The sequence below is a fragment of the Pseudomonas sp. 2 genome (genome assembly GCF_056627435.1).
Genome location: NZ_JBWXNG010000003.1, coordinates 341306 through 398762, shown reverse-complemented (window position 1 = coordinate 398762; position 57457 = coordinate 341306). Strand labels below are relative to the sequence as shown.

The following is a 57457-nucleotide window of genomic DNA, read 5'->3' as shown; positions in this document are numbered from 1 at the left end:
ATCTGGCTGCGATGGGGTCCGATTCGAAACCTGCCCTTGAAGGCAGGCTGCAAGCCTTACTTCTCGACGAACGCGCGCTCGATCAGGTAGTCACCCGGCTCGCGCATGCGTGGCGAAACGGTCAGGCCGAAGCTGTTCAGCACTTCGCTGGTCTCGTCGAGCATGCTCGGGCTGCCGCACAGCATGGCGCGGTCGTCCTGCGGGTTGATCGGTGGCAGACCGATGTCGCTGAACAGCTTGCCGCTGCGCATCAGGTCGGTCAGGCGGCCTTCGTTCTCGAACGGCTCGCGGGTGACGGTCGGGTAGTAGATCAGCTTGTCGCGCAGCGCTTCGCCGAAGAATTCGTTCTGTGGCAGGTGCTCGGTGATGAACTCGCGGTAAGCGACTTCGTTCACGTAGCGTACACCGTGGCACAGGATGACCTTTTCGAAACGCTCGTAGGTTTCAGGGTCCTGAATCACGCTCATGAAAGGTGCCAAGCCAGTACCGGTGCTGAGCAGGTACAGGTGTTTGCCAGGTTTCAGGTCATCCAGAACCAGCGTGCCGGTAGGCTTCTTGCTGATGATGATCTCGTCGCCTTCCTTGAGGTGCTGCAGCTGCGAGGTCAGCGGGCCGTCCGGCACCTTGATGCTGAAGAACTCCAGGTGCTCTTCCCAGTTGGGGCTGGCGATCGAGTAGGCACGCATGAGCGGGCGCCCGTTTGGCTGCTGCAGGCCGATCATGACGAACTGACCGTTCTCGAAACGCAGGCCTGGATCACGGGTGCACTTGAAACTGAAGAGCGTGTCGTTCCAGTGATGGACGCTGAGGACACGCTCGTGGTTCATGTTGCTCATGGTACGTGGGAACTCCTGAAAATTTGCATGCGCCAGTCAAAGCGCCATTGCGCGATATTCTAGTGGCAGACACAATATCTGTTAACTGAATTATCAAGATATGGGTTATCGGTTATATAGATATGCGATTCACTCTTCGTCAACTCCAGGTTTTCGTCGCCGTGGCCCAGCAGGAAAGCGTTTCCCGCGCCGCCGTGCAGCTGTCGCTGTCGCAATCGGCGGCCAGCACCTCTATCACCGAACTCGAGCGCCAATCCAGCTGCCAGTTGTTCGATCGCGCGGGCAAGCGCCTGAGCCTGAACGCCACCGGCCGCCAATTGCTACCCCAGGCCGTGGCCCTGCTCGACCAGGCCAAGGAGATCGAGGACCTGCTCAACGGCAAGTCCGGCTTCGGCTCGCTGGCCGTCGGCGCGACCCTGACGGTCGGCAACTACCTGGCGACCCTGCTGATCGGCAGCTTCATGCAGCGCCACCCCGAGAGCCAAGTGAAGCTGCATGTGCAGAACACGGCCAACATCGTGCAGCAGGTGGCCCACTATGAAATCGACCTGGGCCTGATCGAGGGCGATTGCAACCACCCGGACATTGAAGTGCAGAGCTGGGTCGAAGACGAACTGGTGGTGTTCTGCGCACCACAGCATCCGCTGGCCAAACGCGGCCACGCCACCTTGCAGGAGCTGACCCAGGAGGCATGGATCCTGCGCGAACAGGGTTCAGGCACGCGGCTGACGTTCGACCAGTCCATGCGCCATCACCTCAACAGCCTTAATGTACGGCTGGAACTGGAGCACACCGAGGCGATCAAGCGCGCGGTGGAGTCGGGGCTGGGGATTGGCTGCATTTCCCGCCTGGCGCTGCGCGACGCCTTCCGCCGGGGCAGTCTGGTGGCGGTGGAAACCCCGGAGCTGGATCTGGTTCGCCAGTTCTATTTCATCTGGCACAAGCAGAAATACCAGACGTCCGCGATTCGCGAGTTTCTCGACATGTGCAGGGCATTTACCGCAGGCGTGCGGCGCAGCGACGAGATTGTGTTGCCGAATGTCTTTTGAAGGCTTTCAGCCAATCAACGTAGCAGCACGGCTTGCCGGCGGGAGCGGTCTGCCTGCTATCAATGCGTCGTCTGACACACCGCCCCGCCGGCAAGCCGTGCTGCTACGGGGCGGGGAAGGCCAATTAACCCAGCAGAATCAAACCCCAGACCACCGCAATCATGCTCAGCGCCACGAACTGCGCGGCGCTGCCCATGTCCTTGGCGTTCTTGGAAAGCGGGTGGCGGTCCAGCGAGATGCGGTCGATGGCCGCCTCGATTGCCGAGTTCAGCAACTCGACGATCAGCGCCAGCAGGCACACCGCGATCAGAATCGCACGCTCGCCGCGGCTGACGTGAAACAGGAACGAAAGCGGAATCAGGATGACGTTGAGCAGGACCAGTTGCCGGAAGGCGGCCTCGCCCTTGAAGGCGGCGATCAGGCCGTCGAGGGAATAACCTGCGGCATTGAGGACGCGTTTGAATCCGGTTTGGCCTTTGAAAGGTGACGTCATGGGGAGAACTTACTGAAAATTGAAGACGGTGGAGGCTAGTTCAGCGGCAGTCAAAAAAGTGTGAAGATCTGCCGCCGAAAGCCTTGAAACAGAGCCGAAAGACGCACATCAGGTCGGCGAAATCGATTCCAGTTGTTGCAGCAGCAGCGCCGCCTGGGTGCGGGTGCGCACGTTCAACTTGCGGAAGATCGCCGTGACGTGGGCCTTGATCGTGGCTTCCGACACATTGAGCTCATAGGCGATCTGCTTGTTGAGCAGGCCTTCGCAGACCATGGTCAACACCCGGAACTGCTGCGGCGTCAGGCTGGCGAGCCCTTCGCTGGCGGCGCGGGCCTCATCCGAAACCCGTACGCTTTCGTTGACCTGCGGCGGCCACCAGACATCGCCATCGAGCACCGTGCGCACGGCCTGCTGAATGGTTTCCAGCGAACTGGACTTGGGGATGAAACCGCTGGCGCCAAACTCCTTGGACTTGACCACCACTGCGGCCTCTTCCTGCGCCGAGACCATCACCACCGGCACCTGTGGATACTGGCCGCGCAGCAATACCAGACCGGAAAATCCGTAGGCGCCGGGCATGTTGAGGTCCAGCAGCACCAGGTCCCAGTCGGCTTTTTCGGTGAGGCGAGCTTCAAGGTCGGCAATGCTTTCGGCTTCGACCAGACGGGCGTCGGGTCCCAGTCCCAGGGTCAGGGCTTGATGCAAGGCACTGCGAAATAAAGGATGGTCATCGGCGATCAGGATTTCGTAGGTCATTTCATGATCCTGTTTATAAGTGAGCGCCGACGGATTCAGCGCCCACGATGGCATCGGGAAATGCCCGCCCGGATCACCGTGCGCAGCTAAGACATCAACGGCGCAAACGACGCCAAAAGCACGGGATACAAGGCGTTCGAACATTCATGCGGCGCCAAGGATGCCCAGCGAAGCCGGGGTGGTCAAGCTCGACGGTTTCCGGCACAGTCTGCGGCCTTGAATTGACGAGTGCCATCATGCAACGACACGCCCTGCGAGCGGACCTGCTCATGCTCCTGACCGCCATGATCTGGGGCTCCGGCTTCGTCGCCCAGACCGCCGGGATGGATCACATCGGCCCCTATCTGTTCTCCGGGCTGCGCTTCGCGCTGGGCTCGCTCTGTCTGTTGCCGCTGGTGCTGCGCCGCCCCGCCAACGGCCCCGCCCCGGAACCGCTGATGACCCGCGGCCTGCTGCAAGGCGGGATCATCATGGGGATCGCCCTGGCGCTGGGCATCAACCTGCAACAGGTCGGGCTGCTGTTCACCAGCGTCACCAATGCCGGGTTCATCACCGGGCTGTATGTGATTGTAGTTCCACTTCTGGGTCTGTTTCTCGGCCACAAGACCGGCATGGGCACCTGGCTGGGTTGCGTGCTGGCGGTGATCGGCATGTTCCTGCTCAGCGTCGGCGACAACTTTCACGTGGCCTCGGGAGACTGGCTACAGTTGATCGGCGCGTTCGTCTGGGGCGGGCATGTGATTCTGGTGGGACTGTTCGCCAGCCGCCATGATCCGATCCGCCTGGCGTTCCTGCAATTTGCCACCTGTTCGGTGGTGAGCCTAGTACTGGCAGTGGCTTTCGAGCCCATTGCCTGGTCGGCCATCATCGAAGCGGGTCCCGCATTGTTATACGGCGGCGTGTTCGCAGTCGGCGTCGGCTACACCTTGCAAGTGGTGGCGCAAAAGGATGCCATCGCGTCCCATGCGGCGATCATTCTGTCGCTCGAAGCGGTTTTCGCAGCGATCTCCGGCGCCTGGTTTCTGGGTGAGGCCCTGCAACCTCGCGGTTATCTGGGTTGCGCGCTGATGCTGGCCGGGATGCTGCTGGCGCAGTTGTGGCCGAGCAAGCGCTCAGCCTGAGGGCTTGCATCGCCTGCCAGATCGCCCCGCCGGCAAGCCGTGCTGCTACGGGTGGGCAGGTGTCGGCAGGAATGGCTTGAGATAGCTGTGCGCCGCATCATCCGGGTCGATCGGCAGCTGGAACTTGGCGCCCAGGTAATGGGCGCTGAAGACGTCCAGATAGGCATCCAGCACACCCCGGGCCTGCTGATCATCGGCCAGCTCCAGGCACAACGCCGCCACTTCGGCCGTGCAGAAGTGGTCGTCGCGCTTGGAACGACGCAGGCGATAGCGCGACATCTGTTCCGGCTGCAGGCTCAATACCGGCAGATGGTCCAGATACGGGCTCTTGCGAAACATCTTGCGCGCTTCGGGCCAGGTCGCGTCGAGCAGGATGAACAGCGGCCGCTTGCCGTCGTCCAGCCTGACCTCGGTCACTACGCGCTCGGGCGCGACGAACTCTCCCGGAAACACGATGTACGGCTGCCACTGCGGATCGTTGAGCAGCGCAGGCAGTTTTTCGTCCACTTCGGTCCGCGACCAGCTGAAGGCTTCGGTGTCCTTGATCACATCGGCGATCAGCCAGCCGGTATTGGTGGGTTTCAATGGCTCGGTGTCGTACATCAACAGGCACACAGCCGATTTGGCCTGCACCTCGGGTTTCCAGGCACACAGGCAATAGCTCTCGATCACCCGGCATTCGGCGCAACGAGGGGCGCGGGAACCGCGGGCGATGAACGGCCGGGTGCTGCGGGCCAGACGCTCGGCGCGCAGACGCGAGACAGCGTGGCTCATGGGACCAGGCACTCGCGCAACGACAACAGGCAACTAAAGGACAGCGACACAGCGAACATCCGGCAGGAAAAAGAGGCGGGAGTTTACCAGAGCCCGCCCGCTCTCTGGTGTCGGCCTTGACGAGTCCCCTATACTGCCGGGCCTCGAAAGCCTTATGTCATCAGTGAACGCCAGCCGATGTCGCCGGTCCAACACCGTTCACTGCTCCAGGAGAATCCAATGCTGCGCCTCATCGCCCCCGCGCTTACGCTCTTGCTCGTCGCTCCACTGTGCGCCAACGCGGCCTCCAAACAGGATTACGAACTCAATAAAGAGCTCGAACAGGTCGCTGCGAAAAGCAACGTCGGCAAGCCCAACGCGATCAGCGAGGACATTCTGGACAACGGCTACACCGTCGAAGGGCGCGTGCTGATCAACCACCTGAGCGTGCAGGCCGGCCAGGCCGCGCAAATGCGCGAGAACCCCGAGCTGATGGGCCGCCAACTGGGCACCAGCGTGTGCCGCAACCCCGGCTATCGTCAGCTGATGGCCAAGGGCGCAGTGCTGCGTTACGAGTTCCGCGAGTACAAGACCGATCGCCCGATCACCACTCAGCAGATCACCGCCGCCGATTGCGCCGCCAAACCGCCTGCCAAGAAGAAGTAATCCGCCCTGTTAGTGCGTTGCGCGCCGTTGCTGATCTTCGGCGCGCAACTCGGCGACCAGCGCCTGAAGGTAGTACGAGCGCCTGCCGTTCTGGCTCAGGCGCCTGATGCATTCCTGCTCCAGCGTGCAACGGCTGCTGCGCGCCGCCTCGGTCAGTGAACGATACAGATCCTGATCGACTTCCAGCCTGATGATCTCCATTTCATCCTCCCTGGCTCGTCCACGCCAACTTTGCGCGCGGGCAAACCTCGATGACTACCGATCGACGCGCCGCGCGATTGAAGGGCGGGGTCGAAGCTATCCAGGTTGCAATGACATTACTCTGCCATGTCATTCAGTAAATCAGAGTGAATCACTCGGGTCGTGCTGTCCGACGAGCGGAAATGACACCGGCGACGACGGGTAAAGAGTCGTTGCCAGCGCTGATCATTCAGGCACATCATCACATTTTGACGGACCATGAGCAGCGACGCATGAAGCGTCGTGACCCTGTCGCAACGTCCAGGGTCAATGATTCTGCAGAAGGAGAAAGTCGCAATGCCTTACGTACCCAATGATGTGTTGTCCCGTCATTTCCAGAGCAACGGAATGGACCTCACCAGCAAGGTCGAAGAACAACTCAACCAGGTGGCGCCCAACAGCCCCAACCTTCCGCTGTACCGCGACATGATGCTGACCGTCCTGCGCATGGCCCAGGATGACCGCAACCGCTGGAATGCCAAGATCGTCTTGCAGGCCCTGCGCGAACTGGACAACGCCTTCCGCGTGCTGGAACAGTTTCGCGGCCGGCGCAAGGTCACCGTTTTCGGCTCGGCGCGCACGGCCGTCGAACATCCTGTCTACGCACTGGCCCGCGAGCTGGGCGCCCAACTTGCCGCCTCCGATTTAATGGTGATCACCGGTGCAGGTGGCGGCATCATGGCGGCTGCCCATGAAGGCGCAGGGCTGGACTACAGCCTGGGCTTCAACATCACCTTGCCGTTCGAGCAACACGCCAACGCCACCGTCGATGGCACCGGTAACCTGCTGCCCTTCCACTTCTTCTTCACCCGCAAGCTGTTCTTCGTCAAGGAAGCCGACGCACTCGTGCTGTGCCCGGGCGGTTTCGGCACGCTGGATGAAGCACTGGAAGTGCTGACACTGATTCAGACCGGCAAGAGCCCGCTGGTGCCTGTCGTGCTGCTGGACGCGCCGGGCGGTACCTTCTGGGAAAGCGCGCTGAGCTTTATCAGGAACGAACTGGAGGCCAACCGCTACATCCTGCCCAGCGACATGAACCTGCTCAAGCTGGTGTACAGCGCAGACGAGGCTGTGGCCGAGATCAACCAGTTCTACAGCAACTTCCATTCAAGCCGATGGCTGAAGAACACCTTCGTGATCCGCATGCACCATGCCCTGAGTGAACAGGCGCTGGGCCAGATTCAGGAGACCTTCGCCGATTTGCGCCTGAGCGACGATTTCCACCAGCACAATCATCAGGACGAGCACGACGAGGCGCAGTTCAGCCACCTCACGCGTCTGGCGTTCAAGTTCACCGGGCGTAACCATGGAAGGCTGCGTGAGCTGGTGAATTTCATCAACCAGAGCGAGAACTGGGCAAGGCCTGTGCAGGGGAAACAGACGGTTGGGCGGCAGCCGCTGCAGGCGACCTGACACAATCCCTTAGCAGCACGGCTTGCCGGCGGGAGCGATTTCGAGGACGCCATCGCCGGCAAGCCGTGCTGCTACGAGGACGATAACCGTCATACAGCGTCAGTCGTCTTGGCCCTTGCCACTGAGCAATCGGCTGATCAGTTCCGGCGGATAGCCGCGATAACTGAGAAAACGCATCTGCTGCCCGCGTTCCCGTGCATCCCTGGGCAGTTGCCCGGCAAACTTGCGCCGCCAGGACTCTTCCAGCTTTTCGCGCCAGTCGATGCCGCACTCGCGAAGTGCCAGTTCGATATCGGAACGTTGCAAGCCTCGTTGCCCCAGCTCTTCGCGAATGCGCAAAGGGCCGTAGCCCGAACGGGCGCGGTAGGACACGAAACTTTCGAGGTAACGGGATTCGGACAGCAGCCCCTCTTCCGTCAGACGGTCGAGTTCGGCTTCGATCAATTCAGGAGGGGCGCCGCGCTGACGCAACTTGCGCGTCAGCTCGACTCGACCATGCTCGCGGCGTGCGAGCAGGTCCATGGCGGTACGCCGGACTGCAACCGGCGTATCTAGCTCTACAGACATGACCGGAATCAGAGGTCGGCGTCAGCTTCGATCTCGGCCATGTCGTCTTCTTCAGCGACACGAGACGATTGGGCTTTGACACCTGGCGAAGTGGTCAGCAGTTTCTCGCGGATCTGCTTCTCGAGGGTCGCACCGATTTCCGGGTTATCCGCCAGGAACTTGGCCGAGTTGGCCTTGCCCTGACCGATCTTGTTGCCCTGGTAGCTGTACCACGCACCGGATTTCTCCAGCAGACCGTGCAGCACGCCCAAGTCGATGATTTCGCCGTTACGGTAGATGCCCTTGCCGTAGAGGATCTGGAATTCAGCCTGACGGAACGGTGGAGAGACCTTGTTCTTCACGACCTTGACGCGGGTTTCGCTGCCCACCACTTCGTCGCCTTCCTTCACCGCGCCAGTACGGCGGATGTCCAGACGCACCGATGCGTAGAACTTCAGCGCGTTACCACCGGTGGTGGTTTCGGGGCTGCCGAACATGACGCCGATCTTCATGCGGATCTGGTTGATGAAGATGACCAGGCAGTTGGCGTTCTTGATGTTACCGGTGATCTTACGCAGCGCCTGAGACATCAGGCGGGCTTGCAGGCCGACGTGCATGTCGCCCATTTCACCTTCGATTTCGGCTTTGGGTACCAGCGCGGCCACGGAGTCGACGACGATGACGTCGATGGCGTTGGAGCGCACCAGCATGTCGGTGATTTCCAGCGCCTGCTCACCGGTGTCCGGCTGCGAGACCAGCAGGTCGTCGACGTTGACGCCCAGCTTGCCGGCGTATTCAGGATCCAGCGCGTGCTCGGCGTCGACGAACGCACAGGTGGCGCCCATTTTCTGGGCTTCGGCGATGACCGACAGGGTCATGGTGGTTTTACCGGACGACTCCGGACCGTAGATTTCAACGATCCGGCCTTTTGGCAGACCGCCGATACCCAGCGCGATATCGAGGCCCAGGGAGCCGGTGGAGATAGCAGGAATAGCCTGGCGGTCGTGGTCGCCCATGCGCATGACTGCGCCTTTACCGAACTGACGCTCGATCTGACCCAAGGCCGCAGCCAAGGCTTTCTTCTTGTTGTCGTCCATTGAAGTCCTCTCGTAATCGGTTAGGCCTGACGGCCGATATAACTGTATAAGTGAACAGTATTATTCCACAGGGTTGCGCGCGCGCCTACCCCTGATTTGGTATTTCTCCCCGAGCGAGCTGAATCAGCCCCTCTAGGGCGGCCTTCACCGTTTGTCGGCGGACCTGATCGCGGTCGCCTACGAACTGAAAGCGTTGCGCGATCAGGCGCTCGGCAGCGCCCCAGCAGACCCAGACCGTGCCAACCGGCTTTTCCGGCGAACCGCCGTCAGGGCCTGCCACGCCGCTGACCGCAACCGAAAAACGCGCGCCGCTGTTGTTCTGCGCGCCTCGGGCCATGGCCTCGACCACTTCCTGACTGACAGCGCCCACGCGACCGAACAGCGCCTGATCGACACCCAGCTGGCGGGTTTTCTGCCCATTGGAATAGGTGACGTATCCGGCCTCGAACCAGGCCGAGCTGCCGGGGATGCGGGTAATGGCCTCGGCGATGCCGCCACCGGTACAGGACTCGGCGGTACTGACCTGGGCCTGAATCGTTAACAACTGCTGGCCAAGCGTGGTGGCCAGTTGAGTGATGTCATCCACAGCGGTTCTCCGAGTGTTTCGGGCAAGGGCCACACGCTACACGAGCGTGTCGGCAGTGCAAGACGGGCGGGCCGAAACAACCGCGCTCATTCAGGCGGCTGCAGTGGCGGCGGGCAGGGTTTGGGTTTCCTGACGGTCTCGATGATGGTTTCCCGCGGCCGCCGCCGCGCCTCCTCCAGCGTGATGAAGCGCCCGTTGGTCGCGTCCCTTGCGCGTTTGCGTTGCATAGGAAAGTCCTTTTAAGTGCCTGCCCGGGATCGGACAGTTGCCACGACAGACTACACACGCAAAGGCATCAGATGGCGCCCCGGAAACGCCCCGTGACGAATAAGCCGGGCCTGCGGGCCACGAGCGTGCGTGATACCCTTGCGCCCATCGCAAAAGCAATCGGATCAGGCATCGGCTCACGTAGGTGAAGTCCTCTGCCCTGCGCCCCATTTGCCCCAATCTTCCAACGAATTTGCCTAAATAACTGATGAACAAAGCAATTTCAGATCTTTCCTCGCACACCCCCATGATGCAACAGTACTGGAAGCTGAAGAACCAGCATCCGGACCAGTTGATGTTCTATCGCATGGGCGACTTCTACGAGATTTTCTACGAGGACGCCAAGAAAGCGGCCAAGCTGCTGGACATCACCCTGACGGCTCGCGGGCAGTCGGCGGGGCAAAGCATTCCGATGTGCGGCATTCCGTATCACGCGGCCGAGGGCTACCTGGCCAAGCTGGTGAAGCTGGGCGAGTCGGTGGTGATCTGCGAGCAGATCGGCGACCCGGCCACCAGTAAGGGCCCGGTGGAACGCCAGGTGGTGCGCATCATCACGCCGGGTACGGTGAGCGATGAGGCGCTGCTCGACGAGCGCCGCGACAACCTCATTGCTGCCGTGCTCGGTGATGAGCGCCTGTTCGGTCTGGCGGTACTGGACATCACCAGTGGCAATTTCACCGTGCAGGAAATCAAGGGCTGGGAGAACCTGCTGGCCGAGCTGGATCGCCTGAACCCCGCCGAACTGCTGATCCCCGATGACTGGCCGCAGGGCCTGCCGGCCGAGAAACGCCGGGGCTCGCGCCGCCGCGCGCCATGGGATTTCGAGCGCGATTCGGCCCACAAGAGCCTGTGCCAGCAGTTCTCGACTCAGGACCTCAAGGGTTTTGGCTGCGAGACGCTGACCCTGGCCATCGGCGCCGCCGGTTGCCTACTGGGCTACGCCAAGGAAACCCAGCGCACCGCCCTGCCCCATTTGCGCAGCCTGCGTCACGAGCGGATGGACGATACGGTCATTCTCGACGGCGCCAGCCGGCGTAACCTGGAGCTGGACACCAACCTGGCAGGCGGGCGCGACAATACCTTGCAGTCGGTGATGGACCGTTGCCAGACCGCCATGGCCACGCGCCTGCTGACCCGCTGGCTGAACCGCCCGCTGCGCGATCTGAAAGTGCTGCAGGCTCGTCAGGAATCGATCGAATGCTTCCTGGAACGCTACCGCTTCGAAAACCTGCAACCGCAGCTCAAGGAAATCGGCGACATCGAGCGTATTCTGGCGCGTATCGGCCTGCGCAATGCTCGTCCGCGCGATCTGGCGCGCCTGCGCGATGCCCTCGGCGCGCTGCCTGAGTTGCAGCGGGCTCTGGCCGAACTCGACGCCCCGCACATCCAGCAACTGGCCGTGACCACCAGCACCTACCCAGAGTTGGCGGACCTGCTGCAGCGGGCGATCATCGACAACCCGCCGGCGGTGATTCGTGACGGCGGCGTGTTGAAGACCGGTTACGACGCCGAGCTCGACGAGCTGCTGTCGTTGAGTGAAAACGCCGGCCAGTTCCTGATCGATCTGGAAGCCCGCGAAAAAGCCCGCACGGGCCTGGCCAACCTCAAGGTCGGTTACAACCGGGTGCACGGCTATTTCATCGAGCTGCCGAGCAAACAGGCCGAACAGGCGCCTGCCGATTACATTCGTCGCCAGACCCTCAAGGGCGCCGAGCGCTTCATCACCCCGGAACTCAAGGAGTTCGAAGACAAGGCGTTGTCGGCCAAGAGCCGCGCCCTGGCCCGGGAGAAAATGCTTTACGAGACATTGCTCGAAGACCTGATCGGGCATCTCGCGCCATTGCAGGACACCGCTGCCGCCCTGGCCGAACTGGACGTACTCAGCAACCTGGCCGAGCGCGCGCTGAATCTGGACCTGAGCCGCCCGCGCTTCACCGATGAGCCGTGCATGCGCATCGAGCAGGGCCGCCATCCAGTGGTCGAGCAGGTATTGACGACGCCGTTCGTGGCCAACGACCTGGACCTCAATGACAACACCCGCATGCTGGTCATCACCGGTCCGAACATGGGCGGTAAATCCACCTACATGCGCCAGACCGCGCTGATCGTGCTGCTGGCTCACATCGGCAGCTTCGTGCCGGCGGCCAGTTGCGAGCTGTCGCTGGTGGACCGCATCTTCACCCGTATCGGCTCCAGCGACGACCTGGCGGGCGGACGCTCGACCTTCATGGTGGAAATGAGCGAAACGGCGAACATCCTGCACAATGCCACCGACAAGAGCCTGGTGCTGATGGACGAAGTGGGCCGCGGAACCAGTACCTTCGACGGTCTTTCGCTGGCCTGGGCTGCGGCAGAATGTCTCGCCCAGTTGCGCGCCTACACCTTGTTCGCCACTCACTATTTCGAGCTGACCGTGCTGCCGGAAACCGAGCCGCTGGTGGCCAACGTGCACCTCAACGCCACCGAGCACAACGAGCGGATCGTCTTCCTGCACCGTGTGCTGCCGGGGCCTGCCAGCCAGAGCTATGGCCTGGCCGTGGCCCAGTTGGCGGGGGTTCCAGGCAAGGTCATCAGCCGTGCCAAGGAGCACCTGCAGCGCCTGGAAACCACCAGTCTGCCCCACGAACAGCCCAAACCCAAGCCGGGCAAGGCACCTGCACCGCAACAGGCCGACATGTTCGCCAGCCTGCCGCACCCGGTGCTGGAAGAACTGTCGAAGCTGAAAATCGACGATATGACGCCGCGCCAAGCTATCGATTGGTTATATGGACTGCAAAACCGGATCTAACGGTGTTCGTAACAAGCTGTTAGAATCCCGCGCGGTTTGGGAACGGTACGGCCAGACGCCTTGCCGCAAGAAATCCGAGCCGCGTTCGAACACGACGAACCACGGCCTTGCCTGCCACCCCACCAGGGGATGAGGCGAGGCTGCTCGTGTTCTGGATGCCCGGGAACCTTCCCGACTGAGCAACCCTGACGTGAGGGGCTCTGCTGCCGCCGCCTGAGGAGAGAATTAGAAATGACCTTCGTCGTCACCGACAACTGCATCAAGTGCAAGTACACCGACTGCGTAGAAGTCTGTCCGGTGGACTGCTTCTACGAAGGCCCGAACTTCCTGGTGATTCACCCGGATGAGTGCATCGACTGCGCTCTGTGCGAGCCTGAATGCCCTGCCGTCGCGATCTTCTCCGAAGACGAGATCCCGGCCGGGATGGAAAACTTCATCGCGCTGAACGCCGAGCTGGCTGACGTGTGGCCGAACGTCACCGAGCGCAAGGATCCATTGCCGGACGCCGCAGAGTGGGATGGCAAGACTGGCAAGATCGAACACCTGGAGCGCTAAGCGCCAGCGTGGTATCAGAAAAGACCCTGCGGGGTCTTTTTTGCATTTGGGGCACTGCCCGTTGGCAGACCCACTTTTGTGCAGACGAAAAAAAGGGGCGGTTTGACCCGCCCACATTTTTTCCGTAATCCCTTTAGTCCTTTTGTCATCATCCTGATGAATCGCGTCCTGCGATGTCCATGTGCAGTCTTCCTTGACCGCCTGTGCCATTCCGTCGGCACAGTTCTGATATTAGTGATTTACCGGACGAGAGCAACACCCTGGATTTTTCAAAACAATTCATGAACATTCGCTAAACACAAATAAACATCTGAAAAATCAGCGACATGAATAATGTCATTCACAATAACAAGCCGTGAACCGGCAGAAAATAATGCGATCTCTGACAAGTCACGTAAGAAATCACTTACAACTAAAGTAATAGATCCCACAGCCAACGCTCATATTAAGAGCAACATACTTGTAGGCCGTTTAATCGAATATTCACAGCGACCACTTTGTTTTGTCACATGAAAAAGCCCCGAAGATTCGGGGCTCTTTATTTGATGCCAGTTCGCCATCAAGTTAGGCGAACGGCATGTTTCACTGGAACAATGACTCGCTGGAAAGACCGTTCTTCTCCAGGATCTCACGCAGGCGCTTGAGGCCCTCCACCTGGATCTGCCGCACCCTTTCACGGGTCAGGCCGATCTCCAGGCCCACGTCCTCCAGCGTGCTGCTCTCGTGCCCACGCAGGCCGAAGCGGCGCACGACCACCTCACGCTGCTTGTCGGTCAACTCGGACAGCCACTGGTCGATGCTCTGGGACAGGTCATCGTCCTGCAGCAACTCGCAAGGGTCGGTGGGGCGGTCGTCGGTCAGGGTGTCGAGCAGGGTCTTGTCCGAGTCCGGCCCCAGGGACACGTCCACGGAAGACACCCGCTCGTTGAGCCCGAGCATGCGCTTGACCTCGCAGACCGGCTTCTCCAGCAGGTTGGCGATCTCTTCGGGTGAAGGTTCGTGATCGAGCTTCTGGGTCAGTTCCCGCGCGGCGCGCAGGTAGACGTTGAGCTCCTTGACCACATGAATCGGCAGGCGGATGGTCCGCGTCTGATTCATGATCGCGCGTTCGATGGTCTGACGGATCCACCAGGTCGCGTAGGTAGAGAACCGGAAACCGCGCTCCGGATCGAATTTTTCGACCGCCCGAATCAGGCCAAGGTTGCCCTCTTCGATCAGGTCCAGCAATGACAGGCCACGATTGACGTAGCGCCTGGCGATCTTCACCACCAGCCGCAGATTGCTTTCAATCATGCGCTTGCGCCCGGCAGGATCGCCCTTTTGCGACAGACGCGCAAAATGGACCTCCTCCTCGGGAGAGAGCAAGGGAGAAAAGCCGATTTCATTGAGGTACAGCTGCGTGGCATCCAGTGCCCGCGTGTAGTCGATGTACTTGTGCTGCTTGAGTGCTGCGGAGTTTTTGGTCTTCGCACGAACAGAAGGTGTAGCTGGCTTCTCATCCGTTGCAGAATCCAGGACGATCCCGTGCTCCATCAGGAGAACCTCGTCGTCTATGTCAAACTCCGGCACTTCTTTGTTGAGAGCCATTGTTATAGTCCTTTGATGAGTTCGACCTCAAGCTCCAGTGGCGCCTTTTTCCCTGGCATCACTTGAGCCTGTCCCCTCTACGGCAGGAACAGGCTGGAAACCGATCAACGACGCGGCAGAAATTCCAGTGGATCTACAGGCTTACCCTGACGGCGAATCTCGAAATGCAGTTTCACCCGGTCAGTTCCCGTTGACCCCATCTCGGCAATTGTCTGCCCTGCCTTGACCTGTTGCCCCTCCCGAACCAACAGCCTACGGTTATGGCCGTAAGCACTGACGTAGGTATCGCTGTGTTTGATGATCACTAACTCGCCGTAGCCCCGTAATCCACTTCCGGCGTACACCACTGAACCATCAGACGCGGCTAAAACAGGCTGTCCCAAATCACCGGCGATATCAATTCCTTTATTCAAACTACCGTTTGAAGAAAATTTGGCGATCAAAACACCACTCGTCGGCCACGCCCAGCCACTTGGCGAGCGCGCCCCTGCAACTACGGGGGTATTCACAGGCGCAGTTGTCGGCGCTGTTGCCGCCGGTGCGGTAGTTGTGGAAGTGCTACCGGAAGTTGCACCGACAGGACGTGTAATAACCGTGGTCTTGATTGAACCCGATGGCGAATTTGTGTTGTTTGTTGCGGACGGTGCGACCACGACAGGCGCGGCGGCGACCGTTGCCGGTGCCGAACCTGCGCGTCCGTCGAAGCGGATGGCCTGGCCGACGTGGATGGTGTAAGGCTCGGGGATGTTGTTGCGTGCGGCCAGCGCCTTCCAGTCCCAGCCGTAGCGGAACGCGATGGAAAACAGCGTATCGCCGCGCTTGACGACGTACTGGCCGGTGGTGACCTGCGGCCGCGCAGGCGCTGCGGGCTTGCCGTCGTTGCGATCGACCACGCGCACGCCACCCGATGGCGTGCTGGAGCAGCCGGCCAGAAGAGCACTCAGGGCAATGCCAGTCACCAGACGTTGAAAACTTGTTGAAGACATACGCTGCCGAATGACTGTGAGACTCACCCGCCACTCCCTTTACCGGTGACTGAATTAAAGCTGCCTATTGTGTCTTGATGATGACCGGCAGCCATGGAAAAACTGATTACGAAAAATGTACACGACAGCCAGCAGCCCACGGGCAAAGCCTCATCGCAAATAGCCAGCCTGTAGACAGGCGGCGCCTCGGACAATTCCTTGCCGCTGCAAAACAGGCTTACGCCAACGGCCCGTTGAGCAGCGGCACGAAGCGTACGGCCCCCAGCACATGACGGGAGAAGCCGTGTTCTTCACGAATGATCAGCATCAATTGCTGAACTTCGCCAGCGCCGACCGGAATCACCAGGCGCCCACCCGGCGCCAGTTGGTCCAGCAGCGCCTGGGGCACATCGGTGGCCACCGCCGTGACAATGATGCCGTTATAAGGCGCCAGCGCCGGCCAGCCCTCCCAGCCATCGCCCCAGCGAAACACCATGTTGCGCAGGTTCAGTTCCTGCAGGCGCTCCTTGGCGCGGTCCTGCAGCACCTTGATCCGCTCCACCGAGAATACCCGCTCCACCAGTTGCGCCAGCACGGCGGTCTGGTAGCCGGAGCCGGTGCCGATCTCCAGCACTTTATCCAGCGGCCCTGCGGCCAGCAGCAGTTCGCTCATGCGAGCGACCATGTAAGGCTGGGAAATGGTCTGGTTGTTGCCGATCGGCAGCGCGGTGTCTTCGTAGGCGCGATGGGCCAGCGCCTCGTCGACGAACAGATGCCGGGGCGTCTTGCGAATGACCTCCAGCACCTGGGTGTTGGCGATGCCTTCTTCGTACAGGCGCTGGATCAGGCGCTCGCGGGTACGCTGCGAGGTGAACCCCACGCCGCGACGTAACAGATCATCTTGCTCACGGGACATCAGGCCATTCCCTCCAGCCAGGCGTTCAGGCTGTTGAAACCGTCCTGATAGGTCCGATCCAGCTGCAACGGGGTAATCGATACATAACCTTGCATCACGGCATGAAAGTCCGTGCCCGGCCCGCCGTCCTCGACATCACCGGCGGCGGCAATCCAGTAACCGGCCTTGCCGCGCGGATCGACCACCTTCACCGGCGCAGCGGCGCGGGCACGATGGCCCAGGCGGGTGAGCTGGATGCCACGCACGCGATCGAGCGGCAGATTGGGGATATTCACGTTCAATACGGTACGCGGTGGAAGATCGAGCTGTTCGTGAGCCTCGACCAGAAGCCGAGCGTAATGCGCGGCGGTTGCCAGGTTATCGACCTGACGGGACAAAAATGAAAAGGCAAACGAGGGACGCTCAAGGAACCGCCCTTCCAGCGCCGCGGCGACGGTGCCCGAATACAGCACGTCATCGCCGAGATTGGCGCCCAGGTTGATGCCGGAGACCACCATGTCGGGCTCGTGCTCGAGCAGGCCGTGAATGCCCAGGTGGACACAGTCGGTCGGCGTGCCGTTCAGGCCGATGAAGCCGTTGCCCAGAACGATGGGGTGCAGCGGCCGGTCGAGGGTCAGCGAACTGCTGGCACCGCTCTTGTCTTGATCAGGAGCAATGACCGCGCACTCGGCATAGTCGGCCAGCGCGCCATGAAGCGCGGCCAGTCCGGGTGCCGTGACCCCGTCATCATTTGAAATCAGAATACGCATGAGCTGTCCGTCTGTCCTGCGGGCGCCAGATCCACGAGTTCACGCACCAAGGCGGTGGCGAAGCATCCGGCCGGCAGGACGAATTCCAGTTGCAGAATGTCAGGCTCGGGATAATGCCACGACAACCGCCCGATGGGCAGTCGCAGGATGCGACGTTCGTGTTCCATTCCGGCTTTTATCAACCAGTTACACAGCGATGACTCGCGCCGGGCGATGCTGTTTTCCAGCTCCGCTGTAGCGCCACCGGCGGGAGAATCCCCCGCGCCCCATTGTGGGCCAGTGGGGTGCAGGTCAAGGATCGCCAGGCGCGGATCGCTGCACTCGGCCTCGCCGGCCGGGAAAAAACTGCGGCTGTCGGTGAACGCCAGCAGATCGCCCACCTGCGCGCGCTGCCAGCTGCCATCGGCCACTCGTGCGGCCAGTACCTGATTGAACAGGTAGCTGCGGGCCGTGGAGAGCAGGCGTGAACGCAGGTTGCGTTGCTCGGGCAGGGCCTGGCGCTCGGCGTAATGCCTGGCTTCGCCTACATTGCCGCCCTCGTGGCCGAAACGTTGTGCGCCAAAATAATTGGGAATGCCGTGTTGTTTGATCGCCTCAAGGCGCTGGTCCAGCCCGGCCTTGTCCGCCTGCAGCTGCGTCAGGCGCAAGGTGAAACCGTTGGCGGCATGGGCGCCACGCTGCAATTTGCGCTTGTGGCGCCTGCTGTCGAGAATCTTCAGGGTGTCGTTCTCGGCCGCCGACATGTCCGGATCGGCCTTGCCCGGCAGCTGAATGCTGAACCACTGGCGCGTCAGGGCCTGGCGGTCCTTGAGCCCGGCATAGGCCACCGTGCGCAACGGCACGCCTGCGGCCTTGGCCAGACGACGGGCGGCTTCTTCAGTGTTCAGCCCGCGTTTCTCTACCCACAGCCAGAGGTGCTCGCCATCGCCGGACAACGGGATGTCCAGCACTTCATCGACCTGAAAGTCTTCGGCAGTGGCCTTGAGCACCGCAGTGCCCAGCGCATCGCCCCAGGCCCGCGGGCCGAGCAGTTCGAATTCGGTCATTGGGCGATCAACAGTGCGACGGCGTGAACCGCGATGCCTTCTTCACGGCCGGTGAAGCCGAGTTTTTCGGTGGTGGTGGCCTTGACGTTGACCTGGTCGAGCTCGACCTGCAGGTCTTCGGCGATCAATGCACGCATGGTGTCGATATGAGGCGCCATCTTGGGTGCCTGGGCGACGATGGTGGCGTCGACATTGCCGACTTTCCAGCCTTTTGCCTGCACCTGCTTGAGCACATGACGCAGCAGCACGCGGCTGTCGGCGCCCTTGAATTGCGGATCGGTGTCCGGGAAGTGCTTGCCGATGTCGCCCAGCGCCGCGGCGCCCAGCAAGGCATCGCTCAACGCGTGCAGCAGAACATCGCCATCGGAATGAGCCAGCAGCCCGAACTTGTGCGCGATACGCACCCCACCCAAGGTAATGAAATCGCCCTCAGCGAAACGGTGCACATCGTAGCCGTGGCCAATACGCATAAAAAAACGCCCTGAAAAAGTCAGGGCGTGATTCTACCTGCTTTGTCCGACATTAGGACCTGCTGGCACGCAATTGAGAGTGAATGCCATTCACTGGGCTGCCAATGCCCGGGCGTGATGGCGCAGGTGATCTTCGATGAAGCTGGCGATGAAGTAATAGCTGTGGTCGTAGCCTGGCTGCATGCGCAGCTCCAGCGGATGCCCCGCCGCCTTCGCCGCCTGCACCAGCGCTTCGGGCTTGAGCTGATTGCTCAGGAAATCGTCGCGATCGCCCTGATCCACCAACAGCGGCAGGCGCTCCGGCGCATCGGCGATCAGCACACTGGCGTCCCATTCGCGCCAGCGCGAGCGGTCTTCGCCCAAGTAACGGGAGAAGGCTTTCTGGCCCCACGGGCAATCCATCGGGTTGTTGATCGGCGAAAACGCCGACACTGACTGGTAACGCCCGGGGTTGCGCAGCGCGCAGACCAGCGCACCATGCCCGCCCATCGAGTGCCCGCTGATGCTGCGTTTGTCCGAAGCCGGGAAATGCGCCTCGATCAGGTTCGGCAACTCGCTGACCACATAGTCGTACATGCGGTAGTGGCGCGCCCAGGGCTGCTGGGTGGCGTTGAGGTAGAAACCGGCGCCCAGGCCGAAGTCATAGGCGTTGTCCGGATCGCCCGGCACGTCGGCACCGCGCGGGCTGGTGTCGGGCGCGACGATGATCAGGCCCAGCTCGGCGGCGATGCGCTGCGCGCCGGCTTTCTGCATGAAGTTCTCGTCGGTGCAGGTCAACCCCGACAGCCAGTAGACCACCGGCAGCTTGCCGCCCTGCTCAGCCTGCGGCGGCAGGTACACGGCGAATACCATGTCGCAGCCCAGCACATCGGAATGGTGTTTGTAACGTTTGTGCCAGCCACCGAAGCTTTTCTGGCACGAAATATTTTCCAGACCCATCGGTCGTTCCTCGCTTCAGCGACAAGCTTCAAGCGACAAGCTGCAAGAGGGCACCGTGGCGCTCCTGCTTGCAGCTCATAACTTGCAGCTTGGAGCTGCCTTTAGAAGTGGATGACGGAGCGGATGCTTTTGCCTTCGTGCATCAGGTCGAAAGCTTCGTTGATCTTGTCCAGGCCCATGGTGTGGGTGATGAAGGTGTCAAGCGGGATCTCGCCGGTCTGGGATTTTTCAACGTAGCTTGGCAGCTCGGTACGGCCTTTCACGCCGCCGAACGCCGAACCGCGCCAGACGCGGCCGGTCACCAGCTGGAAAGGACGGGTAGCGATTTCATGGCCCGACGGCGCGACCCCGATGATCACCGACTCGCCCCAGCCCTTGTGGCAGCATTCCAGCGCCGCGCGCATCAGCTGCACGTTGCCGATGCACTCGAAGCTGTAGTCCACGCCGCCGTCGGTCATTTCGACGATCACGTCCTGGATCGGCTTGCTGTGCTCTTTGGGGTTGATGAAGTCGGTGGCGCCCAGTTCACGAGCCACGTCGAACTTGGCCGGGTTGATGTCGATGGCGATGATGCGCGAGGCCTTGGCCATTTTCGCGCCGATGATCGCGGCCAGGCCGATACCGCCCAGACCGAAGATCGCGACAGTGGCGCCCTCTTCCACTTTGGCGGTGTTCAGAACCGCGCCAATGCCGGTGGTCACGCCGCAACCGAGCAGGCAGACCTTCTCCAGCGGGGCTTCCTTGGGGATTTTTGCCAAGGAGATTTCCGGGACCACGGTGTATTCGGAGAACGTCGAGCAGCCCATGTAGTGGTAGACCGGCTGGCCGTTGTAGCTGAAACGGGTGGTGCCGTCGGGCATCAGGCCCTTGCCTTGAGTGGCACGGACTTTCTGGCACAGGTTGGTCTTGCCGGATTTGCAGAATTTGCACTCGCGGCATTCGGCGGTGTACAGCGGAATGACGTGGTCGCCCACCGCCAGGGAGGTGACGCCCTCACCCACCGCCTCGACGATGCCGCCGCCTTCGTGGCCCAGAATGCACGGGAACACGCCCTCGGAGTCAGCGCCGGACAGGGTGTAGGCATCGGTGTGGCAAACGCCGGAGGCCACGGTACGAATCAAGACCTCACCGGCCTTCGGCGCCTCGACGTCCACTTCGACAATTTGCAGGGGCTCGTTGGGAGCGAAGGCTACGGCTGCACGTGACTTGATCATCAATCTTCTCCAGCAGGGGATTAAATAGGTAACGACAAGCAAGAAGTGTAAAGCAGTGCCGTTTGATGAATAATCCAGGAAAAAGCAAAACATTAATGCTGTACAGGGATAATCGATGTACACCAATCGCTGGGACGGGCTGGACGAATTCGTGGCGGTGGCCGAGTGCGGCCAGTTCACCGCGGCTGCCGAACGCATGGGCGTGTCTTCTTCGCACATCAGCCGACAGATCGCGCGGCTCGAAGAACGCTTGCAGACCCGCCTGCTATACCGCAGCACACGCAAGGTGGCGCTGACCGAAGCCGGCCAGACCTTTCTGCACCATTGCCAGCGCCTGCAGGATGGCCGCGAGGAAGCACTGCGAGCCGTGGGCGATCTGACCAGCGAACCCAAGGGCCTGCTGCGCATGACCTGTGCGGTGGCCTATGGCGAGCGTTTCATCGCACCGCTGGTCACCCGCTTCATGGATGAATACCCGCAATTGCGGGTGGACATCGAGCTGACCAACAACACCCTGGATCTGGTGCATGAGGGGATGGACCTGGCGATCCGCCTCGGTCGTTTGCAGGAATCGCGGCTGGTGGCCACGCGTCTTGCGCCTCGACGCATGTATTTGTGCGCCTCGCCGTCTTATCTGGAACGTTATGGTCGCCCCCACAGCCTGTCGGAACTGGCCCGGCATAACTGCCTGATCGGCAGTTCCGACAACTGGCTGTTACAACAGAACGGGCGGGAATTTTCCCAACGGGTGCAGGGAAACTGGCGCTGCAACAGTGGGCAGGCGGTGTTGGATGCCGCGCTTCAGGGCGTCGGGTTGTGTCAGTTGCCGGACTATTACGTGTTGGAGCACCTGAAAAGCGGCGCGCTGATTTCCCTGCTCGATGCCCACCAGCCGCCCAATACAGCGGTGTGGGCGCTGTATCCGCAGCAGCGGCATCTGTCACCGAAGGTCAGGAAGCTGGTGGATTATCTGAAGGTGGGGTTGGCGTTGAGGCCCGAATATCAGAACTAGCTCCTACACCGTTCCCCAACTGTAGGAGCGAATTCATTCGCGAATGCCAGTACAGCCGACACAAATTTATCGCCTGACACATTGTTCGCGAATGAATTCGCTCCTACAGGAGATCTGCGTCAGCCTCAGCGACTCAACTCGCCCCGCCGCTGGCGCAGCCACTCCAGATCTTCAGGCCGAGTGACCTTGATGTTGTCGGCCCGGCCCTCGATCAGGCGCGGGGATTGCCCGGCCCATTCGATGGCCGAGGCTTCGTCGGTGATCGACACATTCGACACCAGGCTGTCCGCCAACGCCCGATGCAATGCGCCGAGCCGGAACATCTGCGGCGTGTAAGCCTGCCAGATCAGGCTGCGATCGACGGTTTCGCTGACCCGGCCATTGGCGTCGGCGCGCTTGAGCGTGTCTTTTGCGGGAACGGCGAGCAGGCCGCCGACCGGATCGTTCGCCAGTTCGCCCAGCAAGTTGTCCAGATCAGCGCGGGCCAGATTCGGTCGCGCAGCGTCGTGCACCAGTACCCAGTCGTTGTCATCGGCGCCGCTGGCATGCAGATGCAACAGCGCGTTGAGCACCGAGTCTGCACGCTCCTTGCCGCCATTGACCCGCTGGATCCGCGAATCCAGAGCGCAAGGCAAGGTGGGCCAGAAAGGGTCATCCACAGCCAGACTGATCACCATGCCCTTCAGGCGAGGATGTTCGAGAAAGCAGAGCAGGCTGTGTTCGAGAATCGTGAGGCCGCCCAGTTGCAGGTACTGCTTGGGACGGTCTGCCGCCATGCGAGCACCAACGCCCGCTGCGGGAATCACTGCCCAGAAGGCAGGAAGGGATTGAGTCATTGCGCGGGTGTCACTGTGCCAACTGATAAAGGGTCTCGCCGTCCTTGACCATGCCCAGTTCATGACGGGCACGCTCTTCAACGGTTTCCAGGCCTTTTTTCAACTCAAGCACCTCGGCGTCCAGCACCCGGTTGCGTTCGAGCAACGCGTCGTTTTCGGCGTGTTGATCGGCGATTTGCTGAGTCAGACTGGCCACCTGCGCAAGGCTGCCGTTACCCACCCACAGGCGATACTGCAGGCCAGCGAGCAGCAAGAGCAGAACGAGGAACAACCAGTTGGGACTGCGCATGGTGAATATCTGTTACCCGGTGAAGAAGACAGCAAAACCGACCATTTCAAATGCCCAAGAGCCCGGTGGTCACCGGGCTCATGGATCAGGACGCTCAGGATAAGTCGCTTTCGACGATTTCCACTACAGCGCCTGCTGCCTTTTTACCATCTTGCTATCAGCCGCGAAACTCGGCACGACCATTGTATTTGGCCTTGCCAGCCAATTGCTCTTCGATACGCAGCAGTTGGTTGTACTTGGAAACGCGGTCGGAACGGCACAGCGAGCCGGTCTTGATCTGGCCAGCCGAAGTCCCCACAGCCAGGTCGGCGATGGTCGAATCTTCGGTTTCGCCCGAGCGGTGCGAGATCACGGCGGTGTAACCGGCAGCCTTGGCCATCTGGATGGCTTCCAGGGTTTCGGTCAGCGAGCCGATCTGGTTGAACTTGATCAGGATCGAGTTGGCGATCTTCTTGTCGATGCCTTCTTTCAGGATCTTGGTGTTGGTCACGAACAGGTCGTCGCCCACCAGCTGGATCTTCTCGCCGATCTTGTCGGTGAGGATTTTCCAGCCCGCCCAGTCGGACTCGTCCAGGCCGTCTTCGATCGAGATGATCGGGTATTGCTTGGTCAGGTCAGCCAGGTAGTCGGCGAAACCGGCGGCGTCGAAGACTTTACCTTCGCCGGCCAGGTCGTATTTGCCGTCCTTGTAGAACTCGCTGGCGGCGCAGTCCAGTGCTAGGGTCACGTCGGTGCCCAGCTTGTAGCCGGCCTTTTCAACGGCTTCAGCGATGGCAGCCAGCGCGTCGGCGTTGGACGAAAGGTTCGGTGCGAAACCGCCTTCGTCGCCCACCGCAGTGTTCAGGCCCTTGGCCTTCAGCACAGCCTTGAGGTGGTGGAAAATCTCGGTGCCCATGCGCAGGCCTTCGGAGAAGGACTTGGCGCCAACCGGCTGAACCATGAATTCCTGGATGTCGACGTTGTTGTCGGCGTGCTCGCCACCGTTGATGATGTTCATCATCGGCACCGGCATGGAGTACTCGCCTGGCGTGCCATTGAGGTTGGCAATGTGCGCGTACAGCGGCAGGTCCTGATCCTGTGCGGCAGCCTTGGCAGCGGCCAGGGACACGGCGAGGATGGCGTTGGCGCCCAGCTTGGCCTTGTTCTCGGTGCCGTCGAGCTCGATCATCGCCTTGTCCAGCGCCTTCTGGTCAACCGGGTCCTTGCCCAGCAGCAGGTCGCGGATCGGGCCGTTGATGTTGGCCACAGCCTTCAGAACGCCCTTGCCCATGTAACGGCTCTTGTCGCCATCACGCAGCTCCAGTGCTTCACGCGAGCCGGTGGATGCACCGGACGGCGCGCAGGCGCTGCCGATGATGCCGTTGTCGAGGAGCACATCTGCTTCCACGGTGGGATTGCCACGGGAGTCGAGAACTTCACGACCTTTGATGTCGACGATTTTTGCCATTGTTGTTAACACTCCAAGATTGACGAAAACGACGCAGCTGGAAAAGCGACTGGCGTCTCGGAGCACTAGACAGCGGGCAGGCCCGAGACGACAGAAATTCCCGACCCGTTGGTCGGGAAAGAAACGAGCGGCACTGTACCGGAGGGCACAGTGCCAGTGAAGCGGGTTTTAAGCCGTTTCGATGGTCGGGAACGCCTTGACCAGGTCATCGAGCGCCTTGAGCTGGGTCAGGAACGGCTCCAGCTTGTTCAGGCGCAGCGCGCACGGACCGTCGCACTTGGCGTTGTCCGGATCCGGATGCGCTTCCAGGAACAGACCCGCCAGGCCCTGGCTGATGCCGGCCTTGGCCAGGTCGGTGACCTGGGCACGACGACCACCGGCAGAATCCGCGCGACCGCCCGGCATTTGCAGGGCGTGGGTCACGTCGAAGAACACCGGGTACTCGAACGCCTTCATGATGCCGAAGCCGAGCATGTCCACGACAAGGTTGTTGTAGCCGAAGCTCGAACCACGCTCGCAGAGGATCAACTGATCGTTACCGGCCTCTTCGCACTTGTTCAGGATGTGTTTCATTTCCTGAGGCGCGAGGAACTGGGCCTTCTTGATGTTGATCACGGCGCCGGTTTTCGCCATCGCCACGACCAGATCGGTCTGGCGCGACAAAAAGGCCGGCAGCTGGATGATGTCGCAGACCTCGGCGACGGCCTGGGCCTGATGCGGCTCATGCACGTCGGTGATCACCGGCACGCCGAAGGTGCGCTTGATCTCTTCGAAAATGCGCATGCCCGCTTCCAGGCCCGGACCGCGGTAGGAGGTCACGGAGGAGCGGTTGGCCTTATCGAAACTGGCCTTGAACACGTAAGGGATGCCGAGCTTCTCGGTGACCCGTACGTATTCTTCGCAGACCTGCATGGCCATGTCCCGCGATTCCAGGACATTCATGCCGCCAAACAAGACCATCGGCTTGTCGTTGGCGATCTCGATGCCCTTGTCACCGACGCGGATGATTTTCTGTGCCATGTAATGGATTCCCGATCAGCCGTTTTTCTGATGTTGAGCCAGCGCAGCCTTGACGAAGCCACTGAACAGCGGGTGGCCGTCGCGAGGCGTCGAGGTGAATTCCGGGTGGAACTGGCAGGCCACGAACCATGGGTGATCCGGGGACTCGACCACTTCGACCAGCGCGCCGTCACCGGAACGACCGGAAATCTTCAGGCCGGCTTCGATCAGTTGCGGCAGCAGCTTGTTGTTCACTTCGTAGCGATGGCGATGACGCTCGACGATGGTGTCGTTGCCATAGCAATCGTGCACCAGGGAGCCCGGCTCCAGCAGGCACTCCTGGGCGCCCAGGCGCATGGTGCCGCCCAGGTCGGACGCTTCGGTACGGGTTTCGACGGCACCGGTGGCGTCTTCCCACTCGGTGATCAGGCCCACGACCGGATGAGCGCTGCTGCGGTCGAACTCGGTGGAGTTGGCGTCTTTCCAGCCCAGCACGTTACGGGCGAACTCGATGACCGCCACTTGCATGCCCAGGCAGATACCCAGGTACGGCACCTTGTTCTCGCGAGCGAACTGGACGGCAGTGATCTTGCCTTCCACGCCGCGCAGACCGAAGCCGCCTGGAACCAGGATCGCGTCCACGCCTTCGAGCAGGCCGGTGCCCTGGTTCTCGATGTCTTCGGAATCGATGTAGCGCAGGTTGACCTTGGTGCGGTTGGTGATGCCGGCGTGGCTCATCGCTTCGATCAGCGACTTGTACGCGTCCAGCAGCTCCATGTACTTGCCGACCATGGCGATGGTGACTTCGTGCTCGGGGTTGAGCTTGGCATCGACGACCTTGTCCCACTCGGACAGGTCGGCGCCGCCGCACTGCAGGCCGAAACGCTCGACGACGAAATCGTCCAGACCCTGCGAATGCAGGATGCCCGGGATCTTGTAGATGGTGTCAGCGTCTTCCAGACCGATCACCGCACGCTCTTCGACGTTGGTGAACTGGGCGATCTTGCGACGCGACGACACGTCGATCGGGTGGTCGGAGCGGCAGACCAACACGTCAGGCTGCAGGCCGATGGAACGCAGTTCCTTGACCGAGTGCTGGGTTGGCTTGGTCTTGGTCTCGCCAGCGGTGGCGATGTACGGAACCAGGGTCAGGTGCATCAGCATCGCGCGCTTGGAGCCGACTTCGAAACGCAGCTGGCGAATGGCCTCCAGGAACGGTTGCGATTCGATGTCACCCACGGTGCCGCCGATCTCGACCAGGGCCACGTCGGCATCGCCGGCGCCCTTGATGATGCGACGCTTGATTTCGTCGGTGATGTGCGGGATCACCTGAATGGTCGCGCCCAGATAATCACCACGGCGCTCTTTGCGCAGGACGTGTTCGTACACACGGCCGGTGGTGAAGTTGTTGTTCTGGGTCATGGTGGTGCGAATGAAACGCTCGTAGTGGCCCAGGTCCAGGTCGGTCTCGGCGCCGTCGTGGGTGACGAACACTTCACCGTGCTGGAACGGGCTCATGGTGCCCGGGTCGACGTTGATGTACGGATCCAGCTTGAGCATGGTGACCTTAAGTCCCCTCGCCTCCAGGATGGCCGCCAATGAAGCAGAGGCAATGCCTTTCCCCAATGAAGAAACAACACCACCCGTGACGAAGATGTAGCGCGTCATGAAAAACCCTAGAAGTCTGCGTTAAAGCGGTCAGCGCCGCCGGGGAAAGCGAAGGAAGGCCGAAGCCCCCGATGACCTGCGAGTTTCACAGTGCATTTCTGAAACTGCCGCGCTGATAGCGACTGGCCGGATACGGACCTGTCCATTGCTCGCCACATTTTGAGAATCGCCCAGTAAAGACTGGCTGGTAATCGGCAACTTGCGTCGTTCCAGATGGACCGACATAAGCTGTATCAAGAAGGGAGCGTAGTCTACCGGAAACGGGCTCTCATCTCAAACTGTGGTCATTCGTCGGTGGCTGCCAATGCAAACGCCAGTCACCACGGGGGTCGGCATCCAGCCCCGGGAGGTTGGCGACGGCCAGCAACTGCTCGCCGCGATACAGCAGCGGCAGGCGGCTGCGCAGAAACACCGGCACGCGTTTCTCGTTGAGCAGACGCTTGAGATCGCGCCGGCCGCGCTCGGGAATGTCCAGCACCTCTCCGCCGCGCCGATAGTGCACATGCAGGCCGCCGCGAGGGATTTCCCCCAGCAGATGCAAGATGCCGTTGCCCGGCAACGGCAGCGGTTGCCCCGCCTCGGACCAGTGCTGAGAGCCGGCCACGTCCTTGAGCCAGATGCCCGACAACCACCAGATCCGCCCTTCGGCACGGTGCAGCTGGCCATCGGCCAGACGCCAGATCGGGCGACCGTCAGGCCCGGCGTCACGCAGCGAATTCCAGCCGGCCCAGTGATCGGTGTCCGGCAGGCGGGTCAGCGGGCCCAGCCAGTGGCGCAATGCGTTGCGCTGGCGCGCTTCGGACAGGCACTCCAGCGGGGCGAGTTCAAGCGAGGGCAGATCGAGCCAGGGCCAGGGGCACGACGTGTCCGCAGAGGTCAGATCCTGCAACGCCAGTTCGCTCAGCAAGCTTTGGGCTTCGGCCAGATGTGCAGCGCTGCGGGTCATGTTGGCGAAAGCCTGGGGCCAGCGCGCCGTGAGCATCGGCATGACATGGCTGCGCAGGTAATTGCGCGAGAAGCGGCTGTCCTTGTTGCTCGGGTCTTCGATCCAGCTCAGGCCCTCTTGCTCGGCATAGGCCTCGAGCACCGAGCGCGGCTCATCGAGCAACGGGCGAAACAGTTGCCCCTTGCCCAAGGCGCGATGGGCCGGCATCGCCGCCAGACCCTTCACGCCTGCGCCGCGCAACAGCCTGAACATCAGGGTTTCGGCCTGATCGTCGCGGTGCTGCGCGGTCAGCAACACCTCGCCTTCCTGCAACACATCCTCAAGCGCAGCGTAGCGCGCCTCGCGTGCCGCCTGTTCGAGGCTGGCGCCGGGCCGGACCTGAACGTCGATGACTTGCAGCGGCACACCGAGGATCTGACACATCTGCCGGCAATGTCCCGGCCATGACGCAGCAACGGCCTGCAAGCCGTGATGGATGTGAACAGCAGTCAAGGGAGGCAAGGCGTGCTGCCGAGCGAGGTCGGCCAGCAGGTGCAGCAGGACGGTGGAATCGAGCCCACCGGAGAAGGCAATTCGCCAGGCGACAGCGCCGCGCCAGGGTTCCAGGCGAGGCAGCAGGCGCTTGGCGAGTTGTTTTCTGATGCAGTCCGGCTTGCTCATGGTTTTACCCTTCAAGCTGGCCGGACTGTGGAGAAAGGCGCTGGATTAAACGCCGTAGCTCATCAGACGCTCGTAACGACGAGCCAGCAGTTCATCGTTGTTGAACTTCTTGAGCATTGCCAACTGGCTGCTCAGTGTTTCGCGGATCGAGGCAGACGCCGCAGCCGGGTCGCGGTGCGCGCCACCCAGCGGCTCGTTGATCACCTTGTCGACGATGCCCAGGCCCTTGAGGCGCTCGGCGGTGATGCCCATCGCTTCGGCGGCATCCGGTGCCTTCTCGGCGGTTTTCCACAGAATCGATGCGCAGCCTTCCGGCGAGATCACCGCGTAGGTGGAGTATTGCAGCATGTTCAGCTGGTCGCACACACCGATGGCCAGTGCACCGCCGGAACCGCCCTCGCCGATGACCGTGGCGATGATCGGCGTCTTCAGACGCGCCATCACGCGCAGGTTCCAGGCAATCGCTTCGCTCTGGTTACGCTCTTCGGCGTCGATGCCCGGGTAGGCGCCCGGGGTGTCGATGAAGGTCAGGATCGGCATCTTGAAGCGCTCAGCCATTTCCATCAGGCGGCACGCCTTGCGGTAGCCTTCAGGGCGCGGCATGCCGAAGTTGCGGCGAACCTTTTCGCGCACTTCGCGGCCTTTCTGATGACCGATCACCATCACTGGCTTGTCGTCCAGGCGGGCGATACCGCCCACGATGGCGGCGTCGTCGGAGAAATGACGATCGCCGTGCAGCTCGTCGAACTCGGTAAAGATGTGTTCGATGTAGTCCAGGGTGTACGGACGGCGTGGATGACGCGCCATACGCGCGATCTGCCAGCTGCTCAGATTGCCGAAAATGCTTTCGGTGAGCGTCTTGCTCTTATCTTGCAGTCGAGAGATTTCATCGCTGATGTTCAGCGAGTTGTCATTGCCTACCAGACGCAGCTCTTCAATCTTGGCTTGCAGGTCAGCAATCGGCTGTTCGAAATCCAGAAAATTCGGGTTCATAGGCATCCGTCTTGGGTCGACGGCCAAGAGGCCGGCCGGTTGATCCGTAAGCGCCATACCTTAAAGGAAGTGACGCTTGCGGGTCGAGTTTTAATAAATTCGTAAGATCAGCTTTCAACGATACTGCAGGAAGACGTTCTCACGTCCGAACTGGTCACGCAGGGCCTGAATCAGGCTGTCTGCGGGATCGATCCGCCACGCTTCGCCAAACTGCAGCAACGCACGGGCCTCCTGCCCGGTGTAATCGAGCGTGATCGGGCACGCTCCCCGGTGCTTCTTGCACAGGTCACCCAACCAGCGCAGGCGATCGCCCTTGAGGGCCTCGCTGCGCACGGTCAGGCGCAGACTTTCGGCAAGGCCGGTCCGCGCTTCCTCCAGGCTCATGACCCGCTTGGCACGCAAGCGCAGCCCACCGGAAAAGTCATCGGAGCTGACCTCGCCTTCCACTACTACCATCGCGTCGGTCTGCAACAGCGACTGCGCGGCCTGGAACGAGTCGGCGAACAACGAGGCTTCGATCCGCCCGGAGCGGTCGTCCAGAGTGATGAAGCCCATCTTGTCGCCCTTTTTGTTCTTCATCACCCGCAGCGCGATGATCAGCCCGGCCACGGTCTGGGTATCGCGGGCCGGTTTCAGGTCGACGATGCGCTGACGGGCGAATCGGCGGATCTCGCCTTCGTATTCGTCGATCGGGTGCCCGGTCAGGTACAGGCCCAGGGTTTCCTTCTCGCCGCGCAGACGCTCCTTGAGAGTGACCTCTTTGGCGTTGCGATGGTTCGCATAAACATCGGCATCAGGCTCGTCGAATAGCCCGCCGAACAGGTCGCTGTGGCCGCTGTCGTGGCTGCGCGCGGTCTGCTCGGCGGCCTGGATGGCTTCTTCCAGTGCGGCCAGCAACACGCCGCGGTTGCGGTCGATGTTGGCGTGGTACTGCTTGGGCTCGTCATAAAAGTACGGGCCCAGGCGGTCCAGCGCGCCGCTACTGATCAGGCCGCCCAGGGTGCGCTTGTTGACGCGTTTGAGGTCGATGCGCTCGCAGAAATCGAACAGATCCTTGAACGGGCCCGCCTGACGCGCCTCGGTGATGGCTTCCACCGGACCTTCGCCGACGCCCTTGATCGCGCCCAGGCCATAGACGATGCGACCATCGTCGTTCACCGTGAACTTGAACTCGGAGTTGTTCACGTCCGGCGCGTCGAGGCGCAGCTTCATGGTCCGCACTTCCTCGATCAAGGTCACAACCTTGTCGGTGTTGTGCATGTCCGCCGAAAGTACCGCAGCCATGAACGGCGCCGGGTAGTGCTTCTTCAGCCACGCGGTCTGGTACGAGACCAGGCCGTAGGCCGCAGAGTGGGATTTGTTGAAACCGTAACCGGCGAATTTTTCCACCAGGTCGAAAATATTACCGGCCAGGTCCGCATCGATGCCGTTGTTGGCGCAGCCTTCGATGAAGCCACCGCGCTGCTTGGCCATTTCCTCGGGCTTTTTCTTACCCATGGCGCGACGCAGCATGTCTGCGCCGCCGAGGGTGTAGCCCGCCATGACCTGGGCAATCTGCATCACCTGTTCCTGATACAGGATGATGCCGTAGGTCGGCGCCAGTACGGGTTGCAGCCCTTCGTACTGATAGTCGGGGTGCGGATACGCCAGCTCGGCGCGGCCGTGCTTGCGGTTGATGAAGTCGTCCACCATGCCCGATTGCAACGGGCCCGGGCGGAACAGCGCCACCAGTGCGATGAGGTCTTCCAGGCAGTCGGGCTTGAGCTTCTTGATCAGCTCCTTCATGCCGCGCGATTCAAGCTGGAACACCGCCGTGGTTTCGGCCTTTTGCAGCAGGTCGTAGGTCGGCGCGTCATCCAGCGGGATGAAGGCGATGTCCAGCGGTTCCTCGCCGACTTTGGCGCGGTCGCGGTTGATGGTCTTCATCGCCCAGTCGATGATCGTCAGCGTCCGCAGACCGAGGAAGTCGAACTTCACCAGGCCCGCCGCCTCGACGTCATCCTTGTCGTACTGGGTGACCAGACCGCTGCCTTCTTCATCGCAATAAATGGCGGCGAAGTCGGTCAGCTTGGTCGGCGCGATCACCACACCACCGGCGTGCTTGCCGACGTTACGCACCACGCCTTCGAGCTTGCGCGCCATCTCCCAGATTTCCGCGCCTTCCTCGTCGGTCTTGAGGAAGTCGCGCAGGATTTCCTCCTGCTCGTAGGCTTTTTCCAGGGTCATGCCGACTTCGAACGGGATCATCTTCGACAGACGATCGGCCAGGCCGAACGACTTGCCCTGGGCCCGCGCCACGTCACGTACCACCGCTTTGGCGGCCATGGAACCGAAGGTGATGATCTGGCTCACCGCGTTGCGGCCGTATTTGTCGGCCACGTACTCGATCACCCGGTCGCGGCCGTCCATGCAGAAGTCGACGTCGAAGTCGGGCATGGAAACCCGCTCGGGGTTGAGGAAGCGTTCGAACAGCAGGTCATAGGCCAGCGGGTCGAGGTCGGTGATCTTCTGTACATAAGCCACCAGCGAGCCGGCACCCGAACCCCGGCCCGGGCCGACCGGCACGCCGTTGTTCTTGGCCCACTGGATGAAGTCCATAACGATCAGGAAGTAACCGGGGAAGCCCATCTGGATGATGATATCCAGCTCGAAATTCAGCCGGTCGACGTAGACCTGGCGCTTCTCTTCGTAATTGGGCGTGGTCTCTTTGGGCCACAGCACGGCCAGGCGTTCTTCGAGGCCTTCGAAGGACACCTTGCGGAAATACTCGTCGATGGTCAGGCCATCGGGGATCGGGAAGTTGGGCAAAAAGTGCGTACCCAGCTTGACCTCGATGTTGCAGCGCTTGGCGATCTCGACGGTGTTGGCCAGCGCATCGGGCAGGTCGCTGAACAGCTCGGCCATTTCCTCGGCGCTTTTCAGATACTGCTGGTCGCTGTAGTTGCGCGAGCGGCGCGGGTCGTCCAGCGCCCGGCCTTCACCGATGCACACGCGGGTTTCGTGGGCTTCGAAATCTTCCTGCTTGATGAAGCGCACATCGTTGGTCGCCACCAGCGGCGCGCCATGGCGCTCGGCGAGCGCAACGGCGGCGTGCAGGTGTTCTTCGTCATTGACCCGGTTGGTGCGCTGCACTTCGACATAGAAACGGTCCGGGAAAACCGCCATCCACTCTTGGAGCAACGCGTCGGCCTCGGCCGGGTTACCACCGAGCAGGGCCATGCCGATTTCACCTTCCTTGGCCGCCGACAGCGCGATCAAACCTTCGCTGGCTTCAGCGACCCACTCGCGCTCGATGATCACCAGGCCATTGCGCTGGCCGGTCATGAAGCCGCGGGAAATCAGCTCGGTGAGGTTCAGGTAGCCCTTGGGGTTCATCACCAACAGGCTCATGCGGCTGAGCGGCGCATCGCGGTCGCGCCCGGCCAGCCAGATATCGGCGCCGCAGATCGGCTTGATGCCGGCGCCCATGGCGGTCTTGTAGAACTTGACCAGCGAGCACAGGTTGTTCTGGTCGGTCACCGCCACCGCCGGCATGTTCATGGCCGTCAGCGCCTTGGCCAGCGGTTTGACCCGGACCAGACCGTCGACCAGCGAGTATTCGGTGTGCAGGCGAAGGTGAACGAAAGAAGCCGACATAATGGGGGTGATTCCTGTGGCGCACGGAAAGCAAAGGCCGGATTGTACCGGCCTTGTGTGAAAACATCAGCCCGCGATCAACTCAGCGGCAATGAGGAGAAACCGGTGGACAGCAACATCCCGCGCGCCTCGTAGGCTGCACGCACGGGCGCGAAGGAACGCCGGTGGATCGGCGTCGGCCCCAGCCGCGCCAGGGCTTCCATGTGCACCGCGGTCGGGTAACCCTTGTGCCCGCCGATGCCGTAGCCCGGGTAAAGGATTTCCATCTGGGCCATCTCGCGGTCGCGGGTGACCTTGGCCAGAATCGACGCTGCGGCAATCGCTGGCACCTGCGCATCGCCCTGCACCACCGGCGCGCAGGGCACTGACAGTTGCGGGCAACGATTGCCGTCGATCAGCGCCAGTTTCGGGGTGATCAGCAAGCCTTCGACCGCGCGCTTCATCGCCAGCATGGTGGCGTGAAGAATGTTCAGCTCGTCGATCTCATGGACCTCTGCCCGCGCGATGTGCCAGCACAGGGCTTTTTCGCAGATCTCGTCGAACAGCTTCTCGCGCTTGGCTTCGGTGAGCTTTTTCGAGTCGTTCAGGCCCAGAATGGGGCGGTTGGGATCGAGGATCACCGCCGCCGTGACCACGTCGCCGCACAGCGGGCCACGGCCCACTTCGTCGACGCCAGCGACCAGGTCCTCGACCAGATTGAAGTCCAAACCCATTTGCATTGATTGCACACTCATGGTGAAGGCGAGCGGCCGATCAGGTTCAACACCGCTTCGGCGGCCTGATTGGACGCATCGCGACGCAAGGTCCGGTGAATGGCGTCGAAGCCGTCAGTCTGCGCGCTGCCATCGTCGAGCAACGGCAGCAGCGTCTGGGCCAACGCATCGGCGGTCGCCGCGTCCTGCAACAACTCAGGCACCAGCAAACGCTGGGCCAAGAGGTTGGGCAGCGAGACGTACGGACTTTTCACCATCCGCTTGAGAATCCAGTAGGTCAGTGGCGCCAGACGATAGGCCACCACCATCGGTCGTTTGTACAGCAGCGCTTCCAGCGTGGCGGTGCCCGAGGCGATCAGCACCGCATCGCAGGCCGCCAGGGCCACGTGAGAGCGGCCGTCGAGCAGGGTCAGCGGCAGATTGCGGCCCTGCAACAATGCTTCGATCTGCGCCCGGCGCTGGGGGCTGGCGCACGGCAGCACGAAACGGATATCGGGACGCTGCGCCAGCAGGCGCTCGGCGGCATCGAAGAACAGCGCGCCAAGACGCCCGACTTCGCCACCACGGCTGCCCGGCATCAACGCCACAACCGGCCCGTCGCCCAGGCCCAGTTCGGCCCGGGCAGCGCCACGGTCCGCTTCGAGGGGAATGGTGTCGGCCAGCGGGTGGCCGACGAACCGCACCGGCACGCCCTTTTCTTCGTAGAAACGGGCCTCGAACGGCAGCAGCGTCAGCATCAGGTCGCAACCTTCGCGGATCTTCAGCACGCGCTTCTGCCGCCACGCCCAGACGGACGGGCTGACGTAATGAACGGTCTTGATCCCGGCCTGACGCAGTTTGAGCTCGATATTGAGGGTGAAGTCCGGGGCATCGATACCGATGAACACATCGGGCTTCTGCTCGATCAGGGTCTGGATCAGCAGCTTGCGCCGCGCCAGCAGCTCCTTGAGACGGCCCAGCACTTCCACCAGCCCCATGACCGACAGGCGCTCCATGGGGAAGTAGGACTGCATGCCCTCGGCTTCCATCAACGGGCCGCCGACGCCAATGAACTGCGCGTCAGGATGGCGAGCCTTGATGGCGCGCATCAGACCCGAACCCAGGATGTCGCCGGAGGCTTCTCCGGCGACCAGCGCAATCCGCAAGGCGCCCATAGTCAGCGGGTGATGCCGCGAGTCGAGTTCTTGATCGAATCAAGGAACAGCGCGACTTCCGGAAACTGCGCCGCCGGCTCGGCCAGCTCGACCACCGCCTGCTCCACGGTCAGCCCCTGACGGTAGACCGTCTTGTAGGCACGGCGCAGGGCGTGGATCGCGTCGTCGGAGAAACCGCGACGGCGCATGCCTTCGAAGTTCATGCTGCGCGCCTCGGCTGGGTTGCCGAACACGGTCACGAACGCCGGGACGTCCTTGCCGATGGCAGTGCCCATGCCGGAAAAGCTGTGGGCGCCGATGTGGCAGTACTGGTGCACCAGCGTGAAGCCGGAGAGGATCGCCCAATCGTCCACATGCACGTGGCCGGCCAGCGCGGTGTTGTTGACCAGAATGCAGTGGTTGCCGATGACGCTGTCGTGGCCAATGTGGGCATAGGCCATGATCAGGTTGTGATCACCTATGGTGGTCTCGGCGCGGTCCTGGATGGTGCCACGATGAATCGTCACGCCTTCGCGGATCACGTTGTGATCACCAATCACCAGCCGGGTCGCTTCGCCCTTGTACTTCAGGTCCGGCGTATCCTCGCCGACCGAAGAGAACTGGTAGATATGGTTGTGTTTGCCGATTGTGGTCGGGCCGCGCAGGATCACGTGCGGACCGATCACCGTACCCTCACCGATTTCCACACCGGGTCCGACGATCGACCACGGGCCGACCTCCACATTGTCAGCCAGGATGGCCGTCGGATCGATGATGGCGCGAGGGTCAATCAAACTCATAGCTTGCGTTCCGCACAGATGATTTCAGCCGAGCACACCGGCTTGCCATCGACCGACGCCTGGCATTCGAACTTCCAGATCTGACGCTTGCAGCTGAGGAACTTGGCTTCAAGGATCAGTTGGTCGCCCGGCAGCACCGGCTGGCGGAAGCGCAGCTTGTCGGAGCCGACGAAGTAATACAGCGTGCCATCGGCAGGCTTCACGTCAAGCATCTTGAAGCCCAGGATGCCGGCGGCCTGAGCCATGGCTTCAATGATCAGCACGCCCGGCATGATTGGATGCGCGGGGAAGTGGCCATTGAAGAACGGCTCATTGATGCTGACATTCTTGTAGGCACGAATGCTCTTGTTCTCGACATCGAGCGCCACCACACGGTCCACGAGCAGGAACGGGTAACGGTGGGGCAGATATTCGCGGATTTCGTTGATGTCCATCATTTCGAGAGGAAGCCTGTAGTCAATATAGGGAGTGCGCGACGAGTGCGCGGCACTCCTCTGGCAAATCAAGGAGGCAGTTTATCGGCTATGCACACTTGATAAGAAAAAAGTATCAGCCATCAGATGACGCTTTACCGCCTGAGGTCACTGCCTCGACAAGCTTTTCCAACTGCTGCAGCCGGCGCGACATGCCATCGAGCTTGCGAATGCGCGCCGCGCTCTTGCGCCACTCTGCCGCCGGCTGCATCGCCGTGCCGGAAGAATAGGAGCCGGGTTCGGTGATCGAATGGGTCACCATGGTCATCCCGGTGATGAAAACACCGTCGCAGATGTCGATGTGGCCGACCAGGCCGACACCGCCGGCGAGCATACAGTGCTTGCCGATCTTCGTGCTTCCGGAAATGCCGACGCAGGCCGCCATTGCCGTGTGATCGCCTACCTGAACGTTGTGGGCGATCTGGATCTGGTTGTCGAGCTTCACGCCGTTGCCGATGCGGGTATCGTCCATGGCGCCACGGTCAATGGCCGTGTTCACGCCAATTTCCACGTCATCGCCCACGGTGACGCCACCGATCTGCGCGATCTTGTTCCACACGCCCTTCTCGTTGGCGAAACCGAAGCCTTCCCCGCCGAGCACCGCGCCAGACTGAATAACCACCCGCTGACCGATGCGCACGTCGTGATACAGCGTCACGCGCGGGGCCAGCCAGCCGCCTTCGCCGATCACGCTGCGCGCGCCGATGAAGCAGTGAGCGCCCAGGGTCACGCCGGCCGCGATGCGCGCACCGCTCTCGATGACCACATACGGGCCAACGCTGGCGCCCGGATCGACCACGGCGTCATCAGCGACGACCGCCGTTGGGTGAATGCCAGGGGCCGCCTTGGGCTTGGGATCGAACAGGTGCGAGATGCGTGCGTACGCCAGGTAAGGGTCGGCAATCAGCAGCGCATCCCCCGCATAGCCTTCGGCATCCGCGGGCTTGAGCAGCACGGCAGCAGCGTGGGTAGTGGCGAGGAATTTACGGTACTGAGGATTGGCCAGGAAGCTGACCTGCCCGGCACCGGCTTCCTGCAAGGTCGCCAGCCCGGTGATTTCCTTGTCCGCAGGGCCGCGCAAGGTGGCCCCGAGGAACTCGGCCAGCTGGCCGAGGGTGATTTTCGCGGTCATGTACTTACTTCAGCTGGTTCATGCGCTCGATGACCTGGCGAGTGACGTCGTACTGTGGCTTGACGTCAATCACGGCACCGCGCTCGAACACCAGGTCGTAACCGCCTTTCTTGATCACTTCTTCAACCGCCGAGTCCAGTTTTGGCTTCAGTTGCTTGAGCATGTCACGGTCGGCAACGGCCTTGGCTTCGTTCAGCTCCTTGGACTGGAACTGGAAGTCACGGGCTTTCTGCTTGAAGTCCAGCTCGAGTTTTTCGCGTTCAGGCTGGGCCATCTTGTCGCCACCGGCGACCAGGCGGTCCTGGATGCCTTTGGCGCTGCTTTCCAGGGCCTTGAGCTTGGTCAGTTGCGGACCGAATTTCTTCTCGGCGTCGACGGCGTATTTCTTGGCGGCGTCGGATTCGAGCAGCGCCATCTGATAGTTCAGTACCGCGATTTTCATGTCGGCAAATGCAGGGCCTGCAACCAGGACCGTTGCCAGCAGAGCCAATTGAGTCAACTTACGCACGATGTAACTCCTACAGAATCCGTTGTCGTTATCAGTGATCAGACCCTTAGAAGGTCTGACCGAGAGAGAATTGGAAAACCTGGGTTTCGGTGTTGTCGTCCGGTTTCTTGATCGGCATGGCCAGAGCGAAGCTCAATGGACCCAATGCGGTGATCCAGGTCACGCCGACACCCACGGAACTGGCCAGGCCAGACAGGTCAGGACCATTACACTCGACTTTCTCGTTGTTGGTCGTGAACTTCTGCGCGCCGCAGTTGGTGTTGAACACGTTACCCACATCCCAGAACAGCGAGGTACGCAGCGAGCGCTGATCCTTGATGAACGGCAGCGGGAAGAGGATTTCCGCACCACCGGTGATCAGCACGTTACCACCGAACGGCAGCGGATCCTGATCCGGGTCAGCCGAGGTACCGGCGTTGCGACCACTGCTCGGGGTACTGCGCGGACCCAGGGTGCTGTCCTTGAAGCCACGAACCGAGTTGAAACCACCGGCGTAGTAGTTCTCGTAGAACGGCAGACCGGAGGTCGAACCGAAACCGTCACCGTAGCCCAGCTCCGAGTGCAGACGCAGCGTGGTGTTGGTGGTGATCGGGTGGAACAGCTGGCCGCGGTAGTCGAGTTTATAGAACGACAGGTCGCTGCCCGGAATGGTGGTTTCCAGGGTCAGGCTCTGGGAATGGCCACGGGTCGGCAGCGTGCCCTTGTTCAGGGTCGACTCGGACCAGCCCACGGACGCCTTGAAGTTGGTGAAGCTGTCGCCTTCCTTCTCCAGGAAGTCGAAGATTTCATCAACGGTGTAGGTACCGGTGTTGATTTCGTCGCGCTGTACCGACAGGCCGAAGTTCAGACGCGCGGTCTCGCTGATCGGGTAGCCCATGTTGATACCGGCACCCAGGCTGTCGACCGAGTAGCTGGCGATATCGACATCGAGGTCGTCGTAGTTGGTCTTGCGGTAGAACGCACTGTAACCCAGGCTCACACCGTCCGGCGTGAAGTACGGATCGACGTAGCTGAAGTTGTAGCGGGTCTGGTATTCACTTTTGGTCAGGCCGATGCTGACCTTGTTACCGGTACCCAGGAAGTTGTTCTGGCTGATCGAACCACCCAGGATCAGACCCGCGCTCTGCGCGAAGCCCACACTGGCGGTGATCGAACCGGACGCCTGTTCTTCCACGGCGTAGTTGACGTCGACCTGGTCGTCGGTGCCAGGCACGGCCGGGGTTTCGACGTTCACTTCCTTGAAGAAGCCCAGACGGTCAAGACGAGTCTTGGACTGGTCGATCAGGTAGGTAGAAGCCCAACCGCCTTCCATCTGACGCATTTCGCGACGCAGTACTTCGTCGGCGGTCTTGGTGTTGCCGCGGAAGTTGATGCGGTTGACATAGGCACGCTTGCCCGGGTCGACGGCGAACAGGATATCGACCGTGTGGTCTTCATCGTTCGGGGTCGGTACGCCGTTGACGTTGGCGAAGGTGTAACCCTCGTTACCCAGACGACGAGTGATCAGCTCGGAGGTGGTGGTCATGACCTTGCGCGAGAACACCTGGCCCGGCTTGACCAGCAGCAGCGACTTGACCTGATCCTCAGGGACCTTCAGGTCACCGCTGAGCTTGACCGACTTGACGCTGTACTTCTCGCCTTCATGGATGTTGACGGTGATGTACACGCTTTTCTTGTCAGGCGTGATGGAGACCTGGGTCGAGGCGATATCCATGTTGATATAGCCGCGGTCCAGGTAATACGAACGCAGACGTTCCAGGTCGCCGGACAGTTTTTCCCGGGCGTACTTGTCGTCGTTCTTGAAGAAGGAGAGCCAGTTGGTGGTCTTGAGCTCGAACAGGTCGGTCAGGTCTTCTTCCTTGAATACCGAGTTGCCCACCACGTTGATGTGCTGGATGGCCGCGACCGCGCCTTCGTTGATGTTGATTTTCAGGCCCACGCGGTTGCGCGGCTGAGGAACGACTTCGGTCTGGACTTCTGCCGAGTAGCGGCCCTGGGCCACGTACTGGCGCTGCAGTTCGTTACGCACGCCTTCCAGGGTTGCCCGCTGAAAGATCTCGCCTTCGGCCAGGCCCGACTGCTTCAGACCCTTCATCAGGTCTTCGGTGGTGATCGCCTTGTTGCCCTCGATCTCGATGCTCGAAACGGACGGACGCTCGACCACGGTGATAACCAGCACGTTGCCATCACGGCCCAGCTGGATGTCCTGGAAGAATCCGGTTTTGAACAGAGCGCGGGTGGCATCGACCAGATGCGCGTCATCGGCGGTCTCGCCCACGTTCAACGGCAACGCGCCAAAGACGCTGCCGGCGGACACCCGCTGCAGGCCGTTGACACGGATATCGGAGATAGTGAAGGACTCGGCGTGAACTTCGGCGATCATCAGTGCGGAAAGAACCGCAGTTAGCAGCAGACGTTTCATGAAGTCCTTTCTTATTCCAACTGGCAATAAACAAACTGCCGCAAAATGCGGCAGATTCACAATTCGGCGTAGCTTTTACAGTCGTCCCAGATCGTTGACCAGTGCGAGCAACATGACTCCGACCACCAGGCTGATACCGATCTGAACCCCCCAACCCTGAACCTTTTCCGACAGCGGACGACCACGCGCCCACTCGATCAGATAAAACAGCAAGTGCCCCCCGTCCAACACTGGAATGGGCAGCAAATTGAGAACCCCCAGGCTTATGCTCAGATAAGCGAGGAAATTCAAGAAGTCACCGACACCTGACTGGGCCGAAGCGCCCGCCACTTTAGCAATGGTTATCGGTCCGCTCAAGTTTTTTACCGAGAGCTCGCCGAACAGCATTTTCTTCAGCGAATCGAAGGTCAGCACGCTCATGGTCCAGGTACGCCGCGCGCCCTCTGCCACGGCAGCCACGGGCCCATAGCTGACTTCGCGAAGCATTTCCGGCGGCCAGTCGACGCCTTTGACGCCAGCACCCAGATAGCCTGTTGCGGCCTTGCCCTCACCACGCGCAGCCAGCGTCACCGGCACGTCGATTGTCGCACCATCGCGCTGCACGCTCAGCGTAATTCGGGTATCAGGACGGACACGAACACGATCAACGACCTGCTGCCAGTCATCCAGCGCCTGGCCGTCGAGGGCCAGCAGGCGATCACCGGTCTTCAGGCCCGCCGCCTGGGCAGGGCCCTTGGCATCAAGCTCGGCCAGCACCGGCGGCAAGGCCGGGCGCCATGGGCGAATGCCCAGCGAACGGATCGGATCGGGTTCATCCACGCCCTTGAGCCAGTTGTCCAGCGCCAGGGTACGCGGTGTGTCGACGTCCGAACCCTGCTCACGCACCTTCAGGGCGATGCTGCCGCTTTCGCCCAGGCGACGCACCAGTTGCAGATTGACCGCCGCCCAACCGGTCGTGGCTTCGCCATCTACCGAAACAATTTCCTGACCGGACACCAGGCCGGCCTTCTCGGCGATGCTGCCCGCCTCGACGCCACCGATGACCGGGCGCACCTGCTGGCTGCCGAGCATGGCCAGCACCCAGAAAAACACGATGGCCAGCAGAAAGTTGGCCACAGGCCCGGCGATAACGATGGCGATGCGCTGATAGACCGACTTGCGATTGAACGACTGATCGACCAGCTCGGCAGGCACCTCGCCTTCGCGCTCGTCGAGCATCTTGACGTAGCCACCCAGCGGAACGGCCGCTACGACGAACTCGGTGCCATGGCGGTCATGCCAGCGAAGCAGCGGCATGCCGAAGCCTACGGAGAAACGCAGTACCTTGACGCCACAGCGCCGCGCCACCCAGAAGTGGCCGAATTCGTGGAAAGTCACCAGAACACCCAGCGCAATCAGGGTGCCGACAATCATATATAGCGCGCTCATCGCGGTTCTCCGGGTACCGGCCTGACGCAACGGGCAACTGGCATCGCGCCAATTGTCCGGCTCGCCTGACCTGCGCCTTTGGGCATGTGTCGCTTACCGCCCGTTTCGGCTGAGCCACTGCTCAGCCAGCATACGAGCCCGGGTGTCGACTTCGAACACCGTTTCCAGCTCGTTCAGGGCAATCACAGGTTCAATGTTCAGCACTTCGTCGATCATACTCGCGATTTCCGGGAAGCGGATGCGCCGATCCAGAAACGCCGCCACGGCGACCTCGTTGGCGGCGTTCAATACCGCCGGGGCGCTGTCCCCGGTCTGCGCAGCTTGCCGCGCCAGACGCAGGCAAGGGAAGCGCACTTCGTCCGGCGCCTGGAAATCCAGACGCGCAATGCTGAACAGATCCAGCGGCGACACGCCCGAATCGATCCGGTCCGGCCAGGCCAGTGCGTGGGCGATGGGCGTGCGCATGTCGGGATTGCCCAACTGCGCCAGCACCGAGCCATCCACGTAATCAACCATCGAGTGGATGACACTTTGCGGATGAATCACCACTTCGATGCTCGACGGCGGGGTATCGAACAGCCAGCAGGCTTCGATCAGTTCGAGGCCCTTGTTCATCATGCTCGCCGAATCCACGGATATCTTGCGCCCCATGGACCAGTTCGGGTGCGCGCAGGCCTGCTCGGGCGTGACGTGCTCGATGTCGGCCAGCGGCGTTTCGCGAAACGGGCCGCCCGAGGCGGTCAGCAGAATGCGGCGTACGCCGACCTGGGGCAGACCGTTAGCGTAATTGCCCGGCAGGCACTGGAAAATCGCGTTGTGTTCGCTGTCCAGCGGCAACAATACCGTGCCGCTGCGGCGCACCGCCTGCATGAACAGGGCGCCGGAGGTGACCAGCGCTTCCTTGTTGGCCAGCAGCACCTTCTTGCCGGCCTCGACGGCAGCCAGCGTAGGACGCAACCCGGCGGCACCGACAATGGCGGCCAGCACGGTGTCCACTTGAGGATGGGCTGACACTTCACACAGGCCGCCCTCCCCTACCAGCACCCGGGTATCCAGGCCGGCAGCGCGCAGGTCGTCCTGCAACTGGCGCGCAGCCGCCGTGGTCGGCACCACCGCAAACTGCGGCGTGTGACGCACGCAGAGTGCCAGCAATTCGGCAATACGGGTGAACCCCGTGAGGGCAAACACCTGATAGCGCGAAGGATGACGCGCGATGACGTCCAGCGTGCTCAGCCCGATCGAGCCGGTCGCCCCCAGGACAGTAATGAGTTGTGGCCGGCTCACATCATGCCCCAGTCTTTGGCGGCCCACAGCAGCAGGGCGAAAACCGGGATCGCGGCCGTCAGGCTGTCGATGCGATCCAGCACGCCGCCATGGCCCGGCAGCAGGTTGCTGCTGTCCTTGATGCCCGACTTGCGCTTGAACATGCTCTCGGTCAGATCGCCCACCACCGAGACCGCCACCACGATGGCGGCGCATACCAGTGCGAAAAGAATCTCACCGAAGCTCCAGCCACGGAAAATACCCACGCCAGCGGTGATCAGCAGGCACGCCGCCAGGCCGCCGTACAGGCCTTCCCAGCTTTTGCCCGGACTGACTTTCGGCGCCAGCTTGCGCTTGCCAAAGGCCTTGCCGGAAAAATAGGCACCGATGTCGGCACCCCAGACCAGGATCATGACCGCGAAAATCAGCCAGTTACCCATGGGTTCGAGCTTGATCAGCACCAGCCCTTGCCAGGCTGGCAACAGGATCAACAGGCCGATCGCCAGCTTGTAGATGACGCTGGACCAGTGCTCGCTGGACTCAGGATACGTCAGCACCAGCCAGGTCGCAGTAAGCCACCACAACAGCGCAGCGACCAGAATCCAAGGCGCCAGGCCCGGCAGCAGGTAGAGCAGAAACAGCAGCACGCCGACCACGACCGCAAACAGCACACGGGCTGGTTGCGCATCGAAACCGGCCAGACGCGCCCATTCCCACGCCCCCAGCATCACGACCACCGCGATGAACAGCGCGAAATAGCCGCCCTCGAGCAGAAAAAAGCCGCACAGGGCCAGCGGCGCGAGGATCAACGCGGTGATGATTCGTTGTTTGAGCATTAAGCACGGGCTCCGGCTTCAACCTGCTCGCTGGTCTTACCGAAGCGGCGCTGGCGTGAAGCGAAATCGGCCAGCGCATGGCGCATGGCATCGTGTTTGAAGTCCGGCCAGAACAGGTCGGAAAAGTACAGCTCGGCATAGGCGAGCTGCCACAACAGGAAGTTGCTGATGCGATGTTCGCCGCCGGTGCGGATGCACAGATCCGGCAGCGGCAGATCACCGGTCGCCAGGCAAGTCTGCAGCAATTCCGGGGTGATGTCCTCGGGCCGCAGATGGCCGGCCTGGACTTCACGCGCCAGGCGCTGCGCCGCTTGCGCGATGTCCCACTGGCCGCCGTAGTTGGCGGCGATCTGCAGGACGAAGCGGCTGTTGCCGGCCGTGGCGGCCTCGGCTTCGCGAATGGCAGCCTGCAGCTCGGGGTGAAAGCGCGAGCGATCGCCGATGATGCGCAGGCTGATACCGTTTTCGTTCAGGCGCTTGGTCTCGCGACGCAGCGCTGTGAAGAACAGCTCCATCAGCGCACCGACCTCTTCGGCCGGGCGCTGCCAGTTCTCGCTGGAGAACGCGAACAGGGTCAGGACCTCAACCTTGGCCTCGGCACACACCTCGATGACCGCCCGAACGGCGTCCACGCCGGCCTTGTGGCCTGCCACACCCGGCAGCAGACGCTTCTTGGCCCAGCGATTGTTCCCATCCATGATGATCGCGACATGACGCGGTACCGAAGACGGCCCAGCCAGCTTTGTCTTTTCCATGAAAGCTTCCCGACCCTTATACGGCCATCAGGTCCGCTTCTTTGTCTTCCGTGGCCTTGGTGATCTGGCCTTCGAAATCCTTGATCAGCTTGTCGATTTCAGCGCTGGCGCGACGCTCTTCGTCTTCGCTGATTTCCTTGTCCTTGACCAGTTTCTTCAGGTCACCCATGGCATCGCGACGGATGTTGCGCACGGCCACGCGAGCGTCTTCGGCAGCGCTACGGGCCTGCTTGGTGAAGCCCTTACGGGTCTCCTCGGTCAGCGGCGGCATGGAAATCAGCAGCAACTCGCCCAGGTTGGTCGGATTCAGGTTCAGGCCGGCACTGCCGATGGCCTTGTCGATGGCGGCCAGCATGTTGCGCTCGAACGGAACGACCTGCAGGGTGCGGGTATCTTTCACAGTGACGTTGGCGACGCCGGTCAGCGGAGTGTCCACGCCGTAGTAAGGCACCATGACCGCGCCCAGGATGCTTGGGTGAGCCTTGCCGGTGCGGATCTGGCCGAACGCGTGGTGCAGGGACTCGATGGACTTCTTCATGCGCTCTTGAGCGTCTTTCTTGATTTCGTTGATCATTGTTCGCCTTCCTCGATCAAGGTTCCTTCCGCGCCGCCATGCACGATGTTCAGCAGGGCGCCAGGTTTGTTCATATTAAAGACACGCAGCGGCATCTTGTGGTCACGGCACAGGCAGATGGCCGTCAGGTCCATTACGCCCAGCTTGCGATCCAGCACTTCATCGTAAGTCAGATGATCGAACTTCTCGGCATGCGGGTCCTTGAATGGATCGGCAGTGTACACACCATCGACCTTGGTTGCCTTCAACACGACGTCGGCATCGATTTCGATGGCGCGCAGGCATGCGGCCGAATCGGTGGTGAAGAACGGGTTGCCGGTACCGGCTGCAAAAATCACCACTTCCTTGGAGTTGAGGTGGCGCATTGCCTTGCGACGGTCGTAGTGATCGGTCACGCCGACCATGGAAATGGCCGACATCACGATGGCGGAGATATTGGCACGCTCCAGCGCATCGCGCATCGCAAGACCGTTCATCACGGTGGCCAGCATACCCATGTGGTCGCCCGTGACGCGATCCATGCCCGCTGCACTCAATGCAGCACCGCGGAACAGGTTGCCACCGCCGATGACCAGACCGACCTGAACACCGATTCCTACCAGTTGACCCACTTCCAGCGCCATGCGGTCGAGCACTTTGGGGTCGATACCGAACTCTTCGGACCCCATCAGGGCCTCGCCGCTAAGCTTGAGTAGAATGCGTTTATAGCGAGCTTGATAACCACTGCCCTGCTGAGCCATTGCGAATCTCTCCTGCGGCATTTTGTAAAAAAAATATCTGAGTAGGCGGCCGTTTTCGCACCTGCGCTAACTCTAGGCTACTGCACCGGTTGTGGCCTTGTGGGCCGCCCACCGAAAAACAAATGGTCCTGCCGTTTTGACAAAGAGGCTGCGCGCGTGAGCGGGCAGCCTCTTTGGGTCGACAGTCGAAAACCGTCTTATTGCTTGCTGGCAGCTACTTGAGCAGCGACTTCTTCAGCGAAGTTGTCAACTGGCTTCTCGATGCCTTCACCGACCTTGAAGTAGGTGAACGAAACGATTTCAGCACCGGCTTTCTTGGCCAGAGCGCCGACCTTGATTTCCGGGTCCTTGACGAACGCTTGCTCGACCAGGCTGGCTTCGGCCAGGAACTTGGCGATACGGCCGGCAACCATCTTCTCGGCGATATCGGCAGGCTTGCCCTTGAGCTTGTCTTCGTTCAGTTGCAGGAAGACGTTCTTCTCGCGCTCGATCGCTTCCGGGGAAACGTCGGTCGGCACCAGGAACTCAGGATTGCTGGCAGCGACGTGCATGGCGATGTCTTTGGCCAGTTCTTCGTTACCGCCTTTCAGAGCGACAACGACGCCGATCTTGTTGCCGTGCAGGTAAGCACCCAGTACGTCGCCTTCGATGCGGGCCAGACGACGGATGTTGACGTTCTCGCCAACCTTGGCAACCAGAGCGGTACGCTCGGCTTCCTGAGCTTCGATCAGTTGCTCAACGGTGAAAGCCTGTTCAGCGAACGCCTTGTCAACGCTGGAAGCGACGAAGTTCTTGAAGTCGTCCTGCAGAGCCAGGAAGTCGGTCTGGGAGTTGACTTCGATCAGGACTGCACGCTTGCCGTCGCTCTTCACGCCGATAGCGCCTTCAGCGGCAATGTTGCCAGCTTTCTTGGCGGCCTTGATGGCGCCCGAAGCACGCATATCGTCGATGGCTTTTTCGATGTCGCCGCCGGCCTTTTCCAGGGCCTTCTTGCAGTCCATCATGCCTTCGCCGGTACGCTCACGCAGTTCTTTGACCAACGCTGCAGTAATTGCTGCCATTTCAAAATCCTCTTGGATAGGTCTTCAACCATTCCACCCGCCGGGCGGGCGCTTTTCAATTCTTGAAAATCCATGATGACCGCTGCACATGACATCAGATCGATGGCAACGCCAGATGGTTTTCGAGGTGGCAAAAAGGGGGCCAAGCCCCCTTTTTGCGTGCCAAGCAGACGCTAAACGTCACTTACTCGGCAGCAGGTGCAGCCGCTTCTTCAGCGTAAACTTCGGTGCCGCCAGCAACGTTGTTGCGGCCACGAATCACGGCGTCAGCCATCGAACCCATGTACAGCTGGATGGCGCGAATGGCGTCATCGTTGCCTGGGATGATGTAGTCAACGCCTTCCGGGCTGCTGTTGGTATCGACGATGCCGATGACCGGGATGCCCAGCTTGTTGGCTTCGGTGATCGCGATGCGCTCGTGATCGACGTCGATGACGAACAGTGCGTCTGGCAGACCGCCCATGTCCTTGATACCGCCCAGGCTGCGATCCAGTTTTTCCAGATCGCGAGTGCGCATCAGCGCCTCTTTCTTGGTCAGTTTGGCGAAGGTACCGTCTTCAGCCTGAACTTCCAGCTCGCGCAGACGCTTGATGGAGGCACGGATGGTCTTGAAGTTGGTCAGCATGCCGCCCAACCAGCGATGATCGACGTACGGCGAACCGCAACGTACTGCTTCTTCAGCAACGATCTTGCCAGCGGAACGCTTGGTGCCGACGAACAGAATCTTGTTTTTGCCCTGGGCCAGGCGCTCTACGAACGTCAGAGCGTCGTTGAACATTGGCAGGGTTTTTTCAAGGTTGATGATGTGAATCTTGTTGCGCGCGCCGAAAATGTACTTGCCCATTTTCGGGTTCCAGTAACGGGTCTGGTGGCCGAAGTGCACACCGGCCTTCAGCATATCGCGCATGTTGACTTGGGACATGATAGTTCCTTGATAAGTCGGGTTAGGCCTCCACGTATCCCAATGACCAACCAGCGGCGAGAGCCGAGGGCACCCAGGTCATCGTGTCGACACGTGTGTGGGTTAGAGCTTTCGGGGCATACCCCGTAAAGCGGCGCATTTTATATCACAAAAGTCTGGATAACGGAACCTGAAATAAGATCCTGTTTTTCGAAGGCTTTTGTCCGGATGGCGAGGCTGCGATTCTGCTCCCCGACACCTTATATAAGGAAGCGATGATAACCCGCCCGGCGGCGGTCTGGTAGAATCGCGGTTTTCCGTGTTTAGCTGCGGCCTTGCCGCGCCGAGAGAGCCTTGTATGTCCGTTACCCTGAAAACCCCCGAAGACATCGAAAAGATGCGCATCGCCGGCCGTCTGGCGGCCGAAGTCCTGGAAATGATCGGCGCGTACGTCAAGCCCGGCGTGACCACCGACGAGCTGGACCGCATCTGCCACGACTACATCGTCAATGAGCAGAACGCCATTCCCGCGCCGCTGAACTACAAGGGTTTTCCGAAATCCATCTGCACCTCGATCAACCACGTGGTCTGCCACGGCATCCCGAACGAGAAGCCGCTCAAGGAAGGCGACGTGCTGAACATCGACGTCACCGTCATCAAGGACGGCTACCACGGCGACACCAGCAAGATGTTCCATGTAGGCAAGGTGCCCGAGTGGGCCGAGCGCCTGTCGAAGATCACCCAGGAGTGCATGTACAAGGGCATCGAGCTGGTCAAGCCCGGCGCGCACCTGGGCGATATCGGCGAAGTGATCCAGAAGCACGCCGAGAAGAACGGTTTCTCGGTGGTGCGCGAGTATTGCGGCCACGGCATCGGCAAGGTGTTCCACGAAGAGCCACAGGTACTGCACTACGGCAAGGCCGGCACCGGCATGGAGCTCAAGGAAGGCATGACCTTCACCATCGAGCCGATGATCAACCAGGGCAAGGCCGACACCCGCCTCTTGGGCGACGGCTGGACAGCCATCACCAAGGACCGCAAGCTGTCGGCGCAGTGGGAACACACCATTCTGGTCACCGCCACAGGCTACGAGATCTTCACCTTGCGCAGCGACGACACCATCGCCCGCACCTCTGCCTGACTCATATAGAAAGCATGCATAGATAGAAGGAAAGCAGTTCGATGCCGCAGGTGGACCCAGATTTGTTCGATCGCGGCCAGTTCCAGGCCGAACTGGCGCTGAAGGCCAGCCCCATCGCCGCCTTCAAAAAAGCCATCCGTCATGCCCGCGAGGTGCTGGACGAACGCTTCAAGTCCGGCCGCGAGATCCGCCGCCTGATCGAAGACCGCGCCTGGTTCGTCGATAACATCCTGCAACAGGCCTGGGAGCAGTTCGACTGGAGCGACGACGCCGACATCGCCTTGCTGGCGGTGGGCGGCTATGGCCGTGGCGAACTGCATCCCTACTCGGACATCGACCTGCTGATCCTGCTGGACAGCGCCGACCACGAACTTTTCCGCGACTCCATCGAGCGTTTTCTCACCCTGCTGTGGGACATCGGCCTGGAAGTCGGCCAGAGCGTGCGCTCGGTCGAGGAATGCGCCACCGAGGCCCAGGCTGACCTGACGGTGGTCACCAACCTGATGGAAAGCCGCACCATCGCCGGCCCCGAGCGCCTGCGCCAGCGCATGCTGGACGTCACCAGCACCGAGCGCATGTGGCCGAGCAAGGAGTTCTTCCTGGCCAAGCGCGCCGAGCAGAAGACCCGGCACCACAAGTATTTCGACACCGAGTACAACCTGGAGCCCAACGTCAAGGGCTCGCCCGGCGGGCTGCGCGACATCCAGACCATCCTCTGGGTCGCCCGCCGCCAGTACGGCACGCTGAACCTGCACGCGCTGGCCGACGAGGGTTTTCTGCTGGAAAGCGAAAACGCCCTGCTCGCCTCGTCCCAGGAATTTCTGTGGAAGGTGCGGTACGCGCTGCACATGCTCGCCGGGCGCGCCGAAGACCGCCTGCTGTTCGACTACCAGACCAACATCGCCCGCCTGCTCGGTTATCAGGACAGCGACGCGAAGCTGGCCATCGAACGCTTCATGCAGAAGTACTACCGGGTGGTCATGAGCATCGCCCAGTTGAGCGACCTGATCATCCAGCACTTCGAGGAGGTCATCCTCTCCGACGATCAGAACACGGTGACCGAAGCGATCAACTCGCGCTTCCAGCTGCACGACGGCTACATCGAGGCGAGCAACCCGAACGTCTTCAAGCGCACGCCATTCGCCATGCTGGAGATTTTCGTGCTGATGGCCCAGCGCCCGGAAATCAAGGGCGTGCGCGCCGACACCATTCGCCTGCTGCGCGAACACCGACACCTGATCAACGACGACTTCCGCAACGATATCCGCAACACCAGCCTGTTCATCGAGCTCTTCAAGTGCGAGATCGGCATCCACCGCAACCTGCGGCGAATGAACCGTTACGGCATCCTGGGCCTGTACCTGCCGGAGTTCGGACATATCGTCGGGCAGATGCAGCACGACCTGTTCCACATCTATACGGTCGATGCCCACACGCTGAATCTGATCAAGCACCTGCGCAAGCTGCAGTACACACAGGTGTCGGAGAAATTCCCGCTGGCCAGCAAGCTCATGGCCAAGCTGCCCAAGCCCGAGCTGATCTACCTGGCCGGCCTGTACCACGACATCGGCAAGGGCCGTGGCGGCGATCACTCGGAGTTGGGCGCAGTGGACGCCGAAGCCTTCGGCATCCGCCATCAGCTTCCCAACTGGGACACCCAGCTGATCGTCTGGCTGGTGCAGAACCACCTGGTGATGTCGACCACCGCCCAGCGCAAGGACCTGTCGGACCCGCAGGTGATCCACGATTTCGCCCTGTTCGTGCGCGACGAAGTGCATCTGGATTACCTGTATGTGCTGACCATCGCCGACATCAACGCCACCAACCCGACCCTGTGGAACTCCTGGCGCGCGAGCCTCTTGCGCCAGCTGTACACCGAGACCAAGCGTGCACTCAAGCGCGGCCTGGAAAACCCGGTGGACCGCGAGGAGCAGATCCGCCGCACCCAGAGCGCGGCGCTGGATATCCTGGTGCGCTCCGGCACCGATCCGGACGACGTCGAGCAGTTATGGTCGCAGCTGGGCGACGACTACTTCCTGCGCCACACCGCAGGCGACGTGGCCTGGCACAGCGATGCGATCCTGCAGCAACCGGCTGACGGCGGCCCGCTGGTGCTGATCAAGGAAACCACCCAGCGCGAGTTCGAGGGTGGCACGCAGATCTTCATCTACGCGCCGGACCAGCACGACTTCTTCGCCGTGACGGTGGCGGCCATGGACCAGCTGAACCTGAACATTCACGACGCCCGGGTCATCACCTCCACCAGCCAGTTCACCCTCGACACCTACATCGTGCTGGACAACGATGGCGGCTCGATCGGCGACAACCCCGAACGCGTCAATGCCATTCGCCAGGGCCTGACCGAGGCGCTGCGCAACCCGGACGACTACCCGACCATCATCAAGCGTCGCGTGCCTCGCCAGCTCAAGCACTTCGCCTTCGCCCCGGTGGTGACCATCTCCAACGACGCCCAGCGTCCGGTCACCGTGCTGGAACTGAGCGCCCCGGATCGCCCTGGCCTGCTGGCACGGGTGGGCAAGATTTTCCTGGAGTTCGACCTGTCGCTGCAAAACGCCAAGATCGCCACCCTGGGCGAGCGCGTGGAAGACGTGTTCTTCCTTACCGACGAAAACAACCAGCCGCTGTCCGACCCGCAACTGTGCCGCCGCCTGCAAGACGCCATCGTCGAGCAGTTGAGCGTCAATCCAGAGCCGGGGCTGGAGCTGCGCATCAGTATCTGAACGCCCTTTTGATCCGATTCAACGACGCCTGGCCCGCGCGCCAGGCGTTCAGCTTCCCGAGACCGATTGCCTATGAATAACGCTCTGCAACAGCTCCAGCCCTACCCGTTCGAAAAGCTTCGCGCCCTGCTCGGCAGCGTCACGCCGAACCCGGACAAACGCCCGATCGCCCTGTCCATCGGCGAACCCAAGCACAAATCCCCGGAGTTCGTGGCCAAGGCGCTGGCCGACAGTCTCGATCAGATGGCGGTCTACCCCACTACCGCCGGCCTGCCAGCGCTGCGCGAAGCCATTGCGCAATGGTGCGAGCGCCGCTTCAGCGTGCCGCAAGGCTGGCTGGATGCCGCCAAACATGTGCTGCCGGTCAATGGCACCCGCGAGGCGCTGTTCGCCTTCACCCAGACCGTAGTCAACCGCAGCGACGACGGTCTGGTGGTCAGCCCCAACCCGTTCTATCAGATCTACGAAGGCGCGGCGTTCCTCGCCGGAGCCAAGCCGCACTACCTGCCGTGCCTGGCCGAACACGGCTTCAACCCGGATTTCGACGCCGTCCCGGCCGACATCTGGAAACGCTGCCAGATCCTGTTCCTGTGCTCGCCGGGCAACCCGACCGGCGCGCTGATTCCGGTGCAGACCCTGAAAAAACTCATCGCCCTGGCCGATGAACACGACTTCGTGATCGCCGCCGACGAGTGCTACAGCGAGCTGTACTTCGACGAAGCCACTCCACCGCCAGGCCTGCTCACCGCGTGCGCAGAACTGGGCCGCAAGGATTTCAAGCGCTGCGTGGTGTTCCACAGCCTGTCCAAGCGTTCCAACCTGCCGGGCCTGCGTTCCGGCTTCGTCGCCGGCGACGCCGATATCCTCAAGGGCTTCTTGCTGTACCGCACCTACCACGGCTGCGCGATGCCGGTGCAGACCCAACTGGCGAGCATCGCCGCCTGGAACGACGAGGCCCACGTGCGCGCCAACCGCGACCTGTACCGCGAGAAATATGACGCCGTGCTGGAAATCCTCTCGCCGGTGATGGACGTGCAGCGCCCGGATGGCAGTTTCTACCTGTGGCCGAATGTCGGCGGCGATGATGCAGCCTTCTGCCGCGACCTGTTCGAGGCCGAGCACGTTACCGTGGTGCCGGGTTCCTACCTGTCCCGGGATGTCGACGGCTTCAACCCGGGCGCGGGCCGCGTGCGCATGGCGCTGGTGGCACCGCTGGCCGAATGCGTCGAGGCTGCGCAGCGAATTCGCGAGTTCGTGACCCGTCGCTGATGCGGGGCTGCGCTTGACCAAAAGGGTCGCCTTGCGCTGCAGGCGGCCCTTTTTCAGGTATCAGGCTATCAATACATATCTACCACCTGCGCAATGCACACGTTGCGTAGTCTTTCGGGAATTCAGACGCTGCCATGTCGGCAGCACCATCACCCGAAAGGAATCGAAATTGAAAGAGTCGCTACGCCTGTGCAACACCAGGCACTACCCGGACCTTCAGGCCGCTTACGATGCCGCCCTCAAGGAAAACTCGGCAAATGCCGCCTTTACCCCCAGCTACCTGACTGAGGGGCAGCAGACATCGGACAGGCAAGCACGCATCGTCACCGCGTTTACCAAATACTGGGCCCGCGGTCGCACGCTCAGGGTCAGTTTCATTGAACCCACCCCGCCCTTTTTGCAGCAGCTGTTTTTCGACACCGCGTGCAAATGGCTGCCCCACGTCAACCTGAAGTTTGAACTCGTCACCTCTGGTGACGCCGAGATTCGCATCTCCCTCAATCAGAGCTCGCACTGGAGCGCGGTCGGTACGGACGCGTTGCTGGCCTTCAAACTCCAGGGCATCCCTACGATGGGGTTCGATCTCACCCGGCTGATCGACACCCGAAAATTGATCATTCAGCAAGGGCGCGCCGTGCGCAGCTTTGACCTGCGCAACGTACTGGCGTCCGATTTCGCACGCATTGTCCTGCACGAATTCGGCCATGCGCTGGGCGCCGAACACGAGCATCAACATCCGGACGCCAACATTCCCTGGGACGTGCACGCGGTACTTAAGGAATACCAGAACGCCGGTCATAGCGCCGACTACGTACGCAGGAACGTACTGGATCGCTATGAGGCTGCGGACTATTCCTACTCTGCCTATGACCCGCACTCAGTGATGCACTACAACGTGCCTCAACACCTGACGGTGGGTGACTTCGAGATCGATAACACCAGCAACCGGCTGAGCAACAAGGACATCGAATTCATGAGCATGATCTACGGCGATCGTCCGAACGCGCGCGGGCCATTCGACGCACCTTCGTCTACTTGACCACGCCCAGGTTGGCCTCGTTGAGGTCCAGCTCCGCCAGCACGATGCGCAGTACGTCATCGCCGATCTGGTGATGACGATGCAGGCTGTACAGCGCCAGCCGCTGGGCACGCAGGGCGTTCAGGCGCATGCGTTTTTCCAGCTGGTCCATCTGGAACGCCAGCGCCTGGGCCTCGGCGGTATCGTCGAAGATTTCCAGGCGGTGGCGGTATTCGGACATGATCCGCGACTTCACTTCGGTGGCCAGCACCGCCTGGGCGGCATCGGCGGTGTGAATCGCATCGGGCAACGCCTCGCTTTCAAGCGCCTGAATCGCTGCAGGCGTGGTGCGTTTCCAGGCCTCGCGCACCTCGCGCTTGAGGCGCAGATCCGGTTCGCTGACCAGCCCGCGCAATAACAGCGGCAGGCAAATACAGGCCACCACCAGCGACAGCAGAATCACCCCGGCGGCGATGAAGATCAGCAAGTCACGCTCGGGAAACTCGACGCCGGCGGCAATCAGCATCGGCACCGACAAGGTACCGGCCAGCGTCACCGCACCGCGCACCCCGCCCACGGTCAGCAGCAAGGATGAGCGCATCGACAACTCCAGCGAACCATCGCCGCGCCCACGCCAGCGACGCACCTGCACCATCAGGCGCCAGACACTGCGCACCCACACGTAGCGCAGCAGCGCCAGCACGACGAAGATCGCCAGCACATCCAGGCAGCGCCACAGCAAGGTGGGCCATACGGTCGCTTCATGGTGGGTCACGGCGCTGACGATGTCCGGCAATTGCAGGCCCAGCAGCAGGAAGATCAGCCCATTGAAAGCGAACTCCAGCAGCGTCCACACGCTGCGGTTGAGCAGCCGGGTGCTGGTCTGCCGTGGCAGCAGGTCGACCCAGCTTTGCATCATGCCGGCAGCCACCGCCGAGAGAATGCCCGACACTTCCAGCCGTTCGGCCAGCACATAGGCGGCAAAGGGCAGCAGCAACATGAACACCACGTGGGTGGCCGGGTCATCCCAGCCCCGGGCGATCATCCAGCTGCGAAACCGCCCCACCAGCCAGCTCAGCCCCACGCCAACGGCCAGGCCACCACAGGCCACCAGCACAAAAGTGAGGCTGGCATCGGTCAGGGAAAACACCCCGGTGATGGCCGCAGCCAGGGCGAACTTGAAGGTCACCAGGCCCGATGCATCGTTCATCAACGCTTCGCCCTGCAGCAAACGCATGATCGGCGCCGGCAAACGGTCCTGGGCAATGGCCGAAACAGCCACGGCGTCGGTAGGAGAAAGCACTGCCGCCAGTGCGAATGCCACCGGCAGCGGCACAGAGGGCAACAGCCAGTGAATGAAGTAACCGGCGCCCACCACCGTGAAAATCACCAGCCCCACCGCCATGGTCAGGATCGGCCCGCGATAGCGCCAGAAATCGCGCTTGGGCATGCGCCAGCCATCGGAGAACAGCAAGGGCGGCAGAAACAGGAACAGAAAGAGCTCAGGGTCCAGCGCCACGTGCAGGCCCAGAGTCGGCCAGGCCAGCAAGGCGCCGGCCGCGATCTGCAGCAACGGCAGCGGTAATGGCAGCACACGGGCCAGCAATCGCGAGACACCTACCAGCGTCAGCAGAATCAGGACGGTATAGGCGGTCTGCATTGCGTGTATCCCCAAAACGAGCGACGTGTCGCCACCGCCCGGGCAACGCGGGCGCAGCGTCGAAGTGCCATATTAGCGGTTTAACCTGCGGATTCGACTTCATACATAGGTCTTAAGCCGCATCTGAAACCTTCCGATCAAGACAAAGCAACGTCAAGGCGCACCCAAGCGGCGCGTCCGTGGCATAATCCGTCACCGTTTTTCAACCGTCTCAAAGGGGGCAAGCTCATGGCAGCATCCAAAAAGTTGCACCTTTTCGGCATCAAGGCGTGCGACACGATGAAAAAGGCGCGCACCTGGCTCGATGAAAAACCGGTGAGCTACGATTTCCACGATTACAAAACCCAGGGCATCGACCGCGAACACCTGACCCAGTGGTGCAACGAGCACGGCTGGCAGACGGTGTTGAACCGCGCCGGTACGACCTTTCGCAAACTGGACGATTCGCAGAAAGCCGATATCGACCAGGACAAGGCGATCGAACTGATGCTCGCCCAGCCATCGATGATCAAGCGCCCGGTGCTCGATCTTGGCGGCAAGACCCTGATTGGCTTCAAACCTGAATTGTACGCAGCCGCTATCGACTGATTGAGATAGCTTATAAAGAGGTAATCGCATGTCCACTTCCCTGTTCAGCCTGGCCTTCGGCGTTGGCACCCAAAACCGTCAAGGCGCCTGGCTGGAAGTTTTCTACGCCCAGCCTCTGCTCAACCCATCGGCTGAAATCGTCGCCGCCGTTGCGCCGATCCTGGGTTACACCGGTGGCAACCAGGCCATCGCGTTCAATACTGACCTGGCCTCGAAACTGGCCGACGCACTGAAAAACGTCGACGCCACCCAAGCTGCGCTGCTGACCCGCCTGGCCGAGAGCCACAAGCCGCTGGTCGCTACCCTGCTGGCCGAAGACGCCGCGCTGACCTCCACCCCGGAGGCGTACCTGAAGCTGCACCTGCTGTCCCACCGTCTGGTCAAGCCCCACGGCCTGAGCCTGGCAGGCGTGTTCCCGCTGCTGCCGAACGTGGCCTGGACCAGCCAGGGCGCCATCGACCTCTCGGAGCTGGCCGAGCGTCAACTGGAAGCGCGTCTGAAGGGCGAGCTGCTGGAAGTGCTCAGCGTCGACAAGTTCCCAAAAATGACCGACTACGTCGTGCCAGCCGGCGTGCGTATCGCTGACACCGCGCGCGTGCGTCTGGGCGCTTACATCGGCGAAGGCACTACCGTCATGCACGAAGGCTTCGTCAACTTCAACGGCGGCACCGAAGGCCCAGGTATGATCGAAGGCCGTGTTTCGGCGGGCGTGTTCGTTAGCAAGGGTTCGGACCTGGGCGGCGGCTGCTCGACCATGGGCACC

54 protein-coding genes (1 of these 54 only partly in view) are annotated in these 57457 nt (G+C 61.4%); 13 read left to right on the top strand and 41 right to left on the bottom strand.

The annotated features are described in order from the left end of the window. Positions 1-56: 56 nt before the first annotated feature. Complete coding sequence (gene fpr / locus AC1MEK_RS07410) at positions 57-836, bottom strand: ferredoxin-NADP reductase (protein WP_002554680.1); 780 nt, start codon at positions 834-836, stop codon at positions 57-59. Between the two features lie 122 nt (positions 837-958). On the opposite strand from fpr, the gene AC1MEK_RS07405 reads away from it, so the two are divergent. Continuing rightward, positions 959-1885 (top strand): LysR family transcriptional regulator, encoded by a 927-nt coding sequence (locus AC1MEK_RS07405; protein WP_480395606.1) that lies wholly within the window; start codon positions 959-961, stop codon positions 1883-1885. Between the two features lie 124 nt (positions 1886-2009). Here the strand turns inward: AC1MEK_RS07405 and AC1MEK_RS07400 are convergent, their stop codons facing one another. Together AC1MEK_RS07400 and erdR are read right to left on the bottom strand one after the other, a co-directional pair. After that, positions 2010-2378, bottom strand: coding sequence for a diacylglycerol kinase (locus tag AC1MEK_RS07400; protein ID WP_480395605.1), 369 nt, complete (start codon positions 2376-2378; stop codon positions 2010-2012). Positions 2379-2486: 108 nt separating this feature from the next. After that, entirely contained in the window at positions 2487-3134 is a 648-nt protein-coding gene (gene erdR, locus AC1MEK_RS07395; protein ID WP_480395604.1) for a response regulator transcription factor ErdR, read from the bottom strand. Positions 3135-3370: 236 nt separating this feature from the next. On the opposite strand from erdR, the gene AC1MEK_RS07390 reads away from it, so the two are divergent. Further along, positions 3371-4255 (top strand): DMT family transporter, encoded by an 885-nt coding sequence (locus AC1MEK_RS07390; RefSeq protein WP_480395603.1) that lies wholly within the window; start codon positions 3371-3373, stop codon positions 4253-4255. A 45-nt stretch (positions 4256-4300) separates the two neighbouring features. On the opposite strand, the gene AC1MEK_RS07385 is transcribed toward AC1MEK_RS07390, so the two are convergent. Further along, entirely contained in the window at positions 4301-5029 is a 729-nt protein-coding gene (locus tag AC1MEK_RS07385; protein WP_480395602.1) for a tRNA-uridine aminocarboxypropyltransferase, read from the bottom strand. A gap of 219 nt (positions 5030-5248) precedes the next feature. Between AC1MEK_RS07385 and AC1MEK_RS07380 the strand changes: the two genes are divergently transcribed. Next, entirely contained in the window at positions 5249-5674 is a 426-nt protein-coding gene (locus AC1MEK_RS07380; protein WP_480395601.1) for a PA3611 family quorum-sensing-regulated virulence factor, read from the top strand. 9 nt (positions 5675-5683) lie between these two features. On the opposite strand, the gene AC1MEK_RS07375 is transcribed toward AC1MEK_RS07380, so the two are convergent. Beyond that, entirely contained in the window at positions 5684-5875 is a 192-nt protein-coding gene (locus AC1MEK_RS07375) for a hypothetical protein (RefSeq protein WP_480395600.1), read from the bottom strand. 336 nt (positions 5876-6211) lie between these two features. On the opposite strand from AC1MEK_RS07375, the gene AC1MEK_RS07370 reads away from it, so the two are divergent. After that, a complete protein-coding gene (locus AC1MEK_RS07370; RefSeq protein ID WP_480395599.1) occupies positions 6212-7327 on the top strand; it encodes an LOG family protein in 1116 nt (371 codons plus the stop codon). A 99-nt stretch (positions 7328-7426) separates the two neighbouring features. On the opposite strand, the gene recX is transcribed toward AC1MEK_RS07370, so the two are convergent. The 4 genes from recX to AC1MEK_RS07350 form a co-directional block, all read right to left on the bottom strand. Further along, positions 7427-7894, bottom strand: coding sequence for a recombination regulator RecX (gene recX / locus AC1MEK_RS07365; RefSeq protein ID WP_480395598.1), 468 nt, complete (start codon positions 7892-7894; stop codon positions 7427-7429). Positions 7895-7902: 8 nt separating this feature from the next. Further along, positions 7903-8970, bottom strand: a complete 1068-nt coding sequence (recA, locus tag AC1MEK_RS07360; protein WP_480395597.1) for a recombinase RecA — start codon at positions 8968-8970, stop codon at positions 7903-7905. Positions 8971-9055: 85 nt separating this feature from the next. Next, positions 9056-9556, bottom strand: coding sequence for a CinA family protein (locus AC1MEK_RS07355; protein ID WP_480395596.1), 501 nt, complete (start codon positions 9554-9556; stop codon positions 9056-9058). An 86-nt stretch (positions 9557-9642) separates the two neighbouring features. Then, on the bottom strand, positions 9643-9783 hold the full coding sequence (locus AC1MEK_RS07350) for a hypothetical protein (RefSeq protein WP_480395595.1): 141 nt from the start codon (positions 9781-9783) through the stop codon (positions 9643-9645). 260 nt (positions 9784-10043) lie between these two features. Between AC1MEK_RS07350 and mutS the strand changes: the two genes are divergently transcribed. Next, positions 10044-12611, top strand: coding sequence for a DNA mismatch repair protein MutS (gene mutS / locus AC1MEK_RS07345; protein WP_480395671.1), 2568 nt, complete (start codon positions 10044-10046; stop codon positions 12609-12611). 231 nt (positions 12612-12842) lie between these two features. Beyond that, on the top strand, positions 12843-13166 hold the full coding sequence (gene fdxA / locus AC1MEK_RS07340; RefSeq protein ID WP_480395594.1) for a ferredoxin FdxA: 324 nt from the start codon (positions 12843-12845) through the stop codon (positions 13164-13166). 582 nt (positions 13167-13748) lie between these two features. Here fdxA and rpoS read toward each other — a convergent pair. From rpoS to AC1MEK_RS07300, 8 genes are all read right to left on the bottom strand, one after another. Continuing rightward, positions 13749-14753 carry an RNA polymerase sigma factor RpoS gene (gene rpoS, locus AC1MEK_RS07335; RefSeq protein WP_480395593.1) on the bottom strand — a complete coding sequence of 335 codons (1005 nt, stop codon included), beginning with the start codon at positions 14751-14753 and terminating at the stop codon, positions 13749-13751. 104 nt (positions 14754-14857) lie between these two features. Further along, the gene (locus tag AC1MEK_RS07330; protein ID WP_480395592.1) at positions 14858-15766 is read right to left on the bottom strand and encodes a peptidoglycan DD-metalloendopeptidase family protein; all 909 of its coding nucleotides are present in this window, start codon (positions 15764-15766) and stop codon (positions 14858-14860) included. 190 nt (positions 15767-15956) lie between these two features. Then, complete coding sequence (locus AC1MEK_RS07325) at positions 15957-16634, bottom strand: protein-L-isoaspartate(D-aspartate) O-methyltransferase (RefSeq protein ID WP_274133863.1); 678 nt, start codon at positions 16632-16634, stop codon at positions 15957-15959. Then, positions 16634-17383, bottom strand: coding sequence for a 5'/3'-nucleotidase SurE (gene surE / locus AC1MEK_RS07320; RefSeq protein ID WP_480395591.1), 750 nt, complete (start codon positions 17381-17383; stop codon positions 16634-16636). Before surE ends, AC1MEK_RS07325 begins: the two co-directional genes overlap by 1 nt. After that, complete coding sequence (gene truD, locus AC1MEK_RS07315) at positions 17371-18429, bottom strand: tRNA pseudouridine(13) synthase TruD (protein ID WP_480395590.1); 1059 nt, start codon at positions 18427-18429, stop codon at positions 17371-17373. The genes surE and truD overlap by 13 nt, the downstream gene beginning before the upstream one ends. After that, positions 18426-18899 carry a 2-C-methyl-D-erythritol 2,4-cyclodiphosphate synthase gene (gene ispF / locus AC1MEK_RS07310; protein ID WP_274133866.1) on the bottom strand — a complete coding sequence of 158 codons (474 nt, stop codon included), beginning with the start codon at positions 18897-18899 and terminating at the stop codon, positions 18426-18428. The genes truD and ispF overlap by 4 nt, the downstream gene beginning before the upstream one ends. 90 nt (positions 18900-18989) lie before the next feature. After that, positions 18990-19838: an S-formylglutathione hydrolase gene (gene fghA / locus AC1MEK_RS07305; RefSeq protein ID WP_480395589.1), complete on the bottom strand. Its 849-nt coding sequence runs from the start codon at positions 19836-19838 to the stop codon at positions 18990-18992. A gap of 101 nt (positions 19839-19939) precedes the next feature. Next, positions 19940-21052, bottom strand: coding sequence for an S-(hydroxymethyl)glutathione dehydrogenase/class III alcohol dehydrogenase (locus tag AC1MEK_RS07300; protein WP_480395588.1), 1113 nt, complete (start codon positions 21050-21052; stop codon positions 19940-19942). Between the two features lie 115 nt (positions 21053-21167). On the opposite strand from AC1MEK_RS07300, the gene AC1MEK_RS07295 reads away from it, so the two are divergent. Then, positions 21168-22064 carry a LysR substrate-binding domain-containing protein gene (locus AC1MEK_RS07295; protein ID WP_480395587.1) on the top strand — a complete coding sequence of 299 codons (897 nt, stop codon included), beginning with the start codon at positions 21168-21170 and terminating at the stop codon, positions 22062-22064. Positions 22065-22189: 125 nt separating this feature from the next. Here the strand turns inward: AC1MEK_RS07295 and ispD are convergent, their stop codons facing one another. The 23 genes from ispD to rpsB form a co-directional block, all read right to left on the bottom strand. Beyond that, positions 22190-22900 carry a 2-C-methyl-D-erythritol 4-phosphate cytidylyltransferase gene (gene ispD, locus AC1MEK_RS07290; RefSeq protein WP_480395586.1) on the bottom strand — a complete coding sequence of 237 codons (711 nt, stop codon included), beginning with the start codon at positions 22898-22900 and terminating at the stop codon, positions 22190-22192. A 10-nt stretch (positions 22901-22910) separates the two neighbouring features. Then, positions 22911-23189, bottom strand: a complete 279-nt coding sequence (gene ftsB / locus AC1MEK_RS07285) for a cell division protein FtsB (RefSeq protein WP_074752716.1) — start codon at positions 23187-23189, stop codon at positions 22911-22913. A gap of 157 nt (positions 23190-23346) precedes the next feature. Beyond that, complete coding sequence (gene eno / locus AC1MEK_RS07280; protein WP_480395585.1) at positions 23347-24636, bottom strand: phosphopyruvate hydratase; 1290 nt, start codon at positions 24634-24636, stop codon at positions 23347-23349. Positions 24637-24804: 168 nt separating this feature from the next. After that, positions 24805-25656 carry a 3-deoxy-8-phosphooctulonate synthase gene (gene kdsA / locus AC1MEK_RS07275; RefSeq protein ID WP_480395584.1) on the bottom strand — a complete coding sequence of 284 codons (852 nt, stop codon included), beginning with the start codon at positions 25654-25656 and terminating at the stop codon, positions 24805-24807. Between the two features lie 15 nt (positions 25657-25671). Then, positions 25672-27303, bottom strand: coding sequence for a CTP synthase (locus tag AC1MEK_RS07270; protein ID WP_480395583.1), 1632 nt, complete (start codon positions 27301-27303; stop codon positions 25672-25674). A gap of 268 nt (positions 27304-27571) precedes the next feature. Next, on the bottom strand, positions 27572-28909 hold the full coding sequence (tilS, locus tag AC1MEK_RS07265) for a tRNA lysidine(34) synthetase TilS (RefSeq protein ID WP_480395582.1): 1338 nt from the start codon (positions 28907-28909) through the stop codon (positions 27572-27574). A 45-nt stretch (positions 28910-28954) separates the two neighbouring features. Next, on the bottom strand, positions 28955-29902 hold the full coding sequence (accA, locus tag AC1MEK_RS07260) for an acetyl-CoA carboxylase carboxyl transferase subunit alpha (protein WP_480395581.1): 948 nt from the start codon (positions 29900-29902) through the stop codon (positions 28955-28957). Positions 29903-30016: 114 nt separating this feature from the next. Continuing rightward, positions 30017-33538, bottom strand: a complete 3522-nt coding sequence (dnaE, locus tag AC1MEK_RS07255; RefSeq protein ID WP_480395580.1) for a DNA polymerase III subunit alpha — start codon at positions 33536-33538, stop codon at positions 30017-30019. Positions 33539-33615: 77 nt separating this feature from the next. Next, positions 33616-34257 carry a ribonuclease HII gene (gene rnhB, locus AC1MEK_RS07250; protein ID WP_480395579.1) on the bottom strand — a complete coding sequence of 214 codons (642 nt, stop codon included), beginning with the start codon at positions 34255-34257 and terminating at the stop codon, positions 33616-33618. Between the two features lie 11 nt (positions 34258-34268). Next, a complete protein-coding gene (gene lpxB, locus AC1MEK_RS07245) occupies positions 34269-35405 on the bottom strand; it encodes a lipid-A-disaccharide synthase (RefSeq protein WP_480395578.1) in 1137 nt (378 codons plus the stop codon). A gap of 2 nt (positions 35406-35407) precedes the next feature. Further along, positions 35408-36184 carry an acyl-ACP--UDP-N-acetylglucosamine O-acyltransferase gene (lpxA, locus tag AC1MEK_RS07240; RefSeq protein WP_480395577.1) on the bottom strand — a complete coding sequence of 259 codons (777 nt, stop codon included), beginning with the start codon at positions 36182-36184 and terminating at the stop codon, positions 35408-35410. After that, on the bottom strand, positions 36181-36621 hold the full coding sequence (gene fabZ / locus AC1MEK_RS07235) for a 3-hydroxyacyl-ACP dehydratase FabZ (RefSeq protein WP_274133881.1): 441 nt from the start codon (positions 36619-36621) through the stop codon (positions 36181-36183). The genes lpxA and fabZ overlap by 4 nt, the downstream gene beginning before the upstream one ends. Positions 36622-36733: 112 nt before the next feature. Then, a complete protein-coding gene (gene lpxD / locus AC1MEK_RS07230; protein ID WP_480395576.1) occupies positions 36734-37789 on the bottom strand; it encodes a UDP-3-O-(3-hydroxymyristoyl)glucosamine N-acyltransferase in 1056 nt (351 codons plus the stop codon). 4 nt (positions 37790-37793) lie between these two features. After that, a complete protein-coding gene (locus tag AC1MEK_RS07225) occupies positions 37794-38297 on the bottom strand; it encodes an OmpH/Skp family outer membrane protein (RefSeq protein WP_166593536.1) in 504 nt (167 codons plus the stop codon). A gap of 46 nt (positions 38298-38343) precedes the next feature. After that, positions 38344-40719, bottom strand: coding sequence for an outer membrane protein assembly factor BamA (gene bamA, locus AC1MEK_RS07220; RefSeq protein ID WP_480395575.1), 2376 nt, complete (start codon positions 40717-40719; stop codon positions 38344-38346). 75 nt (positions 40720-40794) lie between these two features. Continuing rightward, a complete protein-coding gene (rseP, locus tag AC1MEK_RS07215) occupies positions 40795-42147 on the bottom strand; it encodes a sigma E protease regulator RseP (protein WP_480395574.1) in 1353 nt (450 codons plus the stop codon). A 93-nt stretch (positions 42148-42240) separates the two neighbouring features. Continuing rightward, the gene (gene ispC / locus AC1MEK_RS07210; protein WP_480395573.1) at positions 42241-43431 is read right to left on the bottom strand and encodes a 1-deoxy-D-xylulose-5-phosphate reductoisomerase; all 1191 of its coding nucleotides are present in this window, start codon (positions 43429-43431) and stop codon (positions 42241-42243) included. Next, entirely contained in the window at positions 43428-44246 is an 819-nt protein-coding gene (locus AC1MEK_RS07205) for a phosphatidate cytidylyltransferase (protein ID WP_480395572.1), read from the bottom strand. Before AC1MEK_RS07205 ends, ispC begins: the two co-directional genes overlap by 4 nt. Next, positions 44246-45001, bottom strand: coding sequence for a polyprenyl diphosphate synthase (gene uppS, locus AC1MEK_RS07200; protein WP_480395571.1), 756 nt, complete (start codon positions 44999-45001; stop codon positions 44246-44248). Before uppS ends, AC1MEK_RS07205 begins: the two co-directional genes overlap by 1 nt. Before the next feature lie 16 nt (positions 45002-45017). Beyond that, complete coding sequence (gene frr, locus AC1MEK_RS07195) at positions 45018-45575, bottom strand: ribosome recycling factor (RefSeq protein ID WP_480395570.1); 558 nt, start codon at positions 45573-45575, stop codon at positions 45018-45020. Then, positions 45572-46315, bottom strand: a complete 744-nt coding sequence (pyrH, locus tag AC1MEK_RS07190) for a UMP kinase (RefSeq protein ID WP_007924076.1) — start codon at positions 46313-46315, stop codon at positions 45572-45574. The genes frr and pyrH overlap by 4 nt, the downstream gene beginning before the upstream one ends. A gap of 197 nt (positions 46316-46512) precedes the next feature. Beyond that, positions 46513-47376, bottom strand: coding sequence for a translation elongation factor Ts (gene tsf / locus AC1MEK_RS07185; RefSeq protein WP_480395569.1), 864 nt, complete (start codon positions 47374-47376; stop codon positions 46513-46515). A gap of 184 nt (positions 47377-47560) precedes the next feature. Further along, the gene (gene rpsB / locus AC1MEK_RS07180; protein ID WP_480395568.1) at positions 47561-48298 is read right to left on the bottom strand and encodes a 30S ribosomal protein S2; all 738 of its coding nucleotides are present in this window, start codon (positions 48296-48298) and stop codon (positions 47561-47563) included. A 337-nt stretch (positions 48299-48635) separates the two neighbouring features. On the opposite strand from rpsB, the gene map reads away from it, so the two are divergent. The 4 genes from map (at position 48636) to AC1MEK_RS07160 (ending at position 54467) form a co-directional block, all read left to right on the top strand. After that, complete coding sequence (gene map / locus AC1MEK_RS07175) at positions 48636-49418, top strand: type I methionyl aminopeptidase (protein WP_480395567.1); 783 nt, start codon at positions 48636-48638, stop codon at positions 49416-49418. A gap of 41 nt (positions 49419-49459) precedes the next feature. Next, positions 49460-52159, top strand: coding sequence for a [protein-PII] uridylyltransferase (locus tag AC1MEK_RS07170; protein WP_480395566.1), 2700 nt, complete (start codon positions 49460-49462; stop codon positions 52157-52159). A 72-nt stretch (positions 52160-52231) separates the two neighbouring features. Further along, positions 52232-53428 (top strand): succinyldiaminopimelate transaminase, encoded by a 1197-nt coding sequence (dapC, locus tag AC1MEK_RS07165; RefSeq protein WP_480395565.1) that lies wholly within the window; start codon positions 52232-52234, stop codon positions 53426-53428. A 169-nt stretch (positions 53429-53597) separates the two neighbouring features. After that, positions 53598-54467 (top strand): M12 family metallopeptidase, encoded by an 870-nt coding sequence (locus AC1MEK_RS07160; RefSeq protein WP_480395564.1) that lies wholly within the window; start codon positions 53598-53600, stop codon positions 54465-54467. Here AC1MEK_RS07160 and AC1MEK_RS07155 read toward each other — a convergent pair. Continuing rightward, on the bottom strand, positions 54460-56106 hold the full coding sequence (locus AC1MEK_RS07155; protein WP_480395563.1) for a Na+/H+ antiporter: 1647 nt from the start codon (positions 56104-56106) through the stop codon (positions 54460-54462). The two genes, AC1MEK_RS07160 and AC1MEK_RS07155, sit on opposite strands and share 8 nt — an antisense overlap. Positions 56107-56334: 228 nt before the next feature. Here AC1MEK_RS07155 and AC1MEK_RS07150 point away from each other — a divergent pair, with 228 nt between their 5' ends. Both AC1MEK_RS07150 and dapD read left to right on the top strand, forming a co-directional pair. Further along, positions 56335-56694, top strand: coding sequence for an ArsC family reductase (locus tag AC1MEK_RS07150; protein WP_480395562.1), 360 nt, complete (start codon positions 56335-56337; stop codon positions 56692-56694). A 28-nt stretch (positions 56695-56722) separates the two neighbouring features. Then, positions 56723-57457, top strand: partial view of a 2,3,4,5-tetrahydropyridine-2,6-dicarboxylate N-succinyltransferase gene (dapD, locus tag AC1MEK_RS07145; protein WP_480395561.1) — the 5' portion only. It continues 300 nt past the right edge of the window; only the first 735 of its 1035 coding nucleotides appear in the window; the start codon lies at positions 56723-56725; its stop codon lies off the right edge, out of view.

Bases quoted from the DNA above. Each gene is read 5' to 3' on its own strand.
- fpr (WP_002554680.1), bottom strand. From the start codon at position 836: ATGAGCAACATGAACCACGAGCGTGTCCTCAGCGTCCATCACTGGAAC.
- AC1MEK_RS07405 (WP_480395606.1), top strand. From the start codon at position 959: ATGCGATTCACTCTTCGTCAACTCCAGGTTTTCGTCGCCGTGGCCCAG.
- AC1MEK_RS07400 (WP_480395605.1), bottom strand. From the start codon at position 2,378: ATGACGTCACCTTTCAAAGGCCAAACCGGATTCAAACGCGTCCTCAAT.
- erdR (WP_480395604.1), bottom strand. From the start codon at position 3,134: ATGACCTACGAAATCCTGATCGCCGATGACCATCCTTTATTTCGCAGT.
- AC1MEK_RS07390 (WP_480395603.1), top strand. From the start codon at position 3,371: ATGCAACGACACGCCCTGCGAGCGGACCTGCTCATGCTCCTGACCGCC.
- AC1MEK_RS07385 (WP_480395602.1), bottom strand. From the start codon at position 5,029: ATGAGCCACGCTGTCTCGCGTCTGCGCGCCGAGCGTCTGGCCCGCAGC.
- AC1MEK_RS07380 (WP_480395601.1), top strand. From the start codon at position 5,249: ATGCTGCGCCTCATCGCCCCCGCGCTTACGCTCTTGCTCGTCGCTCCA.
- AC1MEK_RS07375 (WP_480395600.1), bottom strand. From the start codon at position 5,875: ATGGAGATCATCAGGCTGGAAGTCGATCAGGATCTGTATCGTTCACTG.
- AC1MEK_RS07370 (WP_480395599.1), top strand. From the start codon at position 6,212: ATGCCTTACGTACCCAATGATGTGTTGTCCCGTCATTTCCAGAGCAAC.
- recX (WP_480395598.1), bottom strand. From the start codon at position 7,894: ATGTCTGTAGAGCTAGATACGCCGGTTGCAGTCCGGCGTACCGCCATG.
- recA (WP_480395597.1), bottom strand. From the start codon at position 8,970: ATGGACGACAACAAGAAGAAAGCCTTGGCTGCGGCCTTGGGTCAGATC.
- AC1MEK_RS07350 (WP_480395595.1), bottom strand. From the start codon at position 9,783: ATGCAACGCAAACGCGCAAGGGACGCGACCAACGGGCGCTTCATCACG.
- fdxA (WP_480395594.1), top strand. From the start codon at position 12,843: ATGACCTTCGTCGTCACCGACAACTGCATCAAGTGCAAGTACACCGAC.
- rpoS (WP_480395593.1), bottom strand. From the start codon at position 14,753: ATGGCTCTCAACAAAGAAGTGCCGGAGTTTGACATAGACGACGAGGTT.
- AC1MEK_RS07325 (WP_274133863.1), bottom strand. From the start codon at position 16,634: ATGTCCCGTGAGCAAGATGATCTGTTACGTCGCGGCGTGGGGTTCACC.
- surE (WP_480395591.1), bottom strand. From the start codon at position 17,383: ATGCGTATTCTGATTTCAAATGATGACGGGGTCACGGCACCCGGACTG.
- truD (WP_480395590.1), bottom strand. From the start codon at position 18,429: ATGACCGAATTCGAACTGCTCGGCCCGCGGGCCTGGGGCGATGCGCTG.
- ispF (WP_274133866.1), bottom strand. From the start codon at position 18,899: ATGCGTATTGGCCACGGCTACGATGTGCACCGTTTCGCTGAGGGCGAT.
- fghA (WP_480395589.1), bottom strand. From the start codon at position 19,838: ATGGGTCTGGAAAATATTTCGTGCCAGAAAAGCTTCGGTGGCTGGCAC.
- AC1MEK_RS07300 (WP_480395588.1), bottom strand. From the start codon at position 21,052: ATGATCAAGTCACGTGCAGCCGTAGCCTTCGCTCCCAACGAGCCCCTG.
- AC1MEK_RS07295 (WP_480395587.1), top strand. From the start codon at position 21,168: ATGTACACCAATCGCTGGGACGGGCTGGACGAATTCGTGGCGGTGGCC.
- ispD (WP_480395586.1), bottom strand. From the start codon at position 22,900: ATGACTCAATCCCTTCCTGCCTTCTGGGCAGTGATTCCCGCAGCGGGC.
- ftsB (WP_074752716.1), bottom strand. From the start codon at position 23,189: ATGCGCAGTCCCAACTGGTTGTTCCTCGTTCTGCTCTTGCTGCTCGCT.
- eno (WP_480395585.1), bottom strand. From the start codon at position 24,636: ATGGCAAAAATCGTCGACATCAAAGGTCGTGAAGTTCTCGACTCCCGT.
- kdsA (WP_480395584.1), bottom strand. From the start codon at position 25,656: ATGGCACAGAAAATCATCCGCGTCGGTGACAAGGGCATCGAGATCGCC.
- AC1MEK_RS07270 (WP_480395583.1), bottom strand. From the start codon at position 27,303: ATGACGCGCTACATCTTCGTCACGGGTGGTGTTGTTTCTTCATTGGGG.
- tilS (WP_480395582.1), bottom strand. From the start codon at position 28,909: ATGAGCAAGCCGGACTGCATCAGAAAACAACTCGCCAAGCGCCTGCTG.
- accA (WP_480395581.1), bottom strand. From the start codon at position 29,902: ATGAACCCGAATTTTCTGGATTTCGAACAGCCGATTGCTGACCTGCAA.
- dnaE (WP_480395580.1), bottom strand. From the start codon at position 33,538: ATGTCGGCTTCTTTCGTTCACCTTCGCCTGCACACCGAATACTCGCTG.
- rnhB (WP_480395579.1), bottom strand. From the start codon at position 34,257: ATGCAAATGGGTTTGGACTTCAATCTGGTCGAGGACCTGGTCGCTGGC.
- lpxB (WP_480395578.1), bottom strand. From the start codon at position 35,405: ATGGGCGCCTTGCGGATTGCGCTGGTCGCCGGAGAAGCCTCCGGCGAC.
- lpxA (WP_480395577.1), bottom strand. From the start codon at position 36,184: ATGAGTTTGATTGACCCTCGCGCCATCATCGATCCGACGGCCATCCTG.
- fabZ (WP_274133881.1), bottom strand. From the start codon at position 36,621: ATGATGGACATCAACGAAATCCGCGAATATCTGCCCCACCGTTACCCG.
- lpxD (WP_480395576.1), bottom strand. From the start codon at position 37,789: ATGACCGCGAAAATCACCCTCGGCCAGCTGGCCGAGTTCCTCGGGGCC.
- bamA (WP_480395575.1), bottom strand. From the start codon at position 40,719: ATGAAACGTCTGCTGCTAACTGCGGTTCTTTCCGCACTGATGATCGCC.
- rseP (WP_480395574.1), bottom strand. From the start codon at position 42,147: ATGAGCGCGCTATATATGATTGTCGGCACCCTGATTGCGCTGGGTGTT.
- AC1MEK_RS07205 (WP_480395572.1), bottom strand. From the start codon at position 44,246: ATGCTCAAACAACGAATCATCACCGCGTTGATCCTCGCGCCGCTGGCC.
- uppS (WP_480395571.1), bottom strand. From the start codon at position 45,001: ATGGAAAAGACAAAGCTGGCTGGGCCGTCTTCGGTACCGCGTCATGTC.
- frr (WP_480395570.1), bottom strand. From the start codon at position 45,575: ATGATCAACGAAATCAAGAAAGACGCTCAAGAGCGCATGAAGAAGTCC.
- pyrH (WP_007924076.1), bottom strand. From the start codon at position 46,315: ATGGCTCAGCAGGGCAGTGGTTATCAAGCTCGCTATAAACGCATTCTA.
- tsf (WP_480395569.1), bottom strand. From the start codon at position 47,376: ATGGCAGCAATTACTGCAGCGTTGGTCAAAGAACTGCGTGAGCGTACC.
- rpsB (WP_480395568.1), bottom strand. From the start codon at position 48,298: ATGTCCCAAGTCAACATGCGCGATATGCTGAAGGCCGGTGTGCACTTC.
- map (WP_480395567.1), top strand. From the start codon at position 48,636: ATGTCCGTTACCCTGAAAACCCCCGAAGACATCGAAAAGATGCGCATC.
- AC1MEK_RS07170 (WP_480395566.1), top strand. From the start codon at position 49,460: ATGCCGCAGGTGGACCCAGATTTGTTCGATCGCGGCCAGTTCCAGGCC.
- dapC (WP_480395565.1), top strand. From the start codon at position 52,232: ATGAATAACGCTCTGCAACAGCTCCAGCCCTACCCGTTCGAAAAGCTT.
- AC1MEK_RS07155 (WP_480395563.1), bottom strand. From the start codon at position 56,106: ATGCAGACCGCCTATACCGTCCTGATTCTGCTGACGCTGGTAGGTGTC.
- AC1MEK_RS07150 (WP_480395562.1), top strand. From the start codon at position 56,335: ATGGCAGCATCCAAAAAGTTGCACCTTTTCGGCATCAAGGCGTGCGAC.